The 55783-nt window shown below is 69.8% G+C and carries 53 protein-coding genes (1 of these 53 cut by a window edge); 33 read left to right on the forward strand and 20 right to left on the reverse strand.

Annotated features, from left to right (window positions below):
• On the forward strand, positions 1 to 257 hold a 257-nt coding region (locus DI005_RS25355; protein ID WP_113643849.1), incomplete at its 5' end, for an aldehyde dehydrogenase family protein.
• A complete protein-coding gene (locus DI005_RS25360) occupies positions 254 to 1462 on the forward strand; it encodes a CaiB/BaiF CoA-transferase family protein (protein ID WP_113643850.1) in 1209 nt (402 codons plus the stop codon). The genes DI005_RS25355 and DI005_RS25360, both read left to right, overlap by 4 nt.
• Before the next feature lie 51 nt (positions 1463 to 1513).
• Here the strand turns inward: DI005_RS25360 and DI005_RS25365 are convergent, their stop codons facing one another.
• Positions 1514 to 2233: an alpha/beta hydrolase gene (locus DI005_RS25365; RefSeq protein ID WP_199543215.1), complete on the reverse strand. Its 720-nt coding sequence runs from the start codon at positions 2231 to 2233 to the stop codon at positions 1514 to 1516.
• Positions 2234 to 2373: 140 nt separating this feature from the next.
• Here DI005_RS25365 and DI005_RS25370 point away from each other — a divergent pair, with 140 nt between their 5' ends.
• From DI005_RS25370 to DI005_RS25385, 4 genes are read left to right on the forward strand one after another with little or no spacing between them, the layout of a single operon-like run.
• On the forward strand, positions 2374 to 3918 hold the full coding sequence (locus tag DI005_RS25370; protein ID WP_113643851.1) for an AMP-binding protein: 1545 nt from the start codon (positions 2374 to 2376) through the stop codon (positions 3916 to 3918).
• A 29-nt stretch (positions 3919 to 3947) separates the two neighbouring features.
• On the forward strand, positions 3948 to 5126 hold the full coding sequence (locus tag DI005_RS25375; protein ID WP_113643852.1) for an amidohydrolase family protein: 1179 nt from the start codon (positions 3948 to 3950) through the stop codon (positions 5124 to 5126).
• The gene (locus DI005_RS25380; RefSeq protein ID WP_113643853.1) at positions 5123 to 6568 is read left to right on the forward strand and encodes a FadD3 family acyl-CoA ligase; all 1446 of its coding nucleotides are present in this window, start codon (positions 5123 to 5125) and stop codon (positions 6566 to 6568) included. The genes DI005_RS25375 and DI005_RS25380 overlap by 4 nt, the downstream gene beginning before the upstream one ends.
• Before the next feature lie 28 nt (positions 6569 to 6596).
• A complete protein-coding gene (locus DI005_RS25385; RefSeq protein WP_113643854.1) occupies positions 6597 to 7076 on the forward strand; it encodes a hypothetical protein in 480 nt (159 codons plus the stop codon).
• A 143-nt stretch (positions 7077 to 7219) separates the two neighbouring features.
• Here the strand turns inward: DI005_RS25385 and DI005_RS25390 are convergent, their stop codons facing one another.
• The 4 genes from DI005_RS25390 to DI005_RS25405 are packed head-to-tail and all read right to left on the reverse strand — an operon-like array spanning position 7220 to position 12036.
• A complete protein-coding gene (locus DI005_RS25390) occupies positions 7220 to 8503 on the reverse strand; it encodes an SLC13 family permease (RefSeq protein WP_113643855.1) in 1284 nt (427 codons plus the stop codon).
• A gap of 56 nt (positions 8504 to 8559) precedes the next feature.
• On the reverse strand, positions 8560 to 9900 hold the full coding sequence (locus tag DI005_RS25395; RefSeq protein WP_233520312.1) for an LLM class flavin-dependent oxidoreductase: 1341 nt from the start codon (positions 9898 to 9900) through the stop codon (positions 8560 to 8562).
• Positions 9897 to 10838: a CoA ester lyase gene (locus tag DI005_RS25400; RefSeq protein ID WP_113643856.1), complete on the reverse strand. Its 942-nt coding sequence runs from the start codon at positions 10836 to 10838 to the stop codon at positions 9897 to 9899. The genes DI005_RS25395 and DI005_RS25400 overlap by 4 nt, the downstream gene beginning before the upstream one ends.
• 1 nt (position 10839) lies before the next feature.
• A complete protein-coding gene (locus DI005_RS25405; protein WP_113643857.1) occupies positions 10840 to 12036 on the reverse strand; it encodes a CaiB/BaiF CoA-transferase family protein in 1197 nt (398 codons plus the stop codon).
• A 237-nt stretch (positions 12037 to 12273) separates the two neighbouring features.
• Here DI005_RS25405 and DI005_RS25410 point away from each other — a divergent pair, with 237 nt between their 5' ends.
• Positions 12274 to 12771, forward strand: coding sequence for a flavin reductase family protein (locus DI005_RS25410; protein WP_112267503.1), 498 nt, complete (start codon positions 12274 to 12276; stop codon positions 12769 to 12771).
• On the opposite strand, the gene DI005_RS38020 is transcribed toward DI005_RS25410, so the two are convergent.
• The 6 genes from DI005_RS38020 to DI005_RS25445 form a co-directional block, all read right to left on the reverse strand.
• Positions 12741 to 13808, reverse strand: coding sequence for a LacI family DNA-binding transcriptional regulator (locus DI005_RS38020; RefSeq protein WP_158559901.1), 1068 nt, complete (start codon positions 13806 to 13808; stop codon positions 12741 to 12743). The genes DI005_RS25410 and DI005_RS38020 overlap by 31 nt on opposite strands.
• Before the next feature lie 68 nt (positions 13809 to 13876).
• On the reverse strand, positions 13877 to 14530 hold the full coding sequence (locus DI005_RS25425; protein ID WP_158303104.1) for a TetR/AcrR family transcriptional regulator: 654 nt from the start codon (positions 14528 to 14530) through the stop codon (positions 13877 to 13879).
• Between the two features lie 10 nt (positions 14531 to 14540).
• Complete coding sequence (locus DI005_RS25430; protein ID WP_137095388.1) at positions 14541 to 14972, reverse strand: Zn-ribbon domain-containing OB-fold protein; 432 nt, start codon at positions 14970 to 14972, stop codon at positions 14541 to 14543.
• Positions 14969 to 16135, reverse strand: a complete 1167-nt coding sequence (locus DI005_RS25435; RefSeq protein WP_113643859.1) for a thiolase family protein — start codon at positions 16133 to 16135, stop codon at positions 14969 to 14971. The genes DI005_RS25430 and DI005_RS25435 overlap by 4 nt, the downstream gene beginning before the upstream one ends.
• Positions 16132 to 17382: an amidohydrolase family protein gene (locus tag DI005_RS25440; protein WP_112267496.1), complete on the reverse strand. Its 1251-nt coding sequence runs from the start codon at positions 17380 to 17382 to the stop codon at positions 16132 to 16134. The genes DI005_RS25435 and DI005_RS25440 overlap by 4 nt, the downstream gene beginning before the upstream one ends.
• Positions 17383 to 17426: 44 nt before the next feature.
• On the reverse strand, positions 17427 to 18659 hold the full coding sequence (locus DI005_RS25445; protein WP_113643860.1) for a CaiB/BaiF CoA-transferase family protein: 1233 nt from the start codon (positions 18657 to 18659) through the stop codon (positions 17427 to 17429).
• Positions 18660 to 18961: 302 nt separating this feature from the next.
• Here DI005_RS25445 and DI005_RS25450 point away from each other — a divergent pair, with 302 nt between their 5' ends.
• From DI005_RS25450 to DI005_RS25475, 6 genes are read left to right on the forward strand one after another with little or no spacing between them, the layout of a single operon-like run.
• Positions 18962 to 19777 (forward strand): mycofactocin-coupled SDR family oxidoreductase, encoded by an 816-nt coding sequence (locus DI005_RS25450; RefSeq protein WP_112267492.1) that lies wholly within the window; start codon positions 18962 to 18964, stop codon positions 19775 to 19777.
• Entirely contained in the window at positions 19777 to 21249 is a 1473-nt protein-coding gene (locus DI005_RS25455; protein WP_112267490.1) for an aldehyde dehydrogenase family protein, read from the forward strand. The genes DI005_RS25450 and DI005_RS25455 overlap by 1 nt, the downstream gene beginning before the upstream one ends.
• Before the next feature lie 13 nt (positions 21250 to 21262).
• Complete coding sequence (locus DI005_RS25460) at positions 21263 to 22537, forward strand: cytochrome P450 (protein ID WP_113643861.1); 1275 nt, start codon at positions 21263 to 21265, stop codon at positions 22535 to 22537.
• Positions 22534 to 22755 (forward strand): ferredoxin, encoded by a 222-nt coding sequence (locus DI005_RS25465; RefSeq protein ID WP_112267486.1) that lies wholly within the window; start codon positions 22534 to 22536, stop codon positions 22753 to 22755. The genes DI005_RS25460 and DI005_RS25465 overlap by 4 nt, the downstream gene beginning before the upstream one ends.
• Entirely contained in the window at positions 22752 to 24302 is a 1551-nt protein-coding gene (locus DI005_RS25470; RefSeq protein WP_113643862.1) for an ABC transporter substrate-binding protein, read from the forward strand. The genes DI005_RS25465 and DI005_RS25470 overlap by 4 nt, the downstream gene beginning before the upstream one ends.
• A gap of 36 nt (positions 24303 to 24338) precedes the next feature.
• A complete protein-coding gene (locus DI005_RS25475; RefSeq protein WP_113643863.1) occupies positions 24339 to 25898 on the forward strand; it encodes an ABC transporter substrate-binding protein in 1560 nt (519 codons plus the stop codon).
• 4 nt (positions 25899 to 25902) lie between these two features.
• Here the strand turns inward: DI005_RS25475 and DI005_RS25480 are convergent, their stop codons facing one another.
• Positions 25903 to 26847, reverse strand: coding sequence for a cyclase family protein (locus DI005_RS25480; RefSeq protein ID WP_158559902.1), 945 nt, complete (start codon positions 26845 to 26847; stop codon positions 25903 to 25905).
• A gap of 75 nt (positions 26848 to 26922) precedes the next feature.
• Here DI005_RS25480 and DI005_RS25485 point away from each other — a divergent pair, with 75 nt between their 5' ends.
• A complete protein-coding gene (locus DI005_RS25485) occupies positions 26923 to 28470 on the forward strand; it encodes an AMP-binding protein (protein WP_113643865.1) in 1548 nt (515 codons plus the stop codon).
• A gap of 364 nt (positions 28471 to 28834) precedes the next feature.
• Here DI005_RS25485 and DI005_RS25490 read toward each other — a convergent pair whose 3' ends face one another.
• Positions 28835 to 29788, reverse strand: coding sequence for an AraC family transcriptional regulator (locus DI005_RS25490; RefSeq protein WP_147263911.1), 954 nt, complete (start codon positions 29786 to 29788; stop codon positions 28835 to 28837).
• 217 nt (positions 29789 to 30005) lie between these two features.
• Here DI005_RS25490 and DI005_RS25495 point away from each other — a divergent pair, with 217 nt between their 5' ends.
• From DI005_RS25495 to DI005_RS25515, 5 genes are read left to right on the forward strand one after another with little or no spacing between them, the layout of a single operon-like run.
• Positions 30006 to 31544 (forward strand): class I adenylate-forming enzyme family protein, encoded by a 1539-nt coding sequence (locus DI005_RS25495; RefSeq protein WP_158559903.1) that lies wholly within the window; start codon positions 30006 to 30008, stop codon positions 31542 to 31544.
• A gap of 20 nt (positions 31545 to 31564) precedes the next feature.
• Entirely contained in the window at positions 31565 to 32752 is a 1188-nt protein-coding gene (locus DI005_RS25500) for a lipid-transfer protein (protein WP_113643867.1), read from the forward strand.
• On the forward strand, positions 32749 to 33513 hold the full coding sequence (locus DI005_RS25505) for a crotonase/enoyl-CoA hydratase family protein (RefSeq protein ID WP_112267470.1): 765 nt from the start codon (positions 32749 to 32751) through the stop codon (positions 33511 to 33513). The genes DI005_RS25500 and DI005_RS25505 overlap by 4 nt, the downstream gene beginning before the upstream one ends.
• Before the next feature lie 4 nt (positions 33514 to 33517).
• Positions 33518 to 34318, forward strand: coding sequence for an SDR family NAD(P)-dependent oxidoreductase (locus tag DI005_RS25510; protein WP_113643868.1), 801 nt, complete (start codon positions 33518 to 33520; stop codon positions 34316 to 34318).
• Entirely contained in the window at positions 34315 to 35142 is an 828-nt protein-coding gene (locus tag DI005_RS25515) for an SDR family oxidoreductase (RefSeq protein ID WP_113643869.1), read from the forward strand. Before DI005_RS25510 ends, DI005_RS25515 begins: the two co-directional genes overlap by 4 nt.
• Positions 35143 to 35159: 17 nt before the next feature.
• On the opposite strand, the gene DI005_RS25520 is transcribed toward DI005_RS25515, so the two are convergent.
• Positions 35160 to 36404, reverse strand: a complete 1245-nt coding sequence (locus DI005_RS25520) for a CdaR family transcriptional regulator (RefSeq protein WP_158559904.1) — start codon at positions 36402 to 36404, stop codon at positions 35160 to 35162.
• A 218-nt stretch (positions 36405 to 36622) separates the two neighbouring features.
• On the opposite strand from DI005_RS25520, the gene DI005_RS25525 reads away from it, so the two are divergent.
• Genes DI005_RS25525 through DI005_RS25550 form a run of 6 tightly spaced genes read left to right on the forward strand, consistent with a single transcriptional unit; the run spans position 36623 to position 44876 of the window.
• On the forward strand, positions 36623 to 38464 hold the full coding sequence (locus DI005_RS25525; protein WP_147263912.1) for a hydantoinase/oxoprolinase family protein: 1842 nt from the start codon (positions 36623 to 36625) through the stop codon (positions 38462 to 38464).
• The gene (locus tag DI005_RS25530; protein WP_112267460.1) at positions 38464 to 38820 is read left to right on the forward strand and encodes an acetone carboxylase subunit gamma; all 357 of its coding nucleotides are present in this window, start codon (positions 38464 to 38466) and stop codon (positions 38818 to 38820) included. Before DI005_RS25525 ends, DI005_RS25530 begins: the two co-directional genes overlap by 1 nt.
• On the forward strand, positions 38820 to 40952 hold the full coding sequence (locus tag DI005_RS25535) for a hydantoinase/oxoprolinase family protein (RefSeq protein WP_199543218.1): 2133 nt from the start codon (positions 38820 to 38822) through the stop codon (positions 40950 to 40952). The genes DI005_RS25530 and DI005_RS25535 overlap by 1 nt, the downstream gene beginning before the upstream one ends.
• Positions 40949 to 43075, forward strand: coding sequence for a hydantoinase B/oxoprolinase family protein (locus tag DI005_RS25540; RefSeq protein ID WP_113643872.1), 2127 nt, complete (start codon positions 40949 to 40951; stop codon positions 43073 to 43075). Before DI005_RS25535 ends, DI005_RS25540 begins: the two co-directional genes overlap by 4 nt.
• 2 nt (positions 43076 to 43077) lie before the next feature.
• Positions 43078 to 43872 (forward strand): hypothetical protein, encoded by a 795-nt coding sequence (locus tag DI005_RS25545; RefSeq protein WP_112267456.1) that lies wholly within the window; start codon positions 43078 to 43080, stop codon positions 43870 to 43872.
• A complete protein-coding gene (locus tag DI005_RS25550; RefSeq protein WP_113643873.1) occupies positions 43869 to 44876 on the forward strand; it encodes an NADP-dependent oxidoreductase in 1008 nt (335 codons plus the stop codon). The genes DI005_RS25545 and DI005_RS25550 overlap by 4 nt, the downstream gene beginning before the upstream one ends.
• 110 nt (positions 44877 to 44986) lie before the next feature.
• Here the strand turns inward: DI005_RS25550 and DI005_RS25555 are convergent, their stop codons facing one another.
• The 3 genes from DI005_RS25555 to DI005_RS25565 are packed head-to-tail and all read right to left on the reverse strand — an operon-like array spanning position 44987 to position 46423.
• Complete coding sequence (locus DI005_RS25555) at positions 44987 to 45382, reverse strand: hypothetical protein (RefSeq protein ID WP_112267452.1); 396 nt, start codon at positions 45380 to 45382, stop codon at positions 44987 to 44989.
• A gap of 2 nt (positions 45383 to 45384) precedes the next feature.
• Positions 45385 to 46104 carry a hypothetical protein gene (locus DI005_RS25560; protein ID WP_112267450.1) on the reverse strand — a complete coding sequence of 240 codons (720 nt, stop codon included), beginning with the start codon at positions 46102 to 46104 and terminating at the stop codon, positions 45385 to 45387.
• A 1-nt stretch (position 46105) separates the two neighbouring features.
• Positions 46106 to 46423, reverse strand: coding sequence for a type VII secretion target (locus tag DI005_RS25565; RefSeq protein ID WP_112267449.1), 318 nt, complete (start codon positions 46421 to 46423; stop codon positions 46106 to 46108).
• Positions 46424 to 46555: 132 nt separating this feature from the next.
• Here DI005_RS25565 and DI005_RS25570 point away from each other — a divergent pair, with 132 nt between their 5' ends.
• Positions 46556 to 47068 carry a hypothetical protein gene (locus tag DI005_RS25570; protein WP_233520313.1) on the forward strand — a complete coding sequence of 171 codons (513 nt, stop codon included), beginning with the start codon at positions 46556 to 46558 and terminating at the stop codon, positions 47066 to 47068.
• A 55-nt stretch (positions 47069 to 47123) separates the two neighbouring features.
• On the opposite strand, the gene DI005_RS25575 is transcribed toward DI005_RS25570, so the two are convergent.
• Positions 47124 to 48173, reverse strand: a complete 1050-nt coding sequence (locus DI005_RS25575; RefSeq protein WP_113643875.1) for an NAD(P)-dependent alcohol dehydrogenase — start codon at positions 48171 to 48173, stop codon at positions 47124 to 47126.
• Positions 48174 to 48278: 105 nt separating this feature from the next.
• Here DI005_RS25575 and DI005_RS25580 point away from each other — a divergent pair, with 105 nt between their 5' ends.
• On the forward strand, positions 48279 to 48881 hold the full coding sequence (locus DI005_RS25580; RefSeq protein ID WP_228713960.1) for a TetR/AcrR family transcriptional regulator: 603 nt from the start codon (positions 48279 to 48281) through the stop codon (positions 48879 to 48881).
• Positions 48882 to 48888: 7 nt separating this feature from the next.
• On the opposite strand, the gene DI005_RS25585 is transcribed toward DI005_RS25580, so the two are convergent.
• Positions 48889 to 49563, reverse strand: a complete 675-nt coding sequence (locus DI005_RS25585; protein ID WP_113643876.1) for an HAD-IA family hydrolase — start codon at positions 49561 to 49563, stop codon at positions 48889 to 48891.
• A 193-nt stretch (positions 49564 to 49756) separates the two neighbouring features.
• Between DI005_RS25585 and DI005_RS25590 the strand changes: the two genes are divergently transcribed.
• The 6 genes from DI005_RS25590 to DI005_RS25610 are packed head-to-tail and all read left to right on the forward strand — an operon-like array spanning position 49757 to position 55044.
• On the forward strand, positions 49757 to 50716 hold the full coding sequence (locus DI005_RS25590; RefSeq protein WP_113643877.1) for an Lrp/AsnC family transcriptional regulator: 960 nt from the start codon (positions 49757 to 49759) through the stop codon (positions 50714 to 50716).
• Between the two features lie 25 nt (positions 50717 to 50741).
• Positions 50742 to 51524, forward strand: a complete 783-nt coding sequence (locus tag DI005_RS25595) for an aspartate/glutamate racemase family protein (protein WP_113643878.1) — start codon at positions 50742 to 50744, stop codon at positions 51522 to 51524.
• On the forward strand, positions 51521 to 52198 hold the full coding sequence (locus tag DI005_RS25600) for a hypothetical protein (protein WP_146770531.1): 678 nt from the start codon (positions 51521 to 51523) through the stop codon (positions 52196 to 52198). The genes DI005_RS25595 and DI005_RS25600 overlap by 4 nt, the downstream gene beginning before the upstream one ends.
• Entirely contained in the window at positions 52195 to 52326 is a 132-nt protein-coding gene (locus DI005_RS39530; protein ID WP_255565761.1) for a hypothetical protein, read from the forward strand. Before DI005_RS25600 ends, DI005_RS39530 begins: the two co-directional genes overlap by 4 nt.
• Entirely contained in the window at positions 52323 to 53798 is a 1476-nt protein-coding gene (locus DI005_RS25605; RefSeq protein ID WP_112267433.1) for a sodium:solute symporter, read from the forward strand. Before DI005_RS39530 ends, DI005_RS25605 begins: the two co-directional genes overlap by 4 nt.
• Before the next feature lie 31 nt (positions 53799 to 53829).
• Positions 53830 to 55044 (forward strand): dipeptidase, encoded by a 1215-nt coding sequence (locus DI005_RS25610; RefSeq protein ID WP_113643879.1) that lies wholly within the window; start codon positions 53830 to 53832, stop codon positions 55042 to 55044.
• A gap of 122 nt (positions 55045 to 55166) precedes the next feature.
• On the opposite strand, the gene DI005_RS25615 is transcribed toward DI005_RS25610, so the two are convergent.
• Positions 55167 to 55783, reverse strand: partial view of a hypothetical protein gene (locus DI005_RS25615; protein WP_113643880.1) — the 3' portion only. Its footprint extends 28 nt past the window's final position; only the last 617 of its 645 coding nucleotides appear in the window; the start codon falls outside the window, past its right edge; its stop codon occupies positions 55167 to 55169.

The following is a 55783-nucleotide window of genomic DNA, read 5'->3' on the forward strand; positions in this document are numbered from 1 at the left end:
ACGAGGACGACGCGGTGCGGATCGCCAACAACTCCATCTACGGACTCTCCGGCGCCGTCTACAGCGCGGACGAGGACAGGGCCGTCGCGGTGGCGCGGCGCATCCGCACCGGGACGCTCAGCATCAACGGCGGCAACTTCTTCGCGCCCGACGCGCCGTTCGGCGGCTACAAGCAGTCGGGCATCGGCAGGGAGATGGGCGCCGCCGGGCTCGAGGAGTTCCAGGAGCGCAAGACGTTCGCGGCGGTGGTCGCATGAGCGGGCCGCTCGAGGGAATCCGCGTGCTCGAGGTCGCGATGTACGGCTTCGTGCCCTCGGCGGGCGCGGTGCTCGCGGACTGGGGAGCCGACGTCATCAAGGTCGAGCACGCCGTCACCGGCGACCCACAGCGCGGGTTACGGCGCACCGGCCGCTACGTCGTCGAGCACGATCCGAATCCCAACATCGAGCACGCCAACCGGGGCAAGCGCAGCCTCGGCCTCGACATGTCCCGGCCCGAGGGGCGGGAGGTACTGCACGAGCTGGCGCGACGCGCGGACGTGTTCCTCACGAGCTTCCTGCCGCAGGCCCGGCGCAAGTTCGGCATCGACGTGGACGACATCCGCGCCGTGAACCCGAAGATCGTCTACGCGCGGGGAAGCGCGCTCGGGCCGCGTGGCCCGGAGGCCGACCGCGGTGGCTACGACATGACGGCGTTCTGGTGCCGGGCGTCCACCGCGGCCAGCGTCACCCCGCCGGGTACCGAGGGCATGATCAACCCGCCCGCGCCCGCCTACGGCGACACGATCTCCGGCACCAACCTCGCCGGTGGCATCGCGGCCGCGCTGGTGAAGCGCGAACGCACCGGCGAACCGTCCGTTGTGGACGTCTCGCTGCTCGGCAGCGGGCTGTGGGCGATGGGGCAGGCGATCGGGGTGTCGCTGCGGCTCGGTGAGCCGTGGGAGGGCACCACGCCGGGAGCCCACAGCTCGCCGGCGAACCCGCTGTCCGGGCTCTACCGCACGGCCGACGGCCGGTACCTGTCGTTGATGATGCTCCAGCCCGGCAAGTTCTGGGCCGACGTGTGCCGGCACATCGACCGTCCCGAGCTGGCCGACGATCCCCGGTTCGCCACTGCGGAGGCGATCGCCACGAACACCGCGGAGGCGGTGGCGATCCTGCGGGAGGTCTTCGCGGCTCGCCCGCTGGCCGAGTGGTCCCGCCGGTTCGCGACGCTGTCCGGGCCGTGGGCGCCGGTGCAGGACACGTTGCAGGCGGCGGCCGACGAGCAGGTGCGCGCCAACGAGTACGTGCGGAGCGCGGGCGAGCTGGAGCTGGTGGCGAGCCCGGCGCAGTTCGACGTCACCGCGCCCGAGCTGTCGGCGGCACCCTCGTTCGCCGCGCAGACCGAGGAGATCCTCCTTGAGCTGGGCCTGGGGTGGGACCGCATCATCGCCCTCAAGGAGGCCGGTGCGGTGACCTGACCCCGTCGGCAGTGAAGGTGGCCTTCACTGCCGACGGGGTCACCCGTGGGTTCAGGCGGGTGTGCCCGCGCGCATCGCCGGGTGCTTGGCCCTGATGAAGTCGGCCATCGCCTGCACGGACTCGGCACGGAAGCTCGTGCTCTCCGGCCACACCTGAAGGTCCACGGTGACGCGTGAGCGTGCCGCCCGGGTCGCGAAAGCCAGCGAGTCGTCGAGCAGCGGATCGGTGCCGGCCGCCAGCAGCTGCACGGGCGGCAGGCCGTGGAGATTCGCGTACAGCGGGCTCAGCCGCGAGTCGGTGAGCGGCGTGTTGCGCGCGTACGCGGTGATGCGCTGGCGCAGCGCGATGATGTCGAACGCCGGATCGGTGCTCGCGTTGAACAGCAGGCTCTTGGTCTCCAAAGTGAGATCCAGCAACGCGGAGAGCAGCACCGCGCATCGCGGTGAGGTGGCCTCCGAGTCGCGCAGCTGCACGAGCATCGCCGTCGCCAGCGCGGCGCCGATCCCCTCGCCGAGCACCACCACCGGGCCCGCGGCCTGGCAGTAGCTGTAGCCGGAATGGGCGTCGATGAGCGCGGCGGGGAAGGCCGACCGGTAGCGGGGACAGACGACCGTCGCACCGGTCAGCAGGGCCAGCCTGCGTGCGAGGTCCAATGCCGGCTCAGGGCCCTCCTGGTTGCCGTGCAGATAGAGAACGACCAGCTCGGCGTCCTCCGAAGGCCGGACCACCGGGCCGACGGGGCTCTCCTCGACACTCACGTCATCGCCCACGGTTCATCACCCTTTCCACCGTGTCCCGCTGCTCGTCGGCGAGCGGCGGCCTCCGTGAGGATATTGGCATTCTCTGTTGAAGAGAATAGCATATTCACGATCGCTCGCCGCTCGTTCCGGACCCGATCGGAGCTCCCGCCATGCGACAGATTCCCGCCGAGCTGACCACGCGCTACGAGGCCGAGGGTTGGTGGACCCGCGAGACGATCGGCGATCTGCTGGCGCGCGGTCTCGACGCCGCGCCGGACACCCCGTTCTGCGTGCATTCGGCCGAGCGGCCGTGGTCAGGAACGTTTCGCGACGTCGAGCACGTCGCGCGCAGGCTCGCCGGCGGGCTGCGCGAACGCGGCGTGAGACCCGGCGACGTCGTGGCCTTCCAGCTGCCCAACTGGATGGAGGCCGCCGCCGTGTTCTGGGCGTCGGCGTTCCTCGGAGCCGCTGTGGTGCCGATCGTCCATTTCTACGGCCGCAAGGAGCTGGAGTACATCCTCGACGTCAGCAAGCCGCGCGTGTTCGTCACGGCCGAGCGTTTCGGGCGGCTGGAGTTCCAGTCGGACCTGTGCTCGGGGGTGCCGGTGGTCGGTGTGGTGGGCAGGGACTTCGACGACCTGCTCGCCGCCGAGCCCATGCCGGGCACGCTCCCCATCGATCCGGCAAGCCCGGCGCTGATCGCCTTCACCTCCGGCACCACCCGTGACCCCAAGGGCGTGATCCACAGTCACCGGACGCTTGGCTTCGAGACCCGCCAGCTCGCCGGGCGCTACCCGCCGGACCGCGGGCTGCAGCTCACCTCGGCGCCGGTCGGGCATTTCATCGGCATGGTCAACGCGTTCCTGATCCCGGTGCTCGACGAGCGGCCGGTGAACCTCGCCGACGTCTGGGATCCCGCCCAGGTGCTGGGGCTCATCGAGAGCGATGGCCTGAGCGTGGGCGGGGGAGTGCCGTACTACGTCACGAGCGTGCTCGACCACCCGGACTTCCGGCCGCATCACCTGCGCGGGCTGAAGTACGCGGGCCTCGGCGGCTCGGCGGTGCCGTCGGCGATCACCACCCGGCTGGAGAGCCTCGGTATCACGGTGTTCCGCTCGTACGGCAGCACCGAGCATCCGTCGGTGACGTGCTCGAGATACACCGCGCCCGTGGACAAGCGCCTGCACACCGACGGCGACGCCTGCCCGGGGGTGGAGCTGCGCATCGCCGAGGACGGCGAGATCCTCACGCGTGGTCCGGACCTGTGTCTCGGCTACACCGACGAGGAGCTCACCAAGCGCGCTTTCGACGACGAGGGCTGGTACCACACCGGCGACATCGGCGTGCTCGACGAGGACGGCTACCTGACGATCACCGACCGCAAGGCCGACGTGATCATCCGCGGCGGCGAGAACATCAGTGCCGCCGAGGTCGAGGAGGTGCTGCTCGGCCTGCCCGCGATCGCCGAGGTCGCCGTGGTCGCCGCCCCCGACGACCGGCTCGGCGAGCACGCCGCGGCCGTTGTCAGGGTCAGGCCGGGCGAGCGCGCGCCCTCGCTCGGCGAGCTGAGGGTGCACCTCGACGCGGCGGGGCTGGCCAGGCAGAAGTGGCCGGAGGAACTGCACGAGGTCGAGGACTTCCCGCGCACCGCGAGCGGCAAGGTCCAGAAGTTCCTGCTGCGGCAGGACATTGCGGCACGCTCCAGAAGAGAATAACATTCTCACCAAAGGCAAAGGAGGATCTCATGCCGTCGCGCGAACTGCCCTTCCCGTTGTTCGATGCGGACAACCACCTGTACGAGACCGAGGAGGCGCTGACGAAGTTCCTGCCCAAGGAGTACGAGGGCGCCATCGAGTACGTGCAGGTGCGGGGCCGCACGAAGATCGCCATCCGGGGGCACATCAGCGAGTACATCCCCAACCCGACGTTCGAGGTCGTCGCACGGCCCGGCGCGATGGAGGAGTACTTCCGGGTGGGCAACCCCGAGGGCAAGACCCGGCGCGAGATCTTCGGCGAGTCGATGAAGTCGATTCCTGCGTTCCGAGAACCGGGTGCGCGCCTGAAGCTCATGGACGAGCTGGGCATCCAGCGCTCGCTGATGTTCCCGACCCTCGCGAGCCTCATCGAGGAGCGCATGCGCGACGACCCGGAGCTGATCCACGTCGTCATCCACTCGTTGAACCAGTGGCTGCACGAGACCTGGTCGTTCAACTACTCCGACCGCATCTACACGGTGCCCGTCATCAGTCTGCCGATCGTGGAGAAGGCGATCGAGGAGCTGGAGTGGTGCGTCGAGCGCGGCGCGCGGGCGATCCTCATCCGGCCCGCCCCCGTCCCCGGTTTCGGGGGGTCCCGCTCCTTCGCGTTGCCCGAGTTCGACCCGTTCTGGCAGCGCGTCGTGGAGACGGGCGTGCTGGTGGCGATGCACTCCTCCGACAGCGGGTACAGCCGCTACGCCAACGACTGGGAGGGAGGCAACCGCGAGTTCCTCCCGTTCAAGCCCAACGCCTTCCGCACGGTCGGCGAGTGGCGGCCCGTGCAGGACGCGGTGGCGTCGTGGGTCTGCCACGGTGCGCTGTTCCGATTCCCCGAACTGAAGATCGCCGTGATCGAGAACGGCTCCTCCTGGCTGGCACCGCTGCTCGACACGCTCGCCGACGTCTACAAGAAGATGCCGCACGAGTTCCTCGGCGACCCGGTGGAGGCCGTCAAGCGCAGCATTCACGTGAGCCCGTTCTGGGAGGAGGACATGGCGGAGCTGGCCGACCTGATCGGCGTGGAACGCGTCCTGTTCGGCTCCGACTACCCGCACCCGGAGGGGCTCGCCGACCCGGTCAGCTACGTCGACGCGCTGGCCAAGCTGAGCGAGGCCGATCAGGCCAAGATCATGGGCGGCAACCTCGCCCGGCTGATCGCGGCATGAGCTGGGAGACCATCCCCCGGATGGTCCTGAGCGCCGGCGACCGCTTCGGGGACGCCGAGGCGGTCGTCGACGGGCCGCTGCGGCTCACCTTCACTCAGCTCGTGGAGCGGGTGCGGGTGGCGGCGGGGGCCTTCGCCTCGGCGGGTGTCGGCAAGGGCGACCGGGTGGCGATCTGGGCGCCCAACTCCGCCGAGTGGATCATCGCGGCGTTCGGGCTGCTGACCGCGGGCGGGGTGCTGGTGCCCGTCAACACCCGGTTCAAGGCCGAGGAGGCCGGCGACATCATCCGCCGCAGCGAGGCGAAGGCCGTCCTCGTGCAGAAGGGCTTCCTCGGCCAGGACTACCCGGCGCCGCCGGGGGTTCCGGTGATCGACCTCAAGTCGGGCTTCCTCTCCAGCGGTTCGCCGTTCGAGCGCGAGGTCCGGGGCGACGACATCGCCGACATCGTGTTCACCTCGGGCACGACGGGGCGGCCCAAGGGCGTGCTGATGAACCATGCCCAGACGCTGCGGCTGTACGCGGAGTGGTGCGACCTGGCCGACCTGAGGCAGGGGGACCGCTACCTGATCGTCAACCCGTTCTTCCACACGTTCGGCTACAAGGCCGGCTGTGTCGCGTCGCTGATCCGTGGCGCGACGATCCTGCCGGTGCCGGTGTTTGACGTGGGCGCGGTGCTCGACCTCGTCGAGCGTGAGCGGGTGACCATGCTCCCCGGACCGCCGACGCTGTACCACTCACTGTTGGAGGCCCAGGGCGACCGGGACCTCTCGTCTCTGCGGGCCGCCGTCACCGGTGCCGCGGACATCCCGGTGGAGCTCATCCGGCGCGTCCGAGAGGAGCTGCCGTTCGAGTCGATCATGACCGGGTACGGGCTGACGGAGGCGGGCACGGCCACGGCGTCACGGCCCGGCGACTCGTTCACCGACATCGCGACCACGGTCGGCAGGCCGTGCGCCGGTGTCGAGGTGAGCATCGCCGGCGACGGCGAGGTGCTCGTGCGCGGGTACAGCGTCATGCAGGGCTACCTCGACGACCCGGCCGCCACGGCGGAGGCCATCGACCCGGACGGCTGGCTGCACACCGGCGACCTCGGCACGCTCGACGAGCGGGGGTACCTGAGGATCGTCGGGCGCAAGAAGGACATGTTCATCGTGGGCGGGTTCAACGCCTATCCCGCCGAGATCGAGGGCTTCCTCCTCGAACATCCCGCGGTGGCCCAGGTCGCCGTGATCGGGGTGCCCGACGAGCGCCTCGGCCAGGTGGGCAAGGCGTTCGTCGTGCCAAGGAGCCCGGTCTCGGCCGACGACCTGATCGCGTGGAGCCGCGCGCGAATGGCCGGGTTCAAGGTGCCGCGCTCCGTGGAGTTCCTCGACGAGCTCCCGCTGAACGGCACCGGCAAGGTGATGAAGGACCAGCTCGCCGACCGAGGGTCGCCGTCGTGACCTGACCGAGCACAAAGGACGTACCGCCATGACCGCGTCACTGCTGGCCGCTCCCGGCCCCGCGGAAGACTCCGCTCCCCTCGCCGAGAACGGCGGGGGATGGACCATCGCGGAGTACCGTTCGGTGCTCGGCTGGACCGTCACGTGGGGCGGCGGCCGTCCGCTGCTCGACCTCGGGCACGGGATGGTGGCGGTGACCGCGCCGAGGCCGCTCGCGGTGGGGCTCGCCGAGCGGCTGCACCGCCTCGACGCGACCGGCCCGGTGTTCGCCGTCGACGGCGCACGCCCGTACTGGGTGTTCCTCGCCGACCCGAACGACGAGGTCAACGCCGATCTCCACCTGCCGCGCGGAGTGGAGATCCTCGGCTGCCCGCAGCGGATCCCGGTGCCCGTCGAGGTGCCGAGGTCGCCCGCGCTGCGCTGGATCGTGCCGCCCGACACCCGCCGCCGCTGGCTGCCCACCCTCGCCGCCGTCGCGCTCGCGGCAGCGCGCACCGGTCGGCAGTGAAGGCCACCTTCACTGCGTTGGATCAACGCAGCGGCGCACAGCGTCTCCGTGTGGGTGGTGGTGGGAGACGGGCGGGCGCAGGCAGGGTGGCCTTCACTGCGTTCAACGCAGGCAAGGTGGCCTTCACTGCGGTCGGTCGGACCTCACCCCGACGACGGGAGGATGATCGACAGCCACAGCAGCGCGGGTGCGAGCAGCACCACGATCCCGCCGTAGACGAGCTGCGTGCGGTACACGCGGTCGCGGGCGTCCTCCGTGGCGTTGGCGATCACGGCGGCCCCGTTGCCGGAGAACGGGCTCACGTCGACGATCGTCGCCGAGATCGCGATCACCGCGACCACCGCGAGCACCGACATGGTCGAGTTCTGCAGCAACGGCACCGCGAGCGGGGTCAGCGCCGCGATGGTGCCCGCCGAGCTCGCGAACGCCGACACGATGCCGGCCACGTAGCCGAGCAGCAGCACCGTGAGCATCGGCGCGCCGACGCCGAGCGCGACGTCGCCCAGCAGATCGATCGCCCCGATCTCCTGCATCACACCGATGTAGGTGATCGTCCCGGTGACGAGCAACACCACCGACCACGGGATCTTGCGCACGGCCTCGGCGTGGTGCTGGTGCCGGTACAGGCCGAGCAGCGTGGCCAGCGTGATCGCCAGCAGGCCCACGTCGAGTTCGAGCACCGCGCCGACGAACAGCCCGGCGATCGCCAGCGTCGTGAGCGCGATGTCCAGCGTGAGCGTGGGCGCCGTGGTCCGCGTCCTCGTCAGCACGCCCCCGCCGGAACCGGTGGGCTCGTCGTCGGCTTGCCCGGTGGGCTCGGTCACGGCGCGGCCGAGCCGCAGCCCGCCGTAGGCCACGAAGACGATCATCGCCGGGATGATGCTCGCGACGAAGGCGAGGGCGAACAGCCCCCACGGATCGCTCGGCAGCCCGCTCTGGTCGAGCACGCCCGCGACGGTGACGCCGTAGACGCTGATCGGCGACAGCGACCCGGCCGCGGCGCCGTGCACGACCAGAATGCCCATCATCGGCTGGGGAATGCGGTTCTTCGCGGCGAAGGCCAGCGCGATCGGCGCGACGATCGGTGGCGAGAAGACCGCGCCGATCGCCGACAGCAGAGCCGTGACCGCGAACATGATCCACGGGATGAACACGGTGCGGCCGCGGACCATGCGCACGGCGCTGGAGATGAGCCAGTCGACCGTGCCGTTGGCGTTGGCCACGTTGAACAGGTAGGTGACCCCCACCAGGATCAGCATCAGCTCGACCGGGAACCCGGCGAGCGCGTCCTCAGTGGATAGTCCCGCGGCGAGGACGCCCACGGCGAACGTGGCACCCAGGGCGATCACGCCGAGGTTGAGCGGACGGGTCGTGCCGAGGACGAAGGCGACGACAAGGACGATGAGTGAGACGATCTGCAGTGTCATGGGCCGGAAACCACCTTGTGCTCCAGTGCTGAACGACGTTGTTCAGTCCGGCCGCGTCAGCGGACGGAGCCGGGGCGCTTGATGCCCAGCTGGTCACGCAGGGTCGGGCCCTCGTACTCCCGCCGGAACAGGCCACGCTCTTGCAGGATCGGCACGACCATGCGCACGAACTCCTCGAAAGCGCCCGGCAGATGCGTCGCCGCGAGCACGAACCCGTCGCAGGCGCCGCTCTCGAACCACTCCTGCATCTGGTCGGCGACGCGCTCGGCGGTGCCGACGAAGCGAGGACCCTGCAGCAGCGTCGCCCGGTGCGCGGCGAGGTCGCGCACGGTCAGGTCGTCGCGGTTCAGGTGCCGCTTGACGCCCTCGGCGAGTCCCCGGATCCCCGAACTGGCCTCGGTCATCTCCGCGGTGACCGGGTCGTCGAGGTCGTGCTTGGCGAAGTCGTAGTTCATCACCTCGGACAGCAACGCCAGTGAGGCGGCCGGGTGCACGTAGGCGTCGAGGAACAGCCGCTCCTTCTCCTCCGCGATCGACTGGGTCTCCCCGACCACGGCGTAGGCCATCGGCAGGATCTTGACGTCGTCGGGGTCGCGGCCGAACTCGGCGACGCGCTGCTTCTGGTCGCTGTAGTGCTGTTGCGCCACGGAAAGGCCGGGGTCGGCGGTGAAGACGAGGTCGGCCCATTCGGCGGCGAACTCCCGGCCGCGGCCGGACGAGCCCGCCTGCAGGATCGTCGGCCGCCCCTGCGGCGTGCGCGGCACGGTCAGCGGGCCCCGCACCCGGAACCACTTGCCCTCGAAGTTCACCTCACGCACCTTGTCCGGGTCGGCGAACTCGCCGGACTCCTGGTCCATGATCAGCGCGTCGTCGTCCCACGAGTCCCACAGCGCGGTCGTGGCCTCGAGGAACTCCTGTGCCCGGTCGTAGCGCTCGTCGTGCCCGAAGTGGGAGTCGCGGCCGAAGTTCTGCCCCTCCGAGTCGTTGACCGAGGTGACGACGTTCCACGCTGCCCTGCCACCGGAAAGGTGGTCGAGTGTGGCGAACGTCCGCGCGACGTGGAAGGGCTCGTAGTAGGTCGTCGAGTAGGTGGCGCCCACCCCGATCCGGCTGGTGGCGCCGATGATCCCGCCGAGCACAGCGGTGAGGTCGAGCTTGACCGGCCTCGCGCCGCGGCGCACGGCCTCCGCCACGGAGTTGCCGTAGATCCCGGGCATCGCGAGCCGGTCGTCGAAGAAGACGAGGTCGAACTTGCCCTGCTCCAGGGTCCGCGCGATGCGCTGGTAGTAGTCCATGGTGAGGAATGACAGATCGGCGGAGGGGTAGCGCCACGATCCGGAGTAGACGGTGACGTTGCCGGCCTGCATGAAGCCGACCAGGGTCATCCGGCGTGTCATGAGCGTGTCCTTTCGGTGTGCTGTCCGTTGATGCCGAGCAGGGCGGCCTTGCGGGCGACCGTCTCGGCGTGGCGAAGATGGGCGGCGTCGACGAGCATTCCGTCGAGGCCGGTGGCGCCGCGTCCGCCCGCTTCGCTCTCGCGATAGGCGGCGACCACCTTCTCGGCGTGGGCGATCTCGTCGGGTGTCGGGGCGAAACACTCGTTGGCGATCTCGACCTGGCTGGGGTGGATGGCCCATTTGCCGACGTAGCCGAGGACGCTGGCGCGCTCGCACGCCACGCGGTAGTCCTCGGGCGCGCGGTAGTTCGGAAACGGCGCGTCGATCGCGTCGATCCCGGCGGCGCGCGCGGCCACCACCACCCGCGAGCGGGCGTAGTGCCACAGGTCGCCGGGGTAGGGGAGGCCGGGGTCGAAGTTGGTGTCCACCCTGGCGCCCTGCGAGGCGGAGAAGTCCCCGGCGCCGAAGATGATCGCCTCCAGTCGGTCGCTGGACCGTGCGATCTCGTCGACGTGCTGCAGGCCCTCAACCTCCTCGATGAGCACCTCCAGCCCGATCCGCTTCTCGAGCCCGAGCCGCTGTTCCAGCTGCGTGAGGAGAACGTCGACCCACCACACGTCCCGTGCCCGGCGGACCTTCGGCACGATGATCACGTCGAGCGCATCGCGAGCACCGGTCACCACCTCGATCACGTCGCCGTGCGCCCACCACGTGTCGATCGCGTTCATCCGGATCGCGCGCGTGGTGCGGCCCCAGTCCAGGTCTCGCAGCGCGGTCACCGCCTTGCCGCGCGCCGCCTCGCGCTCGGCGGGCGCACACGCGTCCTCCAGGTCGAGGAACACGAGGTCGGCGCCGGATCCGGCGGCCTTCTCGAACATCCAGTCGTTGCTGGCCGGCGTCGCGAGCTCGGAGCGGCGGGCCCTGACGGGACGGGACATCTCAGATCACCCCCTCGGCGCGCAGCTGCCGGAGCCGGTCCTCGCTCAATCCGAGCAGGCCGCCGTAGACCTCGTCGTTGTGCTCGCCGACGGCGGCCCCGAGGTGCTCGACCCGGCCCGGCGTCGCCGACATGCGGGGGACGGGTCCCTGCACCCGCATGGAACCGAGGTCGGGATCCGGAACGTCCACATAGGTCTCGCGCGCCCTCAGCTGCGGATCGGCCAGCAGTTGTCCGGCGTCGTACACGGGCGCGGCGGCGACCTCGGCCCGCTCGAACACCGCCATCGCGTCCTCGAGCGTGCGTTCGGCGATCCACTCGGCCATGAGCCGGTCGATCTCCGCGGCGTTGCGCAGCCGCTGCTGGGCCTCGGCGAACCGGGGGTCCTCCGTGAGCTCGGGACGGCCGATCGCCCGCAGGGCGCGTTTCGCGATCGTCGGCGCACTGCCCGACATCGCGAGCCAGCGCCCGTCCTTGGTGCGATAGGTGTTGCGCGGCGCGCTGATCTCCCAGCGGTTGCCGGTGCGGCCGGGGATGGTGCCCAGCTGGTCGTAGGTCAGCACGGACTGCTCGATGAGCCGCGCGAGCGGTTCGATGAGGTTGATGTCGATCAGCTGACCGCCGCCGCCGTGGACGTCGCGGTGGTAGAGCGCCATCATCACCGCGTACGTCGCGTTGAGCGCGGCCACGCCGTCGGCCAGCATGAACGACGGCAGCGTCGGGGGACCGTCGGGCTCTCCGGTGAGGTGCGCGAACCCGCTCATGGCCTCGCCGAGCGTGCCGAAGCCGGGCCGGTCGCTGTTCGGCCCGCCCGAGCCGAAGCCGGTGACGTGCACCAGCACCAGGCCCGGGTTCTCCGCCGCGAGGCTCTCGTAGTCGAACCCCCACTTCGCCAGCGTCGACGGCCGGAAGTTGACCACCAGCACGTCGGCACCCCGGGCTAGCTCGCGCAGGAGCTCCCGCCCCGCCTCCTTCCGCAGATCTAGGGTCACCGACTTCTTGTTGCGGCCCAGGCTCTTCCACATCAGGCCGACGCCGTCTCGTTGCGCGCCCCACTGGCGCAGCGGGTCTCCGCCGCCGGGTTGCTCGACCTTGATCACCTCGGCGCCGAACTCGCCGAGCCAGGTCGCCACCAGCGGCCCGGCAGCGAGGGTCGCCGCGTCGACGACCCGGATGCCGGACAGTGCTCGTGCGGACATCGATGTCCCTTCTCAGGCTGCTGTGTAATCCTTTACATCAGAAATGTAATCGATTACATCGGCTTCGCTCCTCAGCGAACCTGACAAGGCGGGCCGCTGTCAAGTCCCCTTGACGACTCCGGCGGCGGTCGTGTTCACTCAAGAAGGTCCGCGTATGTAATCGATTACATCGCTTGCTGAAACGCCTTGCATCGAATGGCCACAAAGGACGGACGAGCCGACGAAGGGACGTACGCCATGAGCGTGGACGCGAGTCCGGGACGGAGTGAGCCCGCCCGGTTGTTCAAGGAGGCGATGGCGAGCTTCCCGAGCGGGGTCACCATCGTGACCACCGCCGACGACGAGGGCCGGTGGTGGGGCTTCACGGCGACGTCGTTCTGCTCGGTGTCGATGGACCCGCCGCTCGTGCTCGTGTGCCTTTCGCGGTCGGCGCGGTGCCATCCCGCCTTCCAGCGGGCCTCGCACTGGCTGGTGCACGTGATCGATCCCGCCGACGCCGCGCTCGCGCTGCGCTTCGCGAGCAAGGGCGCGGACAAGTTCGCCGACGCGGGGTTCACCGTGGACGAACGTGGGCTGCCCGCTCTCGACCGCGCCTGCGTCCGGCTGGACTGCGCGACGCACGCGCGGCACCCCGGCGGCGATCACACGATCCTGGTCGGCGAGGTGGAGCGAGCTCACCTGCGCCCGGCGACCCCCGCCGTCTACTACCGGCGGGACTTCCGGTCGCTCGCCTGAGACCCTTTGGGCGCGGGTCCGGTGGACCCGGCGAGGTGCAGCTGGGCCGTGACGAACTGGGGCTCGGGTTCCCCGCCGCGCGCGGGCCCGCTGTCGAGCACGGTGCCGAGCAGGCGCGCGGCGCGCAGTGCCAGATCCTGGTAGTCGACGGTGATCCGCGTGAGCGGGGGATCGCTCAGCGCGAACCAGCTCGGGTGCCCGTAGACGACGAGCGACAGCTCGTCGGGCAGCCGCCTGCCGCTCTCGTGCACGGCCCGCGCCGCGCCGATCGAGAGCGCGCCACCGCCGACGATCAGCGCGGTGGGCGGGCGTGAGCCGTCGAGCAGGTCCCGCACGCCACGCCCGCCGTTCTCCGTGGTCGGCTCCAGCAACCGCATCGCGAGCGCGCCGCGGTCCAGGCCGGCGAGCTGTAGCCCGCGGCGGATCCCGCGCAGCCGGGCGGCACCGTTCGACAGCGCCTCCGGCGTGCCGAGGTAGCCGATCCTGGTGTGGCCGAGCGCGGCGAGGTGCAGCACCGCCTCGGACATCGCCTGCTCGTCCTCGCTGAACACGCCGGGAGCCGCGATGCCGCACGCGCGGTGGAACTCCACGACGGGCAGGTTCGACAGGAGCTGCTTGCTCGCCTCGAGGATGTGCGTGCTCGGCGAGATGATCAGTCCGGCGACGCGGCTGGCGACCAGGTCCTTGAGCTGGTGGAGCTCCCGCTCCGGGTCGTTCTCCGTGATCGTGAGGATCAGCTGGGTGCCGTCGGCGGACAGCAGCCGCGCGCACTCCGCGGCGACCGACGAGTACGCGGGCGTGTCGACGTAGGGGATGACGAAGCCGACGAACGCGCGGCTGACGTTCGCGCTGAGCGCCCTTGCCATGCGGTTGGCCACGTAGCCGCGCGCCTCGGCGTGCTCCCGGATCCGCTGCGCGAGCTCGGGCCGCACGGCGGGGCTGCCGTTGAGCGCCCTGGAGATCGTCGCGGTCGACACCTCCAGCTCGGCGGCGAGGTCGGCGACGCTGACCTTGGTCACCCGTCCGCGCGTGCCCACCGCGACCTCCCCGGAAATGTAACGTATTACATCGCACCCTAGGCCGGGCTCGGTCGCGGACGCAACACTCAGCCGGGATCGCCGTGCAGGGCGGTGAGGCAGAACCGCCAGACGTTCTCGGCGAGCGCGCCGTGGTGACCCGGTTCGCCCGGCCCGAGGATCATCGTGTGAAACGACGTCGTGACCACCGACGTGATGATGTGGACGTCCCAGTCCACATCGGCCGGACGGATTTGCCCTTCCTCCTGCGCGGCGAGCACGAACTCCTTGAGCAGCGCCTCGTAGGAGCGGCTCGTCTCCGCGATCGTCTCCGGGCTGGTGACGGCCAGCCGCATGTGCTCCTTCGCGATCACCCGGCTGACGGTTCCGTTCTCGCGGCGCCACTCCAGCGGCCAGGTGACCGCGAGCCGCAGCCGCGCCAGCGGATCGTCGGCGCTGGAGAGGATCTGCTCCCGGATGCGCGGGGTCGCACCGGCGACGGAGGTCATGAAGACCTCCTTCAGGAACTCCTCCTTGTTCGCGAAGCACCGGTAGAACGTCTTGATCGCGACGTGGGCCCTGCGCACGAGCTCGTCGATCGTGTACGTCGTGTCGCCGCGTTCGAGCAGCAGCTGCTGCCCCGCCGTGACGAGTTTCGTCCTCGGCCCGACGTAGGACCCCGCGTCGGGGCGTACGGTGGCGTGCCGGGCGATTCGCCCGGCCCAGCCCGGCTCGACCTGCACGGGCGCCAGCCTATCCGGGTCCAGTGCTCTCTCCCTCCTGTGCCGTTGGCCGGAAGACGGGCAGCACGACGCCCTGCCCGATGTCCTCGAAGAAGACCTCCAGCCGCATCCCGAGCTCGAGCCGCGCGGCGCCGAGCACGGTGGAGTGCACCAGTGGTCCTTCGTCCAGCTCCACCACCGCGACGTTGGGCGGCGGGTCGGCGAACGAGTTCGCGTACCGCTGGTGCACCACGGTCCAGGAGTGCAGCCGGCCCTGTCCGGTCGCCTCCTTCCACACCATCGGCGCCAGGCCGTGCCGAGGGCAGCCGCCCGCGGGCCAGACGGCGTGATCGCACGTCGTGCACCGGAAGAGCAGGTAGCGGCCCTGGCGGCAACCCTCCCAGAACTCCTCGTCCACCCGGTCAGGGGCCACGTCGCCCGGGTAGGGCCTCGGCGCGCTCACCGCGGCCTGCCCAGCACGAGCGAGACGTGGGCCCACGACCCGTGCACACCGCCGTTGCCGCCGCTGCCGCTGACGAGGCACAGTTCCGCGTCCGGCACCTGGTTCGTCGGGGCCTGTCCCCGCACCTGCAGGATCCCTTCCGACAGCGGCGTGAACCCGGTGGCGTAGAAGCCCGAGAGCTGCCCGCCGCCGGTGCTGGTGGGCAGGCTTCCGCCCGCGGCGGTGTGCCCTTCGGCGACGAACGCGGGCGCCTCGCCCTCGCCGCAGAACCCGTACTCCTCCAGTTGCAGGAGTGTCGCGATGGTGAACGGCGCGTAGAGCTGAGCGCTCGACATGTCCTCCGGGCCGACGCCCGCCTCGCCGAACGCCCGCCGCGCGGCGTCCGGCGCCGCACCGAAGCGGCTGACCATGGTGCCGTCCCACCAGTTCGTGATGTTGTGCCCGCAGCCCGCGCCGAGCACCTCCACCGGGCTGCCCGCGCAGTCGGCGGCGCGGGCAGCCGAGGTGAGCACGATGGCGGCGCCACCGTCGGTGGGACGGGAGCAGTCGAGCAGGCGCAGCGGGTCGACGATCATCCTGGACGCCTGGTGCTCGGCCACCGTGATGGGCTGTCCGTACCCGATCGCGCCGGGCCGGACGCTGCCGTGATCCCGTTCGACCACCGCCACCGCGGCCAGGTCCTCCGAGGAGGCGCCGAACCGGTCGAGGTAGCGCCGCGCCGCCAGCGCGTAGACCGCGCCCGGCCCCACCAGCCCGTACAGGTACGGGTAGCCGTAGCTGTACCCGCCGATGTCGGATCTGCCCCCGCCGCCGTGGTTCGGTTCCAGCTTGGGCGCGTCGCCGGTGAACGCCTCCCCGTAGACGCTCAGTACGTACTCGGCCTGCCCGGTCGCGAGGAGCCCGGCGGCCACCACCACCGACAGCGCGGGGGAGGCGCCGCCCGAGCTCAGCGCGAACGACATCCTCGGTGACAGGCCCGCGTAGCGCAGGTCCTCGGGCATCGCGCCGAAGCAGATGCAGGCGTCGATCTGTTCCCGGCGCAGTCCCGCGTCGTTCAACGCCGCGTCGATGGCCTGCCTGCGCAGCTCCCTCGAGGAGAACCCGAGCCGGCGACCCTGCGGGCTCAGACCGAGCCCGACGATGGTGGCGCCGGCGTCGCTCACGCCACGCCGCCGGGCACGGGCAGGTTCGCCGTGTCGGCCGGGGTGAACTGGAACAGCCGCTCCGCGTTGCCCCGCAGGACCTTGTACTGCACCTCGGGGCTCATGCCGGCGAGCCGGTCGCGCGCGAGCTTGATCGAGTTCGGCCACGTGGTGTCGGAGTGCGGGTAGTCGGTTTCGATCATCACGTTGTCCTCGCCGATCAGGTCGAGGTTGCGCAGCCCGGCGATGTCGTCGATGAAGCAGCCGTAGATGTGGTCGCGGAAGCTCTGCCGGATGTCGAAGTTGAGGTAGTCGATGGTGTGCGCGCCGTCGTCGGTGCGCTCCTGTTTGCTGCCCTTGCCGGGGTCGTAGTCGATGCCGCGCTGGAACCAGAAGCGCTGCTTGTCGATCACCTGCTCGGCGCGTTCGAGGAAGTAGGGGATCCAGCCGATGTTGCCCTCGGCGAGCGAGATCTTGAGCTGGGGGAAGCGTTCGAACACTCCGCTGAACAGCCAGTCGAGCATGGTGCCCGAGGTGCGCACGGCGCCCCAGGACAAGTTGGCCATGAAGTTGGTGTTCGAGTTGATCGACGGGATCTGCGACGACGAGCCGACGTGCATGCAGAGCACCACGCCGCACTCCTCGGCGGCGCGGAAGAACGGGTCCCAGTACCGGTCGGGGTCGTTGATCGTCGGCAGGCCGAGTGGCTCCGGGTTCTCGCTGAACGCGACCGCCCGCACGCCGCGCTCGGCCACCCGGCGGACCTCGGTGGCCGCGGCCTCGGGGTCCCACAGCGGGATGAGGGTGAGGGGGATGAACCGGCCCGGCGCCGTCGCGCACCACTCGTCGATCATCCAGTTGTTGTAGGCCTCGATGCAGGCGAGCCCGAGCTCCTTGTCCTCGCCGCGGTAGAAGGTCTGGCCGCAGAACGCGGGGAACGTCGGGAACGTCATCGACGCGAGGATGCCGCCCTCGTTCATGTCCTCGACCCTGGCCGCCGCGTCGTAGCAGCCGGGCCGCATCTCGTCGTAGCCCAGTGGCTCGGGGCTGATCTGGTTCTTCGCCCTGCCGACGGTCGCGGACAGCCCGCTGGCCCGCTGCTTCATGCCGAGGTAGTACCAGGTGCCTTTGCCGTCCTCCTCGATCACGAGCTTGGGCCCGCGGTCGCGGTAGCGCTCCGGCAGCCACGTCTGCCAGAGATGGCCCGGTTCGAGCACGTGGTCGTCCACCGAGATGAGCCAGTTGAGGTCCGGTTGCGTTGCCGTCATGGCGGTTGGTCCTTTCCGTGTGTTGGCTGGTGGTTCGTTCCCGGTCACACCACGCCGGCGTCCTTGAGCCGGGTGATCTCGGCCCAGTCGCAGCCGAGTTCGAGGAGGACCTGTTCGGAGTGCTCGGCGTGCTCGGGAGCCCGGCGAAGCTCGGGCACCTGCTCGTCGAACTGCACGGGCGCGCTCATCAGCCGGACCTCGGTGCCGTCGTGGTCGACCGGGACCGCGTAGCCGTTCTCGACGACCTGCGGGTCCGTCGCCGTCTCCCGCATCGAGCGCAGGACCGCCCACGGGCCCGCGAGATCGGCGAGCCTGCGCTCCCACTCCCGCAGCGGCAGGGCGGCGAAGACGCGTTCGAGCTCGGCGACGCAGGCGTCGTGGTTCGCCGAGCGGGCGGCCGCGTCGGCGAACCGTTCGTCCGCGAGCAGGTCGGGCCGGTCGAGGTGGCGGCACAGGTCGGGCCACCACCGGTCGGACTCGATCATCATGAGCGCGATCCACCGCCCGTCCCCGGTCCGGTACGAGCGTGCGATGGGGTTGGCCGAACGTCCCGTCACCACGGGGAATTCCCGGTCGAGCCCCCAGCTGTAGAGGATCGCGCTGGAGTGCTGCCAGAGCGCCGACCCGAGCAACGACACGTCCACAGTGGAGCCCACGCCGGTTCGTTCCCTGCGGTACAGCGCCGCCGCGATGCCGAACGCGAGGTTCATCGCGCCCGCCTTGTCGCCGAAGGCGGGAGGCTGGGGCAGTGGCCGGTCGGCGTCCTCGGCGGTGAGCGCCGCCGCGATCCCGCTGCGCATCCAGAACGACGTGAAGTCGTACCCGCCGCGGTCGGCGTCCGGCCCGCGCGCGCCCTGCGCCGTGGCGCGGGCGTAGACGATGCGCGGGTTGCGGGCCCGCACCGTGTCCTCGTCGAAGCCGAGCTTCCGCCGTGCCGGGCCCCGGAAGTTGGTGACGAAGACGTCGGCCCTATCCACGAGCCGCAGGAGCAGCTCGTGTCCGCGCGGGTCACGCAGGTTGAGCCCGACGCTGCGCTTGCCCCGGTTGGTCTGTGCCGTCACGACGTTGACCCCGCCGACCATCGGCACCACGCCGGAGGAGGCGAGGCCGCGCTGCGGGTCGCCGGTGACCGGATCCTCGATCTTGATCACCGAAGCGCCGAAGTCGGCCAGCACCGCGGCCGCGGCCGGAGCGAACGTCCACTGGGCGACCTCCAGCACCTGGACGCCATCGAAGACGGGGCCCGGATCGTCCGGCGGCAATGATGCCGATCGCATTGTCGTCGCTCCTCCACGGTGAGGGGTCAGCTGCGAGATGCGGGGGCGGAAATATCGCTCTCCGTCAACGCGTCGGCCTTCGACGGTATCCGGTAGAACCGCATATGTCCATAAGCTTCTCCATGCGCTTTGAAAGGTCTATTTACTGCGAGAATATCGTTCTCTTGACTCGCGATCGTGTTTGCTCTTACTCTGCGAAACGCGATCGGGAAGGCCGGTCGCTCAATCGTTCTCGGCCCGCTCGAGGTGTGGCCGGTTTCCCTCATCCCGAGCACGGGCACTCATCGAGGAGGCGCCGAATCATGGGGCAGCTGGACGGCAAGGTCGCGTTCATCACCGGTGCGGGCCGAGGTCAGGGCCGATCGCACGCCGTGCTGCTCGCCGAGCACGGAGCCGACGTGATCGCCGTGGACATCGGCGCCGACATCCCGACCGTCCCGTATCCCATGGCCACGCCCGACGACCTCGCCGAGACCGCGCGTCTCGTCGAACAGCAGGGCAGGCGGTGCGTCACCGCGATCGCCGACGTCCGCGACATCGGGGCGCTGGCGAAGGCGCTCGACCACGGCATCGCGGAGCTCGGCGGCGTGGACATCGTGCTGGCCAACGCCGGCGTGCTGCACAGTGACCGGACCGAGCAGACGCTGGAACAGGCCGCGGCCCGGTGGGCCGACGCGGTGGGCGTGATGCTCACCGGCGTGTTCAACACGCTCAAGGTCGCCCAGCGTCCCTTGGTCGAACAGGGCCGGGGCGGATCGATCGTGATCACCGGTTCCACGGCGGGACTCAAGGGCATGACCGACGGCTCTGGCGGCATGTCCGGCTACACCGCGGCCAAGCACGGCGTGGTGGGCCTGGCGAAGGGCTGGGCCAAACTGCTCGGCCAGCACGACATCCGGGTCAACGTCGTCCACCCGACGGCCGTCGACACGTTCATGATCAACAACCCGCAGTCGCCGATGGTCGACTCCAGCAACTTCGCCCAGATCACCAGGGTGCTTCCGGTGGACCGGCTGCAGCCGGCCGACGTCAGCGCGGCGATCCTGTGGCTCGTGTCCGACGCGGCCTTCGCGGTGACCGGGGTGGCACTGCCGCTCGACGCGGGCATGAGCCTCTGATGACCGCGTCCACCACCGGCCTGGAAGGCCTGCGATCCTATGTGGATGGTGACCACCTCGGCGGGGGAGATCCGCTGCGGGTGACCGACCCGGCCACCCTGTCGACCGTGGCCGAGGTGCCGACAGCGGGGGTCGCCGACTTCGAGCGCGCGGTGCTGGCCGCGCGCCGTGCCTTCGACCGCGGCGACTGGCCCGGGATCCCCGCCGCCGAACGGGCGGCGGTCGTCCTCCGGTTCGTCGCCGCGTTGGAGGCCCGGCGCGAGCACCTCGGCGAAACGGTCGTCGCCGAGACCGGAGCCCTCGTCGCCTCGGCGAGGGGCGTCCAGGTGGACGGCGCGCTCGGACAGGCTCGCGACGCCGTCCGTATCCACGCGTCGCTGCCGGAGGAGGAGCACAACCCGGTCCCTCTCGACGCGCTCGTCACCGGAGGGCGGGTCGCCACGAGCGTCCTGACGTGGGAGCCGCTCGGCGTGGTCAGTGCCATCCCCGCCTACAACGTTCCGTTGTTCCTCGCGCTGTGGAAGGTCGTCCCCGCGTTGCTCGCGGGCAACACCGTGGTGCTGCGGCCCAGCCCGCTCGCGCCGCTGACGGTGCTGGCGCTGGGTGCGGCCGCGAAGGAGGCCGGTCTTCCTCCTGGCGTGCTGAACGTGCTCGTGGAACAGGGCGACGCCGGAGCGCGGCTGATGACCACCGACCCCCGGGTCGACGCGGTGTCCTTCACCGGCTCCACGTCGGTCGGGTCCGCGATCATGGCGCAGGCCGCGCCCACCCTCAAGCGCGTGCTGCTCGAACTCGGCGGCAAGTCGGCCGGGATCTACCTGCCCGGCGCCGTCGACCGCGCCGCTGACGGCATCGCGACGGTCATGCGGGCGATGGCAGGGCAGGGGTGCGTGCTGCAGACCCGCGTGCTCGTGCCGCAGGCCCGCAAGGACGAGGTGCTGGCACAGGCCGCCGAACGCGTCGCCGCGCTGCGGCTCGGCGATCCGCGGGACCCGGAGACCGACGTGGGACCGGTGATCAGCGCAGCGCAGGTCACCCGCTGCGCCGACCACGTCGCGGCCGCGCGGCGGCACGGCGGCCGGGTGGTCACGGGCGGCAGGCCCAGACCCGAGCTGGGCGGCCACTTCTTCGAGCCGACCGTGGTGGACCTCCCGGACACCGCGAACCCGCTCGCGCAGGAGGAGACCTTCGGCCCCGTGGTCTCGGTGCTCGGCTACCGCGACGTGGACCACGCCGTGGAGCTCGCGAACGACACCGTGTACGGGCTGTCCGGCGGGGTGTTCGGGCCCACCGAAGAGGCGCTGGCCGTGGCCAGGCGGATCCGCGCGGGCACGGTGCTCGTCAACGGCGGCTACTTCGGCGCGTTCGCCTCCTCGGGTGGCTGGCGGCGGAGCGGCGAATGGCGGGAACGCGGGCGCGAGGGCATCCGGGCCTACCAGCAGGCCAAACACCTGACCGCGGTGAGCCACTGACACAGGAGACGACATGCTCGACGAGATCGCTCAGCTCGATCCCGCCATGATCCGCACGCTGTTCGACACGAGCGGGCAGTTCCGCAGATCCAGGTCCGGCGGGGACTACGTCGAAAACTTCCACACCGACCTCAGGCTGGCTCGCGAGTCCGGCCCGGTGCACGTGGGCAGCGTGGAAGAGGTGCTCGGCGCGGTCGATCCCGAACACCCGTTGCCGTATCCGGAACCGGTCTACTCCGCGTTCAGCTTCGACACGGTCAACACCGTGTTCCGCGACCCGGAAACCTACACCTCCGACGCCATGCGCGGCACCTTCGACACCTTCGGTCGCAACATCCTCGCGATGGGCGGCGCCGAGCACGCCAGATACCGGGCGGTGGCCCAGCCCGTCTTCGCCCGCAACATGACGCAGTGGTGGATCGACCGCTGGATCGCCGGCATCACCGACAGTCTGCTGACGCGGTTCGAGCGGCGCGGGCGTGCCGACCTGAACCTGGAGTTCTGCGCGCTGCTGCCGCTGCTCACGATCACCGGCAGCTTCGGGGTGCCGATGGACGAGGCCCTGCGTCTGCGCGAGCACATCGAGCAGATGATCAGCGCTGGGACCGAGCGCGCGGACCGGCTCGCCGCCTCGGCCGCCGCGGCCGACATCCTCCTGCCCGTCATCGCGCGCCGCCGCGGTGATCCGCGCGACGACCTGATCAGCAAGCTGATCAGCGAGTCCGTTGTGGACGAACACGGGACCCGGCACGCGCTCACCGACGACGACGTGCTCGCCTACGCGCGCCTGCTGCTCACCGCGGGCTCGGGCACGACATGGCGGCAGCTGGGCATCACGCTCTGGGCGCTGCTCAACAACCCCGACCAGCTGGACGCGGTGCGCCGGGACCGCTCGCTGGTGCGCGCGGCCGTCGAGGAGTCCCTGCGCTGGGAGGTCACCGACCCGACCTTCTTCCGGCTCACCGCGCACGACACGACGCTCGGCGGGGTGGACATCCCCGCCGGGTCCCGCGTGGCGCTGTGCCTGACCGCGGCCAACCACGACCCGAGCCGGTGGCCGGACCCGGACCGGTTCGACATCTTCCGCCGCGTCAAACCACACCTGTCCTTCGCCAGCGGACCGCACGTGTGCCTTGGCATGCACGTCGCCAGGGCGGAGATGTCCGTGGCGCTCAACGCGATCCTCGACCGGCTGCCGGACCTGCGCTGGGATCCCGACGCACCGCGTCCGGTGCTGATGGGCCTGCACATGCGCGCCCCGAGCGACCTGCCGGTGGTGTTCGGATGACCGGTGGCGAGCGGCTCTCACTCAGCGTCACGCCCGAGACGTGCGCGGGCACCGGGGTGTGCACGTTCTACGCGGCAGGCACCTTCGAGCTCGACGACGACGGCAGGGTCAGCATCGTTGACGAGCATGGTGACCCCGACGACGACATCCGCAACGCCGTCGAGGCGTGCCCCACCCGATCCCTGCGCCTCGGGCCGTCCGGGGGAGGCCGGCCATGAGCAGGCGCGGGCGGTTCCTCGCGCTGGCGCTGGCGGCGGTTCTCCCGCTGTCCGCGTGTGGCGGCCCGGCGGCAGGCCCGGCCGACCCTGGGCGACCGGTGGCGGGCGGCAGTGCGCGCGTCCTGCAGATCACCGAGCCACGCGGGCTCGATCCCGCCGCGCTCAGCAACGAGTACGTGCTCACCGCGTTCCTCGGCAACGCGCTCTACGGGACGTTGATGGTGAACGACCCGAAGACCGGCAAGATCGAGCACACGATGGCCGAGGGCTTCGCCACCACCGACGGCGGCGCGACCTTCGAGCTGAGCCTGCGGCCGGGGCTGCGGTTCTCCGACGGCGGCCCGCTGGACGCCGCGGCCGTGAAGGTCAACTGGGACCGGCTCAAGGACCCGGCCACAGGGTCGTCCTACGTGCACGAGGCGTCGATGATCGCCTCCACGGCGGTGCTCGACGCCACGACGCTGCGGGTGACGATGGCCGAACCGGTGCCGAACTACGCGCAGGCCGTGGTCACCAGCTCGCTGAACTGGATCGCCTCACCGAAGGCGCTGCGGGCCGGGCAGCGGGCATTCGACGAGAAGCCGGTGGGCGCGGGCCCGTTCACGCTGGAGTCGTGGGCCCGGCAGGACGCGATCGAGCTCGTCAGGAACCCCGGGTACTGGGATGCGCCGAAGCCGTATCTCGACCGCCTCACGCTGCGCACGTCCAGCGACGGCAGCCAGCGGCTCAACACCGTGGTCAGCGGGGGCGCGGACGTCGCCATCGAGACGAACTGGGGCAACCTGGCGAAGGCCCGCGAGGCCGGCTTGAACACACAGCTCGTCCCGCTGAACGGCGGCATCACCGTCGCCATGAACACCCGCAGGGCGCCGTTCGACGACGTGCGGGCACGCAGGGCGGTGGCCGCGGCGCTCGACCCGCGCGCGATGGGCGTCAGCGTCTACAACGGAGAGAACCTGGCCGCTCCCACCTTGTTCACCGACTCCTCGCCGTTCCACACGGACCTGCCGCTGGCGAGGACGGACAAGGCCGAGGCGCAGCGACTGTTCGACGAGCTGGCCGCCGAGGGCAAGCCGGTCTCGTTCACCTTCACCAGCGGACCCACCACCGAGATCAGGGCCATCGCCGAGAACGTCCAGGCGCAGCTCAGCGCGTTCGACAACGTCCACGTCGAGGTGAAGGTCGTCGACATCACCAAGGTGCTCGCCCTGCGCAGCACCTACGACTTCGACATGCTCGTCGGCTCCGCCTACTTCGCCGACCCGGAGACCCGGCTGTGGACGGCTTTCCACGGCGACTCCAGGCGCAACCTCGCCGGTATCGACGACGACCGGCTCGACGCCGGGCTGCAACGGGGTCGCACGGCGACGTCCACGGGGGAACGCAAGGCTGCCTACGAGGAAGTCCAAAAACGACTGATCGAGCTCGTGCCCGCCATCTTCGTCAGCAGGCCGGCGCCCAGTGTCATCACCGGCTCGAACGTCGGCGGCGTGGTGCAGTACGGCCACGGCTCGCTCCTCCCGGAGGAGCTCTGGATCCAGCCCTAGCACGTCCCATCCCGAACGGCTGATGAGAGGTCAACGATGATCCGAAACAGGCCATTACCGGCGCTGGCGGTCGCCGCGGTGCTACTGCTCAGTGCGTGCGGCGGCACGAGCGCGGACCAGGGCGGCGCCACGGGTGAACCCGTGGCGGGCGGTACCGCCCGCGTCATTCAGATCAACGAGCCGAGGAGCCTCGACCCCGCGATCATGGGCAACGCGTGGGCGTTCAACGCCGTGCTCGGCAACGCGATCTACGGCACGTTGATGGTGAACGACCCGAAGACGGGCAAGATCGAGTACAAGCTCGCGGAGAGCATGGTCACCGAGGACGGCGGTGCGTCCTTCGAGCTGACGCTGCGGGAAGGGCTGACGTTCTCCGATGGCAGTCCCTTCAACGCGGAGGCGGTGAAGTTCAACTGGGACCGCATCAAGGACCCGGCAACCGGCTCGGCGGCCTCGAACATCCAGGAGGCGTCGCTGGCGAAAACGACCGAGGTCGTCGACGCGAGGACCTTGAAGATCACGATGGTCGAGCCGATCCCGAACTACGCCCAGGCCCTGGTTTCCAGCTCGCTGAACTGGATCGCCTCGCCCACCGCGCTGCGGGCCGGGCAGCGGGCGTTCGACGCGAAGCCGGTCGGCGCCGGCCCGTTCACCGTGGAGTCGTGGACCCGTCAGGACTCCATCGAGCTGGTGAAGAACCCGAAGTACTGGGACGCGCCCAAGCCGTACCTCGACCGAATCACCCTGCGCAGCATCAACGACTCCACCCAGCGGATCAACACGTTGACGAGCGGGGGAGCCGACGTCGCCGTCGACACGAACTGGGCGACGATGGCCACGGCCCGCGACGCGGGGTTCGCCGTGGACACCATGCCGCTGAACGGCGGGCAGTACCTGGCGATGAACGCGCGCCGGGCGCCGTTCGACGACGTGCGGGCGCGCCAGGCCGTCGCCGCCGCGCTCGACCTGCGCGCGATGGACACGACCGTCTACAACGGCAAGGGCTCACTCGTGCCGACGCTGTTCACGGAGTCCTCGCCGTTTCACTCCGGCCAGCAGCTGGTGAGGACCGACAAGGCCGCCGCGCAGAGGCTCTTCGACGAGCTGGCCGCCGAGGGCAATCCCGTTTCGTTCACGTTCAAGAGCTATCCGTCGCCGGAGAGCAAGGCCGTCGCCGAGAGCGTGCAGGCGCAGCTGAGCACGTTCCGCAACGTCGAGGTGCGGGTCGAGATCGTCGACCACACGGAGGTCGCGTCGCTGCACGCCAGCCACGACTTCGACATGCTCATCTCGTCGGCGTTCTTCATCGACCCCGAGCCTCGCTTGTGGACGGTTTTCCACGGGGACTCGCGGGGCAACGTGACCGGGATCGACGACGAACAGCTCAACGCCGCGCTGCAGCAGGGCCGCGAGTCGACCTCGGAACAGGAACGCAAGGCCGCCTACGAGCGAGTGCAGCAGCGGCTCGCGGAGATCGTGCCCGGGATTTTCTACACCCGGTCGGCGGCCAGCGCGGTCAGCGCCGACAACGTGGGTGGCGTGGTGCAGTACGGCTACGGCTCGCTGCTACCCGAGGAACTGTGGATCCAGCCGTAGCTCCTCACTTGAGGGCGAGCGGGTTGAGCGGCGACCCGACGCCCCCAGGGAGGTTCAACGGGGCCGCGACGAAGAGGCACTCGTACCGGCCGTCCCGCGCGCAGTCCTCGGCGAGCCCTTCGAAGTCGAAGAGCTCGCCGAGGAGCAGGCCCATGTCCCTGATCGCCAGCATGTGGAACGGGATCCTCGGCCCGCGCCCGGCCGGGCCGAGCACCTCGACCGCGAAGTTGTCCGCGCAGACGGCCGCGATCCCGTGGTCGCGGATCCAGCGGGCGCACTCCCACGTGAGCCCTGGCGAACCACCGGCCCCGACCTCGGCGCCCCGGCGTTGCGCGGGCAGCGTCCCCGTGCGCAGCAACAGCACGTCGCCGGGTTGGGGCGCTATCCCGGCGGCGTCGAGCACGGCATCGAGATCGGCTGGCCGGACCGGGTGGCCCGGCGGGAGGAAATCGGTTCCGAGGTGGCGGGGGAGGTCCGCGAGGACGCCGCGCGACACCACTCCCTCGGCGAGGTTCTGGATCGAGCAGTGCAGCGCACCCCAGGCGGTGAGGGCGGACTCGTGGTGGACTCCGTTGTAGAGCAGGTCGTCGTACCAGAGGTGCGAGAGCGCGTCGAAGTGCGTCGAGGAATGAGTGCCGAGGATGACCATGTCCTCGGCCGAACGGAACTCCGCGAGCCGCCCGTGCGGGTCGTCGCCCCGGTAGCGCGTCATCGTGTGGATGGGGTTGAACCGGCCGCTGGTCCGCACGTCGTGGGGCCCGTTCTCGTCGGCCGGGATGGACAGCGCGAAGCGTGCCCCGCGTCGCACCAGGCGCGTCGCGGCGCTCACCCGTTGCGGGGTGATGAGGTTGAGGGTGCCCAGCTGGTCGTCGTCACCCCAGCGTCCCCAGTTGCTCAGCTCCCGGCCCAGTTCCCGGATTCCGTCCAGATCGATCGGCGGAGTGCCCATCGCTGCTCCCTCCATAAGGGACGGTCAGAACGAAGCTAGCACGTTTTCGAACGGTCGAGCATTGGAGTTGCAGGCATGCGAACGATTCCCGCCGCGTTGGTCGAGCGATACGAGGAGCAGGGGTGGTGGACCAGGGACACGCTCGGCGACCTGTTGGTGCGCGGTCTGGATGCCGCCCCGGACACCCCGTTCCGCGTGCATTCCACGGTGCGGCCGTTCTCGGGAACGTTCCGCGACGTCGAACACCTCGCCCGCAGGCTCGCGGGTGGCCTGCGGGCTCGAGGGGTGGGGCCCGGTGACGTGATCGCGTTCCAGCTGCCCAACTGGATGGAGGCGGCGGCGGTGTTCTGGGCGTCGTCGTTCCTCGGCGCGGTGGTGGTGCCCGTCGTGCACATCTACGGCCGCAAGGAGCTCGGCTACATCCTCAAGGCCGTGGAGCCGAGGGTGTTCATCACGGCGGCCGAGTTCGGCAGGCTGCGCCACCAGCCGGACCTGTGCGCCGGTGTACCCGTCGTCGGCGTGGTGGGCGAGGATTTCGACGACCTGCTCGGTCCGGAGCCGATGCCGGGCCTGCTCGCGGCGAACCCGGCGGGCCCCGCGGTGATCGCGTTCACCTCCGGCACCACCCGCGATCCCAAGGGAGTCGTCCACAGCCACCAGACCCTCGGCTTCGAGACGCGACAGCTCGCGGAGCGCTACCCGCCCGACCGGGGAGACCAGCTGACCGCCGCTCCGGTGGGGCACTTCATCGGGATGGTCAACGCGTTCCTCGTGCCGGTGCTGGAAAGGACCCCGGTGAACCTCGCCGACGCCTGGGACCCGGGCGCGGTGCTGGATCTGATCGAGGGGGAGGGACTCACGATCGGAGGCGGGGTGCCCTACTACGTCACGAGCCTGCTCGACCATCCACGCTTCACGCCGGCGCACCTGCGCGGGCTGCAGTACGCCGGGCTCGGCGGGTCCGCCGTGCCCGCTGCGGTGGCGGAGCGGCTGGCGGGCCTGGGCATCACCGTGTTCCGCTCGTACGGCAGCACCGAGCACCCGTCGATCACGGCCGCGCCGTACACCGCGCCCGCGAGCAAACGGCTGTACACGGACGGCAAGGCCCTTCCCGGTGTGGACCTCCGGCTGGCCGAGGACGGCGAGATCCTCAGCAGGGGGCCGGACCTGTGCCTCGGCTACACCGACGACACGCTCACGGAGGCGGCGTTCGACGAGGAAGGCTGGTACCACACCGGCGACATCGGGGTGCTCGACGACGACGGGTATCTCACGATCGCCGACCGGAAGGCCGACTTCATCATCCGGGGAGGCGAGAACATCAGCGCACTCGAGGTCGAGGAGGTGCTGCTGACGCTCGAATCGGTGGGGGAGGTGGCTGTGGTCGCGGCGCCCGACGACCGGCTTGGCGAACACGCCGCCGCCATGGTGCGCGTCCGGCCGGGTCACGCGATGCCGACGATCGACCAGGTGCGCGCCCACTGCGAGCGGGCGGGCCTGGCGAAGCAGAAGTGGCCCGAGGAGCTGCACGAGGTGGCCGACTTCCCCCGGACACCCAGCGGCAAGGTCCAGAAGTTCGCTCTCCGCCGCGACCTCGTGACCCGGAGGAGAACGGAGGGTTGAGGCGAGGTCGGACGGACCGGCGGTATGTCGGTGCCGAATGCCGGACGCGTTGCCGCGCCGGAGCGGTCTGGTGCCCTGAGCGCGGTGTCGACGGGTCGCGCCCGGTGTCCGCCGCCGACGAGGTCGGCCGGATCTTTCTCGCGTTCTGCCTACGGTTCGTTCCCGCAGCTGGCCTGACCGCGGGAGTCATTCTCGCTGCGTGGGGTGAAAGCACGCCTTCAACACGCCCGCCACGCACCACGGTGAGCAGGTGATCACCCGTCAGCGACAAGATCGCGGGCAGCGCCCGCGAGCACGGCGCATTCGACGACCTCGGTGGACATTCCGGGCAAGGCCGCCGGCGACCATGCGGCTCGCCGAGGGGTCAGCGATGAGTACCACGCAGTTCGCGGGGTGTCATGCCGAACCGCTCCCGGAAGGCCGTGCTGAACCTACCGGGAGAGGCGAAGCCGCAGCGGTGGGCGAGCTCGGTGATGGTCGTCTGGTTGTACGCGGGACTGACGAGCCGATCGTGCGCGAGCGACAGTCTCTCCTCCTTGATCAGCTCACGGGAAGTGGTCCCGGCCCGCTGTAGTGCCAGTTGGATCTGTCGCACCGACCACCCCAGCGCGGCGGCGATCATCTCGCTGTTGAGGTCGGGTTCGTGCGCGTTGTCCCGCACGTAGCGGCGGATCGCCGCCTCGATCTCGCTGAAGTGATCACCGGCGTTGACCATGTCGGTGCCCACCAGTACGCACACTAACTCGATCAGCCGGTCGACCACCGCGTCGAACTGGTTCGAGGAGAGCTGGTCGGCCATCCGCAGGGCGCTGTCCAGCAGATCGTGCACGACACCACCCAACCCGGCCGCCAGGTCGATGGGCGCGACGAACTCGGTGGCTTTGTTCAATCGGTGGTGAATGGTGCGGCGCTCGATGGTGACCGCCCGCAGCCGCGCGTGGTGGGTGTGGGTGACGTCGAACGGCTGGGTCGTCGCGATCAGGGCTCCGTAGCCGGGCCGCAGGGTCGTCCTGCTGAAGTCGACGCTGACGTCCACCGCACCCGCGACCGGCAGGAGCAGGACGTACGAGTCGATGCCGTCCTCGCGCATGTGCTCGGACCTTCTGCGATACCGCACCTGCGGCGAACGCCATGCCAGCACCTGGTTCCGCTCGGTGCGCAGCCGGGTCAGGGTGCTCGTTCCCTCGTCACCGTCGGGAAAGTCGCAGGTCATGTTGCACTGATAGCTGGTGGCGATCCGCCGCCAGAGCTCGCGCGATTCGCCGGGCGTCATCTCGGGTGTGGATGACCACTCGCTGCACAGCGCGGTATCAGGCACGGCTGTCTCCGGTCGTTCGAGCACTCCGCTCGGCACAGCGTAACCCACCTCCGCAACCCCCAGGATGCGCCGGCGCGCGGGGGAGCTGTGCCGATCCACCACCACCGAGTGTCGGTTCGGTCCATTGTTGCGCGTTCCAGCGGCTCATAGCGTGACGTCACGGCCCGCGCGATCGTCGCGAATCGGGCATCCGGACATCTCACGGGAAGGTCTTGCGATGGACCTTGCGAGTTTGATTCGCACGGGAGGCAAGCGGCACGCGGAACGGCCGGCGATCGTCTGCGACGGCACGATCCAGACCTACGAGCAGGTCTACCGGCGTTCCTGTCAGCTGGACAACGCGCTGGCGGAACTGGGCGTCGGCCAGGGCGAACGGATCGCCACGCTCACCGACAACAGCCCGGAGGCGCTCGAGCTGATCCTGGGCATCGCGCTCGGTGGCTACGTACGGGCCTCGCTCTACACGCACAACAGCGCCGAGACGAACCTGTACCTGCTGAACAGCATCGGCGCGAGCGTGCTGATCGTGCAACGGCGGCACTACGACGCCATCGGTCCCCACCTCGAGGCCGCCTCCACGGTGCGTCACGTCCTGGTGCTCGACGGCGCTGCGCCCAGCGGGGTCCTCGACTACGAGGAGCTCCTGGCAGCGGCGTCGTCCGAGGACCGCGGAATCGAGATGCCGCCCGACGCCCCGCAGACCATTCGGTTCTCGGCGGGAACGACCGGAAAACCGAAAGGGATTCTACATTCGGTGCGGGCGTGGACCGGTATGGGCACCGAGACGGCGTCGATCCTGCCGGTGCTGGGTCCAGCGGACTCGTACCTGGCCGGCGGCCCGTTGTCACACGCTACGATCATGCCGGTGCCCGGCGTGCTCGCGGCGGGTGGTTCCGTCGTCGTGCTCCGCGCGTTCGAACCAGGTGAGTTCCTGGCGGCTGTCGAGCGGCATCGCTGCACACTGACCTTCGGCGTCCCGACCATGGTGCAGCTCGCGGCGCGGCACCCCGCCGCTCGGACCACAGACCTCAGCAGCCTGCGAGCCATCGTCTACGGCGGTTCGCCGATGACCGAGACCGCGTTGAACGAGGCACGCTCGGTCTTCGGCGACATCATGCTGCAGCTGTACGGGCAGAGCGAGGGTGCCCCGGTCAGCTGCCTGCGCCCGGAGGATCACACCGCACGGGGCGGCCGCTATCTGCGGTCCGCGGGCAAGCCGACCGCGAACACCCGGATCACCATCGTGGACGAGAACGGTGTGGCGCTGCCTCAGGGCGAGATCGGCGAGATCGCGTTCGACACGCCGGGTGGGTTCACCGAGATCTGGGGGAACCCGGACGCCACCCGGGCGCGCAAGCTCCCGGACGGATCCGTCCTGTCCCGCGACATGGGATACCTCGACGAGGACGGATACCTCTTCATCACCGACCGCAAGGAAGACATGATCATCTCGGGCGGCTTCAACGTGTGGCCGGCCGAGGTGGAGAACGCTCTGGTCGCCCACCCCGCGGTTCGTGAGGCGTCGGTTGTCGGGATCCCGCACGACAAATGGGGCGAGACCCCGATGGCACTGGTCGTGCTGGCGGACGGCGCAAGTGCGTCCGAAGAGGAGCTGATCGCCTGGACGCGCGAGAAGGTCGGCCCGGTCAAGAGAGTCACCAGCGTCCGCTTCGGCACGGAACTTCCGAAGAGCCCGGTGGGCAAGGTGCTGCGCCGGATGGTGCGGGACCAGTACGGGCCGGGCGCCACACAGTGAAGGATCGGAAAACAGAACGCATGAAACGTGTATTCGTCGTCGGTGTCGGCATGACCAGGTTCACCAAGCCAGGCAAGCCCGACCCCAACTACCCCGAGCTGGCCCGCGAGGCCGCGACCGCGGCGCTGACCGACGCCGGCATCACCTACCCGGACATCGAACAGGCCTGCGTGGGTTACGTGCACGCCGACTCGACCGCGGGCCAGCGAGCCGTCTACGAGCTGGGCATGACCGGCATCCCCGTGTTGAACCTGAACAACAACTGCGCGAGCGGGTCGTCGGCGCTGTTCTACGCACGGCAGCTCGTCACCGGGAACCTCGCCGACTGCGTGCTGGCGCTGGGTTTCGAGAAGATGCGGCCCGGCTCGCTCGGAGCACCCGCACATCCGCAGGCGGCCAACCCGGTGGAGAAGTTCGTCGAGGCGGCTTCCCGGCTGCGTGAGCCGACCGGCGCCCCCATCGTGCTGGAGATGTTCCGTGCGGCGGGGCTGGAGCACATGGAGCGCTTCGGCACCACGGCGGAACAGTTCGCCAAGGTCGCGGAGAAGAACCACCGGCATTCCGCGGCCAACCCCAACGCGCAGTTCCGGGAGGTGTACTCGCTCGACGAGATCTTGTCGTCCACGCTGGTGTGCGATCCGCTGACCAAGTTGCAGTGTTCGCCCACCTCGGACGGTTCGGCCGCGGCCGTCGTGGTCTCCGAGGAGTTCGTCGAGCGGCACGGGCTCGCCGATCAGGCAGTCGAGATCGTGGGGCAGGTGCTGGCCACCGACACCGAGGACGCTTACGACAACGCGCTCAGCATCGTGGGCACAGGGGTCAGCAAGCGCGCCGCGGAGCAGGCGTACGAGCAGGCGCAGCTCGGCCCGGACGACATCGACGTGATCGAGCTGCACGACTGCTTCTCGATCAACGAGATCCTCACCTACGAGGCGCTGGGACTGTGTGCCGAAGGCGAGGGCGGGGCGCTCGTCGACGCCGGAGCGACGACCTACGGCGGCAAGTGGGTGGTCAATCCCTCCGGCGGGCTCATCTCCAAGGGACACCCGCTGGGGGCGACGGGCCTCGCTCAGTGTGCCGAGCTGAGCTGGCAGCTGCGCGGGGAGGCGGAGGGCCGTCAGGTCGACGGCGCCCGCGTCGGACTGGCACACAACCTCGGCCTTGGCAGCGCGGGCGTCGTCACCATCTACCGGAAGGCGGCGGCGTGAGCGAACTGGTTCGGCTCGAACGGCAGGGCGGCATCGCCGTCATCACGATCAACCGGCCCGAGCGGAAGAACGCCTTCGACCGGGCAACGGCATACGCGATGGAAGCGGCGATCGACGAACTGGACAGCGACGACGACCTTCGGGTCGCCGTGCTGACCGGCGCGGGCGGCGTGTTCTGCGCGGGGCAGGACATCATCGCCGCGGCCAGGGGCGAGCTCGGCAAGACGGAACGTCGCGGTGGCGCCGGGATCATGGCCCAGCCACCGGACAAGCCACTCATCGCGGCCGTCGAGGGACACGCAGTGGGTGGCGGGCTCGAGCTCTGTCTGAGCTGCGACCTCGTTGTCGCCTCGCGCACGGCGAAGCTGGGCCTTCCCGAGGCCAAGCGTGGCTTTCCCGCCATGGGTGGTGGACTGTTCCGGCTGCCCAAGCGAATCCCGTACGCCATCGCCATGGAGGCGGTGGTGACCGGCGCGACATGGTCCGCCGAACGGTTCCACGAACTGGGCCTCGTCAATCGCCTCGCCGAACCCGGCGCGGCGCTCGAGGTGGCGCTCGAGCTCGCCGCGGAGGTCGCGGCCGCGGCGCCGGTGGCGGTACGAGCGAGCAAGGCCATCGTGCGCCGCTGTCAGGAGTGGACGGACGCCGAGAGCTGGCAGAACCAGGTCCCGTTCGTCGACGAGGTGCTGAACTCCGCCGACTACCGCGAAGGATTGGCCGCCTTCGCCGAGAAACGTCAACCGGAATGGAAGGGGCGCTGACGGCGTGACTGAGACTCGACGGATACTCGACGTACAGGGCCGGGTCGCCGTGGTGACGGGAGCCGGGCAGGGTGTGGGCCGCCAGATCGCGCTGGATCTGGCCGCGCACGGTGCGAGCGCGGTGGTGGTGAACGATCTCGACGCCGAGCGCGCGGAGCGCGTGGCCGAGGAGATCAGGCGAACGGGCACGAAGGCGATGGGCGCGCAGTGCGATGTGGTCGACTTCGATGCGGTCGGCACGATGTTCGCGGCGGCCCGTGACTCCTACGGACCGGTCGGAGTCCTGGTCAACAACGCGGGCAACCAGGGTGGGGACGCGCCGCCGCCCTCGGTGCCGTTCTGGGAGCAGGGCCCCGCGCAGTGGGCACCATCCATCGGCGTCAACCTGCACGGTGTGCTCAACTGCTCCCGGCACGCCCTCGCTCAGATGGTGGACGGTGGCAGCGGGGGGCGGATCGTCACCGTCATCTCCGATGCGGGCCGCGTCGGTGAGATCGGTGGTCTCGAGGCATACTCCGGGGCCAAGGCTGGTGCCGCGGGCCTCACCAGGGCGCTGGCGCGCCTCGGTGGCAGGTACGAGATCACCGCCAACTGCGTCGCGCTCGGCGCGACGCGCACGCCCGCGACCGAGCGGTTCCTCGCCGATCCCGAGCGGAACAAGCGAATGCTGTCGCAGTACATGGTGCGCCGGATCGGCGAGCCCTCGGACGCCTCGGGGATGGTGGTGTTCCTCGCCTCGGCGGCGGCGTCCTGGATCACCGGGCAGACCGTGCCGGTCAACGGCGGCTACTCGGTGACCCTATGACGGCGAGTCCTCCGAGTTCGCGACCCGAGGGCGTCGCGGCCTACACCTCCGGGATGTTCGGCGTCGGGGGGAAGACCGCGGTGGTGACCGGCGGTACCAGCGGTATCGGGTTGATGATCGCCGAGGGACTGGTGCGCGCAGGCGCACGGGTGGTGGTCTCGTCCCGCAAGCCGGAGGCGTGTCGCGCCACGGCGGCGGGGCTCGGCCGGTTCGGGTGGTGCACGGGTGTGCCTGCCGACGTGTCGACACCGGATGGCGTGGCGGAACTCGAACATGCGGTGGCCGATGTGTTCGGCGGCAGGCTCGACATCCTGGTGAACAACGCGGGTGCCACGTGGGGTGCACCGCTGGAGCGGTTTCCCGACGCCGCCTGGGAGAAACTGGTGAACCTCAACCTGACCGGCGTGTTCCGGCTCACGGTGGCACTGCTGGGTGCGTTGCGTGCCGCGGGCAGTGCCGAGGACCCTGCCCGGGTGATCAACATCGGGTCGATCGCCGGGCTTCGCGTGACCTCGCTGGAGAACTACCCGTACAGCGCCACCAAGGCCGCTGTGCACATGCTCACGCGTCACCTCGCCGGACGGCTCACGAATGACAACGTGACCGTCAATGCTATCGCGCCCGGTTACTTCGAGAGCCGGATGAGCGCGTTCGTGTTCGAGGACCCGCAGGCGAAGCGGGCGCTCGAGCAGTCCATTCCGATGGGACGGACGGGGGTCGCGTCGGACATCGCCGGCATGGTCCAGTTCCTGTCCTCACGCGCCGGCGCCTACCTGACCGGTGCGGTCATCCCGCTGGACGGTGGCGTCGTGGACTGTACGTGACCGCCGTTCGGCGACGGTCACGCGGATCGGGTGGAGCTGGCCAGTGGAGCCAGCTCCACCGCCACGCGCAGGGACAGGCTGGCCGGATCAACCCGCCGACCGAGCATGGCCTCTATCCGCTCCACCCGCTTCACCACGGTGTTGGGGTGCACGTGCAGACGGCGCGCGGTTCTGGTGGGACTGGCCAGTTCGTCGAGGTACACGCGCAGCGTCCCCAGCAGGCGCACGGCGAGTTCGTCCGTGCCGGCCAGCCTGCCCAGCTGCCTGTGGACGAAGGCGCTCGCGGAGCCCAGGTCCCGAGATGCGAGCGAGGCGACGGCCACATCGTCGAAGACGACGGCCTCGCTCCCGTCCGTGAGCCCGGTGGCCTGTCCGACCCGGCGAGCCTCGAGCGCATCGAGGTGGCTGGCCCGGAAGCCCTCCACGCCTTGTTGCGGGGATCCCCATGCGCAGTGGATTCCCGCCGGTAGCACCAGCTCGCGCAGGATCTCCCGCCACGTGCCGTTGTGGCACGTGACCCAGCCGAACAGGCCGAGGTCATCGGCCGGCACGCTGAGGTGCTGGCGTGGCCGCAGGCGCTCGGTCAGCATCGTGATGACTCCGTCCAGCCGGTCGAGGCCGGACGGCTCGTCCACCCACGCCACGTACCCGATGTGGGTCGCGTTGAGCTGGTAGCCCAGGGCTTGTTCGGCTTCGGCAGCGCTCACGGATCCGCCGAGCAGCGCCGTGGCCACCTCCGAGCGGCGCGACATCGACCGCCGGTGCAGCAGTGCGTGCTCGGCGGCGTAGGAGGCGGCCGTTTCCTTGCTCGCGGTCTGGAAGTAGGCGAACAACCTGGCCGAGGCGAGTTCGAGGACCTCGGCCCGCTGTTCGGGTTCGAGCCGGTAGCGCCCGTCCCGCAACGCGGCGGCAATCCGCCGCCACAGGCCCGCGTGCATCTTCTCGAAGGCACGCAACAGCGCCGGAAGCGACGGCATGTCCTTCCGTGCGAGCGCACGGGTGTTCCTGCTGATGAAGGACGGCAGCGTGAGCTGCCCGTCGCACGGCGAGTGACGGATGCTCTCGGCCAGCGCGATCAGATGCACGCGTACCGAGTGCCTGATCTCGCCGCGTGGATCGACGCGAGCGACAGCGAGTTCGGGAATCTCGGTGAGCTCGTAGTCCACCAGCGAGTCGAGCAGGGAATCGAGTTCCGCGTCCAGCCAGCGCGCCATCCAGTCCAGCGGCCGCCACTCCGCCTCGGCCCGGTGATCGATCGTCATTGACCTGACCATGGCAAGAGGCTAGTCCGATCGGCCCAGCGGGGACTTGCCCTCGCGCGCACGAGATTTCCCCTCGCGCGCACGGCGCCGGGTTGTCCGTCGACGCCACCGGATGGTGTCAGCACAGCCCATTGAGCGGGTGCGCGACGGTGGCCAAGGTTGTCCCTGCCGCGCACGACGCGGGCTGATCTCGCGTGGAGTGGCTGGAGAGGAGCGACATGGCGGTCATCACGATCGATATCGACACGGGGGGAACGTTCACCGATGGGTTCGTCGTGCGGGACGGAATCGCGCACACGACCAAGGTACTGACGACCCCTCACGACCTTGCCGTCTGCTTTCGCGAGGTCATCGAGGGCGCGGCCGCCGCACTGGGGGTGACCGTGCCGGACATGTTGCGCGACACCGTCTCGGTGCGCTACGCCACCACGGTCGGCACGAACACGGTGGTCCAGCGACGGGGCCCTCGGATCGGTCTGCTCACCGACCCACGGCTGCGTCCCGCGGAACAGGATGCCGGAGTCGGGCTGTTCGTGGAGCCGGGCATGGTGGCCGAGATACCGGACGCGGACAACGGAGCCGGAGGTGCTCGGGCATTGCCCGCTGTGCGTGCTCTCCTGCAGCAGGGTGCCCGTGGGCTGGTCGTCGCCTGTTCGAACGGCGGTGCCGAGGACGAGAAGGCCCTCGCCGACACCTTCGCCGAGCACTATCCGCGGCACTGCCTGGACTCCGTGCCGCTACTGCGGGCCGGTGAGGTCGCGGCCGACCCGGATCCGGTGCGTCGCAGGTCGACCGCGTTGTTCAACGCCTACGTGCACCCCGATGTCGCCGACTACCTCTATCGCGCCGAGGACTACCTGCGCCAGCACGGCTATCAACGGCCACTGCGGATCGTGCACAACGATGGTGGCGCCGCACGGGTCGCCAGGACCATCGCCGGCAAGACGTACAACTCGGGGCCGATGGCCGGGCTGCTCGGAGCTCGGACCGTGGCGCGGCATTACGGCTTCCACGACCTCGTCACGCTGGACATGGGCGGCACCAGCCTCGACGTCGGAATCCTGCGCGCGGGCGAGGTGCCCATGCGCCGGCACGGCCGGGTCGAGGATGTGGAGATCTCCTTCCCGCTTCCGGATCTGGTTCCCCTGGGTGTCGGTGGCGGGTCGGTTGCCTGGCTGGACGGCTCGGAGCTCCGGGTCGGCCCGCACAGCGCCGGCGCGAAGCCGGGGCCCGCGTGTTTCGGCTTCGGCGGCGCGGAGCCCACAGTCACCGACGCCGACGTGGTGCTCGGTGTGCTCCGTCCGGAGGCCTTCCTGGACGGCAGCATGCGCATCAGCGCGGACGCCGCGACGCGTGCGTTCGAGCCGCTGGCACAAACGCTCGGCCTGAGTCCCGCCGAGACCGCCGAGCGGGTGCTCGTGACGGCGCATCAGGACGCGGGCGGCCGGCTCGCGGCCGAGCTGACCGAGCGCGGCATCGACCCGGCCTCGGTGACCGCACTCGCGTTCGGCGGCAACGGCGCCACTCACGGGGCGGGGATAGCGGAAGCCGCGGGAATCGGTGAACTGCTCATTCTGCCGTTCGCGCCGGTTTTCTCCGCCTACGGCGCATCCACCGTGGACATCCGGCATCGTCACGAGTCGGTGGTGGGCGAGGAGAGCGAGGATACGTTGACCGCCCGCGCGCTGCGCGACATGCGCGGCGAGGGAATTCCGAGCCAGGACGTCACGCTGGACGTGTCCCGCTTCCAGCGCGACGGCGCTGACTGGGTGTCGGTCGAGGCGAGCCATGCCCTGCCGCATGTGGGCCTGACCCAGCCGGTCACCGATTCCGGAACGTCCGGCGGGGCCTCGAGGACGACGAGTGCCGTTCGCTGGCCCGGCCACGGCGAGACGGAGACGGTGGTGCTGGATCGCACGGCGTTGCTCCCCGGCGAGCCGGTGGCGGGTCCCGCACTCATCGACCTTTCAGCGACCACGTGCGCCGTACCTCCCGGCTGGACCGGCGTGCTCGACGAACACGGTGTCCTGCGGCTGACCGCCCCGACAAGGAGTATCTGATGAGCAGTCAACGCATTCGGGTCACGGAGTACCTGGAGATCGACCCCGAGAGCACGACCTGGCACTGTGAACGCTGCGGACACGCCATAGGGCCGGCGTCGGAGAACTACAAGCGCGGGCTTCTGCTCCACGACCGGGATCCCCGGGAAATCCACCCGGCACGGTTCGAAGGCGAGCACAGCTTCGCGCCCGACCCGTCCTGGTGCCGGATCGTCGAGTACTACTGCCCTGGCTGCGGTGTCCAGCTGGAGACCGAGTACCTGCCACCGGGACACCCGCTGGCGCACGACATTCAGATCGACGTGGACGCCTTGCTGGCCAGGGCTTCGGAGATCCGGGAAGGGCAGGCACGCTGATGGAGATCAACGTCGACATCGGAGGGACGTTCACCGACTGTCTCGCCACTGCCGAGGACGGCCGGATCCGCACGGCGAAAGCGCTCACCACGCACCATGATCTCTCGATCGGTTTCCTGCGTGCGGTCGAGGACATCGCGGCGGACGCGGGCCTGGACGTCGACGGCCTGCTCGGCCGGACCACGGCGATCCGGTATGCGACCACACTGGGAACCAACGCGCTCATCGAGCGGGCCGGCCCGCGACTGGGCCTGCTGACCACGCGGGGCCACGAGGACACTGTCCCCATTGGACGCTGCAGGCAGTGGGCCGACGGGCTGCCCGCCACCGCGACCCGAGACCTGTCCCGCGCACGGCGGCCCGAGCCGTTGATCGAGCGGGAGCAGATCGCCGCGCTGACCGAGCGCGTCGACTCGACCGGGAGGGTGGTCATGCCGCTCGACCCGGAAGAGGTGCGCGACCGCGTCATGGACCTGGTCGACCAGGGAGTCCGTGGGTTCGTGGTGTGCCTGCTCAATGCGCACGTCAATCCCGAGCACGAGAAACTGGTGCGCACGGTCATCGAGGAGGAGTATCCCGACATCTACCTCGGCCGGTTCCCGACGATCCTGTCGCACGAGGTTTCCCAGCGTGCGGGTGAGTACGCCCGGTCGATGACGGCCACGATCAACGCCTATCTGCACCGCTTCACGTCGGACCGGCTCTCCTCACTGCGGGACGAGCTGCGCGGGCGTGGTTACGGGGGCGAGCTGCTGCTGGTCCACAACAGTGGCGGGATGGGCAGCCTGGCGGCCACGACGCCGATCCAGACAGTGCACGCCGGCCCGGTGTCGGGCCTGTACGGGTCGCGGCATCTGGCACAGAGCCACGGCTTCGACAAGGTCGTCACCACCGACATGGGCGGAACCTCGTTCGACGTCGGCATCGTGGTGAGCGGTTCCGTCCGCTTCTACGAGTTCAACCCCGTCATCGACCGCTGGCACGTGCAGATCCCGATGATGGACATCGCCGCGATCGGCGCGGGTGGTGGTTCGATCGCCAGGGTCGATCCGATCATCGGCATCGCCGTCGGGCCGGAGTCGGCAGGCTCCAACCCGGGCCCGGCCTGCTACGGGCAGGGAGGCACCGAGCCGACCGTCACCGATGCGAACCTGGTGCTGGGCTACCTCGATCCGGACAACTACCACGGTGGCAAGCTGCCGCTGGACCGCAGGCGCGCGGAGCGGGCCATCGAACGCCGGATCGCCAAACCCCTCGGCGTGTCGGTGATCGAGGCGGCCCGCCGGATTCGCAAGGTCGTCGACGAGGCGATGGGCGCCGAGATCTTCAAGGGGATCACCGTCAAGGGATACGACCCGCGGGAGTTCGCGGTGTTCTCCTTCGGCGGCGGCGGCCCGATGCACGCCTGCGGCTACGCGCGGGCGCTCGATGCGAGCAAGGTCGTCGTACCCCCGCACAGCTCGGTGTTCTCCGCGTCCGGGGCCGCCGGTCTCGAGCGACTGCACATCTACGAGCGCTCCGTTTGGATGGTGCTGTTCAACCCGCTGGTCAAGCAGCTGTTCACCGATTTCGACGGCTTCAACGCCATCGTGGACGAGTTCCACGCGAGGGCGGTGTCGGACTTCGCCGGACAGGGCTACGGCGCGGATGACATCGAGACCGTCGTCGAGCTCGACATGCGCTCGACCGGGCAGCTCTACGTCATCACCATCGCCAGCCCGGTACGCCGGATGGAGACCCAGGACGACCTCGCCGCGGTCATCAAGGCGTACTTCGAGGAGTACGGCGACCGCTTCGGCGACCTGGCGTTGACCAAGGAGATCGGCATCTCGATCGACGCCATCCGGCTCCGTGCCTGGATCCCGCGTGCCGCACCGCAACGGGTCGAACGTGCTGCGTCGGGGCAACCCGTCAGTGCCGCTCGCAAGGGGACGCGGACGTGCTGGTGGACCACCACGGAACAACCGCGGGAGACCGAGGTCTACGACTACGCGGCGCTGAGCACTGGCCACCGGTTGACCGGCCCCGCGATCGTCGAGGCGGCGGACACGAACATCGTGATCGAGCCGGGGTGGTCGGGCGAGATGGACGGATACGGCTTCTTCACGATGCGGCAGGAGGACAACTCATGAGCACGGCCGAGTCGAGCACCGCGCAGTTCTTCGCTGACCTGCTGAACAACCAGCCCGTGATGTACGGGCCGGACCCGGAGATCAACGCGGAGTACCGGTTGCGGCCGCGTACCGAACGTGAGGACGAGGCGCTCGCCGCGATCACCGACCCTGCCGACCTGTCCGTGGGACTCAGCCGAGTCGAGGCGGTGCTGCAGTCGTCCATCGAGATGATGCAGCAGATCAGCGCGTCCGCGGCGGCGAAATGGGGCGATCTGATCGTCGGTATCTACACGAAGGAGGGCGACTTCGCGGTCGCCACGTCGAGCGGTGTGAACATGTTCTCCGCGACCACCTCGTCGGTGCCGAAGTTCATCGCGCGCTACTGGGCCGACGAGCCGACCGTGGGCATCGCCGAAGGAGACGTCTTCTACCACAACGACGCCAACTACGGTGGCACCCACAATCCCGACCACACACTGCTCATTCCGCTGTTCTGGAAGGGCGAGCACATCGCGTGGATCGGCGCCATCATCCACGAGGGCGAGAACGGCGCCGCGATCGATCCGGGCGGGTTCTCGGTGCGTGCGACGACCAAGTACGGCGAAGGCATCAGGATCCCGCCGATGAAGATCGGTGAGAACTACATCGTGCGCCGCGACGTCGTGAACCTGTTCCAGAACCAGGTGCGCGATCCGATGCTGTGGCTGACCGACATCCGCTCCAAGCTCGCCGCTTCCCGTGCCGTCGAGCGCCGGCTGCACGACTTCATGGCGGAGCGCTCGCCGGAGCTGCTCATCGCCACGATGCGCTCCGTGCTGGAGACGACGGAGGCAGAGGTCCGGCGCCGCATCGCGGCCTGGCCGGACGGCATCTACCGTGCCTCGCATTTCGCGGACTGCACGCTGATGGAGGAGCGGCTGTTCAAGCTCTCGGTCGAGCTGGAGAAGCGCGGTGACCGGCTCACCGTCCGCACCAAGGGCAGCTCGCCGTCGATCGATCGCGCACTCAACGCCCAAGCCCACTTCACCCGGGCGATGGTGGGCAATCTCTTCATGAACTTCCTGTACGGCGACCTGCCGCGGACGGCGGGATTCATCGCCGCGCTCGACTTCGAACTGGAACCGGGCTCGATCGTCACGGCGGACTCGGAACAGCCCAGCTCCCTGTCGCTGTTGACGATGTTCTCGCTGAACTCCGCGCTGCACCAGGCGGTGACCAAGGCGATGTACGCGGTGCCGGGGGTCGCCAAGCCCATGGCGCCGTGGTACCCGCAGGTCCCCACGTTGCAGTACGGCGGCCTGACACAGCACCTGCAGGTCACCGCGAACGTCTCCACCGAGATGAACGCGGCAGGGGGCGGAGCGCTGCACGATCGCGATGGTGAGCACGCGGCGGGGCCGATCTTCGCACCGGTGTCGGACTGGGGCGAGATGGAGTTGCGGGAGGCCGAGTTGCCGCTGCTCGGTTTGTGGCGGCGCATTCCGGCCGACAACCACGGTTTCGGCAAGTTCCGTGGCGGGGCTTCCGTCGAGTGGGCCTACATGCTCTACGGCAGTCAGATGTTCGGTTTCGGCCTCACCAGTATGGGCGGGCGGTTTCCGGTCACGGGCGGGATGTTCGGCGGGTACGGCGGCTCCTGCACGCCGCTGACCAGGATCAGGCCCTCCGGTGGGGTGGACGCGGTGCGGCAGTGGCTGCTGGACGGCGGCAAAGGTCTGTCCTTCGAGGCCTCGACCATGGTGAGCAGTCAGCCGATCGCGGGCGAGTACCTCGTGGGCAATCCCATGCAGCCGGCGGATCCGCGGGTTGAGGGCGACATCTGGATCCAGCGGGTCGGTGGCGGTGGTGGCTACGGCGACCCGCTGGAGCGTGACCCCGAGGCGGCGATGCTGGATCTGCGTCGTGGGCTCATCAGCCCCGAGGTGGCGACCCAGGTCTACCGGCTGGTGTGGGACGAGGAACGGATGGAGGCAGACCTCGAGGCGACCGAGGCGGCACGCGCCGAGGAGCGTAGGGCGCGACTGGCGCGTGGCCGTGGCTATGACGAATTCGTCGCGGCGTGGCGGGCCGACTCGCCCCCGGAGCATCTGGGCTATCTCGGCTCCTGGGACTGGGCCGATCCCGTCGCCGGCGAGGGCTGACGATGCTCTTCGCACCCGTCCTTCAGGAGGTCGCGGCCAGGATGGCCGGCGCGCCATCCGATGCCGGGACCGATCCCGTTCAACGCGCCTACCGCCTCCGCGACGCCGTCGAGCTCGTGCGTCCGGACTGGGTGGTGACGCATCACGACCCCGGGGCTGAGGCCGGTGCGGTGCGGGCCGCCGGCGACGGGGTCGAGCTGGTCGACGTCGTGCTGGCCCGCCGTGCGCCGGTCGCCGAACTCGTCGAACTGGTCGAGGTGCTGGTCGCGCTGTATCCGGACACGGTGATCGCGGCGTCGATCACGGGACCCGCGGGCATGGCGGCGGCGCTGGAAGACGGCCCCGATGGTGCTTCCGTGGACCTGCTGGACTGCGGCGACGTACTCGCGGAGCTCGTCTCGGCCTACGTGGGTGCCGGCGCACGCCGCGTGCTGGTGTGGGAGCCGGAGGTGCCCGCGGACGCGGCCGCCGAGGTGACCAGCGCGCACACCTCGATCGTCCGCAGGCTGGATCTGCTGGGCGTTCCAGGAGTGCTCTGTGGCGGGTCCGGCATCGATTCCGGCGGGTACTGGGCGCACGCACTGAGAGGCACGGGGCGCCAGGCGATCCTGGTGCCCACCGAGGGGTTCGCGCGCGGATCGGCGGGCTGTTTCGCCGAGCTGTGGCGGAGCTGGAACGTCCCGGACGCACAGCACCCCGGCGTGGTACTCACCGACGGGCCGGTGCCGCCCGACTGCGACATGGGCCTGCTGAGTGCGGCAGGCGCTCGCCAGGCGCATGGGAGGGAGGGACGATGACACCCGGCCACGGTGCGGAGGTGCGGTTGGTTCGACGGCCCGTGGGGACACCCGTCGCCGACGACTTCGAGGTCGGCTCGGTGCGCATCGCCGAACCCCGCGAGGGTGAGGTCGTCGTGCGCAACGAGTATCTCTCGGTGGACCCCTACATGCGCGGCAGGATGATCGACGCCAAGTCCTACATCGAGCCGTTCGCGCTCGGGGAGGTGATGAGCGGCGGGGCGGTCGGCACCGTTGTCCGGTCCGAGGCCCCGGAACTGCCGGTCGGCGAGACGGTCCTGCACGACCACGGATGGCGCGAGTACGCGGTCGCGCCAGCGGCCGACTTCACGCGAGTCGACACCACGGTCGCTCCGGCTTCCGCGTATCTGGGAATTCTGGGTATGCCGGGCCAGACCGCCTATTTCGGACTCTTCGACGTCGCCGGAATGCGGCCCGGCGACACCGTGTTCATCTCGGGCGCGGCGGGGGCGGTCGGCAGCCTGGCCGGGCAGTTCGCCCGGCTGCGGGGAGCGCGCCGGGTGATCGGCTCGGCGGGTTCTCCGGAGAAGGTGGCCTATCTGCGGGATGAGCTCGGATTCGATGCGGCGTTCGACTACCACGATGGCCCGGTACGCGAACAGCTGCGCGCCGCGGCTCCGGGCGGCATCGACGTCTACTTCGACAACGTCGGCGGCGATCACCTGCGAGCCGCGATCGGCGCGATCCGGCCGTTCGGCAGGATCACGCTCTGCGGTGCCATCTCCGGCTACAACGACACCAGGCCACCACCCGGCCCGGACAACCTGATACTCGCCGTGGGCAAACGGCTGACCCTGCGCGGCTTCGTGGTGTACGACTTCGCCGACCGGACCACCGAGTTCGAGGCACAGGTCGGTCGCTGGTTGCTCGATGGCCACGTGCGACTGCGCGAAACCGTGGTGTCGGGCGTCCACAACGCGACAACGGCGTTCCTCGGCCTGTTCGACGGCGCCAACACGGGCAAGATGCTCGTCCGTGTGTGACGTGCGCCGAGCGGTCGTCGTCGGAGCGCGGTCACGCCGCTGTCCGTTGGAAAGGCGTTGCCCGCGCAGCGTCCGTTGTGGATCACGCCGGGTGGGGCGAGCGAGTCACCTCAACGCATCCAGGTGCGGTCGCTGAAGTCCTCATCCTCGCCATCGTCGCCATCTTCGTCGGGCCGCTGCGCCGCGGACGGGTTCTCCGTCTCCTGGCGCAGCTGCTCGAACTGCTCTTCGCCCTGGCGTGCGAGTTGCTCGCGCTCTTCCTCGGACAGGTCGCGGTACGTCTCAGCGCCTCGTTCGACGAGCGGGTCAAGGGCGCGGGCGAACACCGGGGTGTTCATCATGTCGCGCAGGCTCCGGCGCCCTGAGGTGATGTCGTCCACGAGGCGCTTGAACTCGGGATCGTCGACCTTGTCCTTCAGTATTCCGAGCGAGTTCTTCAGGTGCTTCGACAATGCGACGTCGCCGCGTGCGATGTCGAGCGTCGGCTCGTTCTGCTCACCGCTCAACTTCAGACTCCGGGATGGTCGTAGTTGCTCTCGGGCAACGCCTGCAGCTCATTGTCCTTGAGGGTACTCAGATAGCCGGCCATGACGCCGACAAGGGCTTGCGCCGAGTTCCACGCGGCGGTGTGGGCGTCGAGAACCTTGCCCCAGGTGCCGATCGCCTTGCTGATCGTCACCGCCGCCGCGGCTCCGGACAGGATCGGACCGATGACGGTCCAGCTGGTCGCCGCCGCGGCCGCGAGTTCGATCCCGATCGCGATGAGGTAGTCGAAGAGCATCTCCAGGAAGCCCTTGACCGCGTTCGCCGTTTCGTACATGCCGACAGCGGCCTGCTTGAACTCGCGGCCCATCGCGGTCAACGTGCTCTCCTGGTCCGCGATCGCGTTCGCCACGCGGGTGAAGTACTCGTTCGCGGTGTCGGCCGCGTTGCCCTCCCATCCGGTGGCGACGGTCGCCAGGCCCTTGTTGATGGCGGCGGCGAAGTCGCTGTTGAACGCACCGAGGTTCTCGCAGGCGATCCCGGCCTTCTGGATGGCTTCGAAATCCCCCGCGAACTTCTCGGCCACCCATGCGCCCGGGTTCACGCCGGTCACCAGCTCGATCGCCTCGCCGACCCAATAGGACACACTGATGTACTGACTGACGCCGATGACGTTCTCGAGCAGGTCGGGGACCGGGTCGGAGGAGGTGGGCGCCGTCAGCTGGGACGAGGGTGAGTCCGCCATCTCACGCACCGGCCTCGGGGTAGGTGCCGTCCATCTGTTCGGCCTTGGCCTTGTCCGTGTCGGCGTACATCAGGGCCGCCCTGTCCACTTCGGCCGCGGCGGCCTGCTGGACCTGGGCCAGTCGCACGTAGTTGTCGGTGAGCGCGTTCCGCGCGTCGGTCACCGCACCGACGATCGTCTGGAAGATCCCGGCGTCCGCACCGCCGATGCTCAGGTGGTCTTCCGCGTAGTCCTTCGCCGCATTCGCGTCGGTGACCAGCCCGGCCAGCTCCTCCCCGAAGGCCGAGATGACGCTCGGTTCGGCTTTGAAGCCTCCCATAGTCCCTCCCCGTTTCACCCGTCGGCAACGATCAACCGATGGCTCGGATGGACGAGGCTACACTTTGGTTCCATTCTGGTTCAGCCATGCCAACAGGAGAGATGAGTGCCACAGCGCGCTGGTGTCGTCACCTTGCCCGCCGACTTCGTTGCCCGGGAGGGCAATTTGCCGCGCCATTGTGCGCGGCACGGCCTGCCCGCTGTCCGGCAGCATGATTTCCTGCTGCAGTCGAAGGTGAAGATCGAGGGCAACCGTTTCCTGCAGGTGGGCGGCCGGGGCGTGCTGGGAATGGCGGAACGGCTCGATCAGCATGGCAGGAAGGTGCGGGTCGCCGAGGTCAAGGGCTGGCCACTGTGCCGACGCTGCGTCCGGACCAGGGCCCTGTGGCTGACCGTCGCGGCCACGCTGTTCTTCGGGGGACTGGCCGCCTTCGCGGGCTCGCTGATCGCCGCCGCGGTCACCGATGGCATGCCGTGGCTGGCCGGCGTGGCTGTCGCCGGTTTCGCGCTGCTGCCGCTTTCGGCCTTCCCGTTCGTGCTGGGCAGCATCCCACGGTTGACCGGCGCGGAGACGTCTCCCGATGGTGCGTCCGTGGTCATCAAGAATCCGAGCCGGGCGTTCACGGCGGAGTTGCCCCGGTCGTGACCACGTCCGAGGGCCTGGCGGCCGGCGCGGCCGCCAGGCCCTCGGACGTCGCCGGTCAGGCGCCGATCGTCGCCGCGTCGATGACGAAGCGGTAGCGCACGTCGCTGTTGGCCACGCGCTCGTAGGCGGTGTTGACCTGATCGGCGGAGATCGTCTCGATCTCGGCGCCGATGCCGTGCTCGGCGCAGAAGTCCAGCATCTCCTGGGTTTCCGCGATGCCGCCGATCATGGAGCCCGCCAGGGACTTGTTGCCAACGATCAGGGAGAACGCGCTGTAGGACAGCGGTTCGCCGGGGGCGCCGACGTTGACCATCGCCCCGCCGACCCGCAGCAGGCCGAGGTAGGCGTCGACCGGCAGCTTCGCCGACACGGTGTTGAGGATCAGGTCGAAGCGGCCGCGCAGCACGTCGAAGGTCGACTCGTCGCTGGTCGCGTAGTAGTCGGTGGCGCCGAGCCGCTTGCCGTCCTCCTGCTTCTTGAGGCTCTGGCTCAGCACCGTCACCTCGGCGCCCATCGCGACGGCCAGCTTGACGGCCATGTGGCCGAGGCCGCCGAGGCCCACGACCGCGACCTTCTTGCCCGGGCCCGCGCCCCACTGGCGCAGCGGCGAGTACGTCGTGATGCCCGCGCAGAGCAGGGGAGCCGCGACGTCGAGCTCGATGCCCTCCGGGATGCGGCACACGAAGGCGTCCTTCACCACGATCTGGCGGCTGTAGCCGCCGTAGGTGTTCTCCCCGTCGAAGCCCACGCCGTTGTAGGTCTGGACGTTGCCCTTGACGCAGAACTGCTCGGTTCCGGCCCGGCAGTACTCGCACTCGCCACACGAGTCGACCATGCAGCCGACGCCGACCCGGTCACCGACCTGGTACTTGGTCACGTTCGAGCCGACCGCGGCGACCACGCCGGCGATCTCGTGGCCGGGAACCATGGGGAAGATGGCGGTGCCCCAGTCCTCGCGCGCCTGATGGATGTCGCTGTGGCAGATGCCCGCGTAGGCGATGTCGATCAGTACGTCGTCAGGGCGCAGGTCGCGCCGCTGGATCGTGGTCTGCTCGAGCGGGGCACCGGGTGCCGGTGCGGCGATGGCGTGCGTCGTCGTGCTCATCAGACCTCCTGGGATGATGGATCGCGAGCCCCGATGTAAGGGGCCTCTCACGGTTCGACGTAAGAGGGCTCTTACTTATTCCGACCGAGAGATGTGATCCAGGCCATGGGCGACAAGTACCACCACGGCAACCTGCGCGCCGAGCTCGTGCGCGTCTCCCTGGACCTGATCGCCGAGCAGGGCCTCGGGGCATTCTCGGTCGCGGAGGTCGCCCGGCGCGCCAAGGTCAGCCCCGGCGCGCCATACCGGCACTTCCCCGAGCGCGAGAGCCTGCTCGCCGCCGTCGCGGCCACCGTCGCCAGCCAGCTCGCCGACCGGGTCCGGGCCGCCGCCGAAGGCCTGTCCGACCCCGCGGACGCGCTCGCCGCGGCCTGCGGCGCCTACACCGGGTACCTCATCGAACGGCGCGCGGGCATGAACGTCGTCTACGCCGACGGGCTGCAGGGCCGCGAGGACACCGAGCTGCACGAGCAGACCCGCCGCATGAGCGACCAGTTCCTGATGCTGTGCCTCACCGTGTCCGATCACCCCGAGAACGCCCTCGAGCTCATGGAGCAGCTGTTCACCCAGGCGCACGGTTACGGCATGTTCTGGCTCGACGGCGTCTTCGCCCGCCACGGCTACACCCCAGAGCAGGTGGTGCGCAAGTCCGTCACCGCCGCGCGCATCGCCATCGAAGGGCACCGGCACGCCACCCCAGGCGAATGACGGGGGCTCACCGTCGCATCGTGGCCAGCGCGCTGACGAGCTCCGACACGGCGTGGATCGACACCGCGGGCGCCGGACCGTGCGGATCGAGCTGGTGGCCGGGCCGGACGATGCGCACGGTGGGGATTCCCGCCTCGAGCGCGCCCCGCACGTCGCGGGCCGACGCCGCGACGTGGACGAGGTCGTCACCGAGGAGGTCGCGGGCGCGCAGGTAGATCGCGGGATCGGGCTTGTAGGCGCCGAGCTGCTGTGAGGTGAGCACCAGGCCCGGTTCCACGAGCGGGTAGGCGAGCGTGGCGGCGGCGAGGTCGTCGTCGACGTTCGAGAGGATCCCGAGCCGGGCGTGCTCCGCGACGGCGGACAACCCGCCGGGGACGTCCGGCCACAGCGGCCAGTCGCCGACGCCGTCCTGGACGCGGGTGATGTCGGCGTCGGCGTCCGCGGTCAGGCCGAGCGCCGTGTACGTGTCGGCGAGGGCGTGCAGGGAGATCTCCCGGAAGGTGGTCCAGCCGGCGGTGGTGTCGACGCGCTGCTGGGCTCGTTTGTTGCGCCGATCCCACTGGTCGTAGAGCTCCGCCCCGGTGAAGGGCCAGCCGCGTTCCGCCGCGATCCGGGCGAAAACGGCCGAACCGCCCCGGCGCGAATCGGTCAGCGCGCTGAACAGGTCGAACGTCACGATCACGGCCGCCTCCGATCCTCCCCGGCCCCGGGGTGTTGATCCACAGGTAACAGCGGCAACAGCGCTGTTACCAGGCATCGGCCGATTTCATGCAAGTATCTATACATCTTCGCCTCTCCCACGTAGATTTCCGGGGACTCAAGCCTGATTCGCTCAACACCGGGCGTCACAGGGCGTCATTCACGAGGGACCCAACGTGCACGAACTCAGTGACCTGGACCGCCGCATCGTCGCGGCCCTGCAGCTCGACGGGCGCAGCTCGTGGTCCGAGGTCGCCCGGCTCGCGGGCACCACGGAGAGCACGGCGTCCCGGCGCGGCGGCAGGCTGCTCGAGGACGGGACGGTGCGGGTCATCGGCGTCGCCGATCCGCTGATCTGCGGTCTCGGCCAGCCGGTGCTCGTCCAGCTGGGCTGCGCACCGGGCTCGGTGAGGCAGGTCATCGACGTGCTCGCCGCCAGGCCCGACACCCGGTTCCTCACCCTTAGCACCGGGACATGGGACGTCATCACCGAGATCATCGTGCCGTCGCAGCGCCAGCTGACCAGCGCGCTCGTGGACGATCTCGGCGCGCTGCCGGGTGTGCACAGCTCGTCGTCGGCACTGATCACCAAGACGTTCACCATGCGGCACGACTGGAGCAGGCGGCTGCTCGGCGACGCGGTGCAGCGGCCGCCGGTGCGGCCGAGCCCCCCGGCCCGCATCACCCTCGACGAGAACGACCGGCATCTGCTCGCCGCGCTGGCCGACGACGGCAGGCGCCCGTACCGCGACGTCGCCAAACACCTCACGCTCGGCGAGACCGGGGTGCGCAGGCGGGTGGAGCGGCTGGTCGCCGCGCGCGCACTGGTGTTCAGCACGCTGGTGACCCCGGCCGCGCTCGGCTTCCACGTGGAGCTGCTGGCGTGGCTCAAGGTCGACCTCGGCAGGCTCGACGAGATCGCGCACCTGCTCGCGGGACGCCCCGAGGTCCGGTACGTCTCGGCCACCGCGGGCTCCGCCGACCTGGTGTGCGAGGTGATCCTGCCCGACGCCTCGGACATCTACGCGTTCACCACCCGGGTCCTTGGCGCGCTGCCCGGCGTGCGCTCTGTCGACATCGGACTGGAGCTGGAGAACCACAAGCGTGCCTACCGGCCGTTCCACCTCGCCGGGTAGCCCCCTCACACCACACGGAGAGCCCATGCGCCTGACCTACCTGCTGCCCGCCCCGATGCACGTGACAGCGCTCGGCGAGTCCGAGATGCGCCGCCGCGCCGGCCTGCTCGGCGAGTGGTCCGGTCCCGGCACCGAGGTCACCGTCGCCGCGGTGGACCGGGGACCGGCGTCGATCGAGTCCGCCTTCGAGGAGTACCTCGCGATCCCGGCCATGGGCACGGGGTTGCGTGCCGCGGAACGGTCCGGGGCCGACGCGACGATCCTGGGCTGCTTCGGCGACCCCGGCCTGGACGGGCTGCGCGAGATCGCCACCAAGCCCGTGGTCGGCCCCGCCGCGGCGGCCATGGCGCTGGCCGTGACGCTCGGCCACCGGTTCTCGGTCGTCACCGTCACCGCGGGCGTCCGGCCGCTGCTGCGCCGCATCGCCTGGGAGACCGGAGTGCTCCCGGCACTGCACGAGGTGCGCTCGGTCGAGCTGTCGGTGCTGGCCGTCAACACCGATCACGACGCCGCGTACGCGGCGCTGCGTGGCGAGTGCGAGGCGGCGCTCGCCGACGGCACGGCCGACACCCTCGTGCTCGGCTGCATGAGCATGGGCTTTCTCGGTGCGGCCGAACGGCTCACCGCGGAACTGGGCGTGCCGGTGGTCAACCCCGTCCGCGCGGCGCTGCACCACGCGCAGGCCCTGCACCGCATGGGCCTGTGCCACAGCCGTCGCGCCTACCCCGTGCCCACCGCGATCGCCAGTGGCGCCGAGGACGCCCCCCTCCTGCACCACGCATCCGGCCCGATGGAGGTCACGCCGTGAAAGGGATGCTGACGGTCACCGGCGTGCTGGCCGCCGTGATGCTGGCCGCGCCGGCACCGACCGCCGCGGCCCAGGAGGCCGCCGACCCGGTGCTCGCACACGCCGACATCGCGATCACCCTCGAGGACTCCGGCGAGGACCGGGTGCGCGCCACCTACCGGCTCAGCGAGCCGACCACCGCGCCGGTGCCGGTGCGGCTGCTGGTCGCGCCGCGCGCGGGCACCGAGGTCACCGAGCTGAGCGCGGTCTCCGGCATCACCGGCATCGGTCCGGTGCGCGGTATCCGCGCGGACGCGACGCTGCCCGCGGGCACCACGGAGTACACGGTGGAGCAACGGATCCGGCGCACCGGTGAGGCGCGGGGCGTGCCGCTCGCCATCCCCGACATCGCCGCCGACCGGAGCCTGCGGGTGGCGATCGCCGTGACGCTTCCCGAAGGCCAGCGTCTCGTCGGCGACAGCATGCCGGTCTTCGAGCAGCAGCACCAGGACGGCGACCGGATGGTGCTGCGGCACGACACCCGGTCGCTGCCCTCGACGGTGGTCGCCGAGTACGGGACGACCTCGTCGGCCTCGCTCGGCACCGTGGCGTCCTACACCGGCCTGGTGCTCATCGTCGGTGTCGTGGCCCTCTGGCTGGTCACCTCTCTCCGGAAGGAGCGTCCCCGCGCATGATCACCCCGTTCGGACTTCCCTTCGACACGGCCGTGCTCGCCGGTCTCGTCCTGACCGTACTGTCCATTGTGCTCGCCGGGCGGAAGGATCGCTCGGAGTCAGGGCCGGAAAGCGGTGAGCAGCCGTGAACTTCCAGACCATGTTCCTGCTGCTGCTCGGCGGCTTCCTCATCGTGCTCGTCTTCGAGGGCTGGCGGTCGTACAAGAGCAACCGCGGCGAGGAGGACTACTTCGTGGCCGGCCGCAAGGTCGGCGCGTGGACGGGTGGCGCGAGCATCGCCGCGACCCAGATGAGCGCGGGAACCTTCGTGGGCACCGTCGGAATCCACTACCTCACCGGTGCCTCGTTCATGTGGGGCTGGGCTGGCATCTGGGTGGCGTTCCTCATCGCCGCCTACGTCATCGCGCCCCGGCTGCGCCGTTACGCGCACGAGCGCAACGCGCTGACGTTCCCCGACTTCATCGCCGACCGCTTCGGCGGCAAGGTTCCGCGCGCGGTCATCTCGGTGCTGCTGGTGCTGTCGTACCTGGTGTTCATGTCGGCGCAGTACCAGGCGGGCGGGGTGATCCTGGAGGCCGCGTTCGGGATTCCCTTCTTCTGGGGCGCGGTGATCCTGATGGTCCTCGTCGTCGCCTACACGGTGATCGGCGGCATGACGGCGGTCATCCGCACCGACTTCCTGCAGCAGGTCGCGATGGCGCTCGGCGTGGTGATCGGGCTGCCGTTGCTGATCAGCCACGCCGGCGGGCTCTCTTCGCTGGCGCAGTCGCTGCCGGAGATCGCGCCGGACTTCGTCGGCTGGGGCTTCGGCTGGTCGGAGATCAGCGGCTTCTGGCTGGGCTTCGGGTTCGCCGCGCTCTGCGCGCCCTACCTGTTGCTGCGCTTCTACGCGATGCCCGACGACCGCACGTGCCGCCGTGCGTCCGGCGTCGCGCTGTTCTTCGTGCTGCTGACCGGCATCTGCATCGGCGTCGCCGGCATGGTGATGCGGGTGCTCTACCCGAACCTGTCGGTGTCGGACGCGGCGTCCACCATCATGGCCTCCGAGGTGCTTCCGCCGTTCGTCGGCGCGCTGCTGCTGACGGCGATCATCATGGCGGTACTGAGCACAGTGGACTCGGTGCTGCTGGTGGCGGGTCCGGCGATCTCGCACGACCTCTACGCGTCGCTGATCCGGCCGGACAGCACGGAACGCACCCGCACCCGCGTCAACCGGTGGGCGACGCTCGTGATCGGCACCCTGCCGGTGCTGCTCACGCTGCAGGAGCTGGACATCGTTCAGTTCGTGGTGCTCAGCTACGCCGCGCTGCTCGGCAGCACGATCACCGCACCCGTGCTGCTGGGCCTGTACTGGCGGCGGGCGACCAAGGTCGGCGCGGTGTGCTCGATGATCGCTGGCTTCGGCGTGTGCCTGCTGTGGTACGTGCTCGACGGCCCGATGGTGGAGCCCGTCGTGCCCGGGGTGCTGGCCGGGTTCGCCGGGATGATCATCGGCTCGCTGTTCAGCCGCCCGATGCCACCGGAGGACCTGACGGTGTTCTTCGCCCCGCGCACCCCGCCGGCCACCTCCGCGACCGAACCCGCCCCCGCCACCGGATGAGACCACCGCAGAGAAAGGAAAGAGTGCCGACATGACACAGAAGACCGGTGCGCAGCCGTTGCGTTACCAGGGTTACCGCTCGTTCGACGCGCTCGAGCCCGGCGAGGACTACGTCGAGTTCGCGCTGGCCAAGGAAATCGGCAGGGTGCCCTCCCGAGGGCCGGAGCTGACCGACGTGCAGCGGGCGCGGGTGGACAAGCTGCTCGCCGACAACACGGTGATCTCGCTGCACGACCACACCAGCGTCTTCCCCGACGACATCTCCGAAACCTTCGACTACAACCGGACCGGCCGCCACCACACCGGCTACGAGGGACTCTCGCTGTCCGGCATCGACGCTGTCTTCGAGAACTTCATGGACGGCACCTGCTGCATCACCTCCCAGATGGGGTGGAAGTGGGAGGACGTCCTGGTCGACCTCGGGATGCGCTATTCGGACATCGCCAAGCAGGACTTCGTGATCCGCGCCGAGCGCGTCTCCGACATCTCGAACGCCCGCGCGAACGGGCAGATCGCACTGGTGCCCGCGCTGGAGGCGTCGACCCCGATCCAGAACGAGGTCGACCGGATCGACGTGCTGTACGGTTTCGGGGTCCGGCAGATGGGCATCGCCTACAGCGAGTCGAACACGCTCGGCTCCGGACTGCGCGAGCGGCACGACGGCGGACTGACCTACTTCGGCGAGAAGGCGGTGCGCCGGATGAACAAGCTGGGCATCGCCATCGACGTCTCGCACTCCGGTGACCGCACGAGCATGGACACCATCAAGGCATCCGAGAAGCCGATCTTCATCACGCACGCGGGCGCGCGCTCGGTGTGGCCGACGAAGCGGATGAAGCCGGACGACGTCATCATCGCCTGCGCGGAGCGGGGCGGGGTGATCGGCATCGAGGCCGCACCGCACACCACGATGAGCCCCAATCACCCCGCCCACAACCTCGACGCCTTCATGGAGCACTTCACCTACTGCGTCGAGCTGGTGGGCATCGACCACGTGGCGTTCGGCCCGGACACGCTCTTCGGCGACCACGTGGGGCTGCACGACACGTTCGCGAGGCACCTGTCGATCTCGGCCGCGCACGACGGCCCCGAGTTCACCAAGGTCGAGTACGTGGACGGCATCGAGAACCCGGCCGAGGAGTTCCACCACATCACCGGGTGGCTCGTCGCCCACGACTACTCCGACGACGAGATCGGCAAGGTCCTCGGCGGCAACATCCTGCGGGTGCTCGACCAGGTGTGGTGACCGCTCACGGCCTGCGGCCCCGCACCGAGAACGGTGCGGGGCCGCGGGCTGGGTCGGGAAGTCCCTCGGTCCGGTGTCAGGGACCGGGCTCGAGGCCGTCGTGGTCCCGGACACCTGCCGGATCAGGCCGTCCAGACGATCGGGTCGTCGGAGTACTCCTCTGAGTCACCGAACTCGGCGCCGGTCACGGCCACGCCCTCCTGGGCCGCCTGCAGGGTGCACGATTCGAACGTGGCACCCGCGGCGGTGAAGGTGTCGTCGGCGTTGGTGCTCTCGCACTTGCCCTCGACGTCACCGGTGATCACCACGCCGGTGCCCCGGCCGTCCTCGCCGAGCGCCCGCAGACGTACCGAGCTGTAGGAGAGGTCGGTGCCGCCGACGTTCTCGACCTTGATCCTGATGAAGTAGGGAACAAGACCGTTCGCGCGATCTCCGAACGCCGCGAGGTCGGCGGGATCGCCCTTGTCGATCGCCGTGACGGTGATCGCGATCGTTCCGCTCTTTTCGGTTCCGTAGGTGAACGGAATGGTCGCGGTCTCACCCACCTTGAGCTCCGTCCCGGGTGGAGTGACCTCCGCCGGGGCGGCCTCGTCGGCGGCGGGTGAGGAGCTCTCGGTCTCGCTGGCAGGGGACTGCTCGGACGACGAGGAGGCTGGCGTTTCGGCGGCCGCCGCGTCGCCGGCCGTGTCCTCCTCGCCGCCGCACGCGGCGAGGGCGAGTCCAAGTGTGGCCGCAACGG

Source organism: Prauserella sp. PE36, from assembly GCF_003311655.1.
In the GTDB taxonomy this organism is placed as follows: domain Bacteria; phylum Actinomycetota; class Actinomycetes; order Mycobacteriales; family Pseudonocardiaceae; genus Prauserella_A; species Prauserella_A endophytica.

Excerpts from the sequence above, each read along its gene's own strand:
- DI005_RS25360 (WP_113643850.1), top strand. The coding sequence starts at position 254 with ATGAGCGGGCCGCTCGAGGGAATCCGCGTGCTCGAGGTCGCGATGTAC.
- DI005_RS25445 (WP_113643860.1), bottom strand. The coding sequence starts at position 18,659 with ATGCGATCGGCATCATTGCCGCCGGACGATCCGGGCCCCGTCTTCGAT.
- DI005_RS25525 (WP_147263912.1), top strand. The coding sequence starts at position 36,623 with ATGGCGGTCATCACGATCGATATCGACACGGGGGGAACGTTCACCGAT.
- DI005_RS25390 (WP_113643855.1), bottom strand. The coding sequence starts at position 8,503 with ATGACACTGCAGATCGTCTCACTCATCGTCCTTGTCGTCGCCTTCGTC.
- DI005_RS25595 (WP_113643878.1), top strand. The coding sequence starts at position 50,742 with ATGCGCCTGACCTACCTGCTGCCCGCCCCGATGCACGTGACAGCGCTC.
- DI005_RS25380 (WP_113643853.1), top strand. The coding sequence starts at position 5,123 with ATGAGCTGGGAGACCATCCCCCGGATGGTCCTGAGCGCCGGCGACCGC.
- DI005_RS25540 (WP_113643872.1), top strand. The coding sequence starts at position 40,949 with ATGAGCACGGCCGAGTCGAGCACCGCGCAGTTCTTCGCTGACCTGCTG.
- DI005_RS25500 (WP_113643867.1), top strand. The coding sequence starts at position 31,565 with ATGAAACGTGTATTCGTCGTCGGTGTCGGCATGACCAGGTTCACCAAG.
- DI005_RS25470 (WP_113643862.1), top strand. The coding sequence starts at position 22,752 with ATGAGCAGGCGCGGGCGGTTCCTCGCGCTGGCGCTGGCGGCGGTTCTC.
- DI005_RS25385 (WP_113643854.1), top strand. The coding sequence starts at position 6,597 with ATGACCGCGTCACTGCTGGCCGCTCCCGGCCCCGCGGAAGACTCCGCT.
- DI005_RS25405 (WP_113643857.1), bottom strand. The coding sequence starts at position 12,036 with ATGTCCGCACGAGCACTGTCCGGCATCCGGGTCGTCGACGCGGCGACC.
- DI005_RS25480 (WP_158559902.1), bottom strand. The coding sequence starts at position 26,847 with ATGGGCACTCCGCCGATCGATCTGGACGGAATCCGGGAACTGGGCCGG.
- DI005_RS25450 (WP_112267492.1), top strand. The coding sequence starts at position 18,962 with ATGGGGCAGCTGGACGGCAAGGTCGCGTTCATCACCGGTGCGGGCCGA.
- DI005_RS25545 (WP_112267456.1), top strand. The coding sequence starts at position 43,078 with ATGCTCTTCGCACCCGTCCTTCAGGAGGTCGCGGCCAGGATGGCCGGC.
- DI005_RS25400 (WP_113643856.1), bottom strand. The coding sequence starts at position 10,838 with ATGTCCCGTCCCGTCAGGGCCCGCCGCTCCGAGCTCGCGACGCCGGCC.
- DI005_RS25575 (WP_113643875.1), bottom strand. The coding sequence starts at position 48,173 with ATGAGCACGACGACGCACGCCATCGCCGCACCGGCACCCGGTGCCCCG.
- DI005_RS25375 (WP_113643852.1), top strand. The coding sequence starts at position 3,948 with ATGCCGTCGCGCGAACTGCCCTTCCCGTTGTTCGATGCGGACAACCAC.
- DI005_RS25535 (WP_199543218.1), top strand. The coding sequence starts at position 38,820 with ATGGAGATCAACGTCGACATCGGAGGGACGTTCACCGACTGTCTCGCC.
- DI005_RS25560 (WP_112267450.1), bottom strand. The coding sequence starts at position 46,104 with ATGGCGGACTCACCCTCGTCCCAGCTGACGGCGCCCACCTCCTCCGAC.
- DI005_RS25520 (WP_158559904.1), bottom strand. The coding sequence starts at position 36,404 with ATGACGATCGATCACCGGGCCGAGGCGGAGTGGCGGCCGCTGGACTGG.
- DI005_RS25440 (WP_112267496.1), bottom strand. The coding sequence starts at position 17,382 with ATGACGGCAACGCAACCGGACCTCAACTGGCTCATCTCGGTGGACGAC.
- DI005_RS25410 (WP_112267503.1), top strand. The coding sequence starts at position 12,274 with ATGAGCGTGGACGCGAGTCCGGGACGGAGTGAGCCCGCCCGGTTGTTC.
- DI005_RS25465 (WP_112267486.1), top strand. The coding sequence starts at position 22,534 with ATGACCGGTGGCGAGCGGCTCTCACTCAGCGTCACGCCCGAGACGTGC.
- DI005_RS25515 (WP_113643869.1), top strand. The coding sequence starts at position 34,315 with ATGACGGCGAGTCCTCCGAGTTCGCGACCCGAGGGCGTCGCGGCCTAC.
- DI005_RS25395 (WP_233520312.1), bottom strand. The coding sequence starts at position 9,900 with ATGACACGCCGGATGACCCTGGTCGGCTTCATGCAGGCCGGCAACGTC.
- DI005_RS25485 (WP_113643865.1), top strand. The coding sequence starts at position 26,923 with ATGCGAACGATTCCCGCCGCGTTGGTCGAGCGATACGAGGAGCAGGGG.
- DI005_RS25610 (WP_113643879.1), top strand. The coding sequence starts at position 53,830 with ATGACACAGAAGACCGGTGCGCAGCCGTTGCGTTACCAGGGTTACCGC.
- DI005_RS25455 (WP_112267490.1), top strand. The coding sequence starts at position 19,777 with ATGACCGCGTCCACCACCGGCCTGGAAGGCCTGCGATCCTATGTGGAT.
- DI005_RS25460 (WP_113643861.1), top strand. The coding sequence starts at position 21,263 with ATGCTCGACGAGATCGCTCAGCTCGATCCCGCCATGATCCGCACGCTG.
- DI005_RS25565 (WP_112267449.1), bottom strand. The coding sequence starts at position 46,423 with ATGGGAGGCTTCAAAGCCGAACCGAGCGTCATCTCGGCCTTCGGGGAG.
- DI005_RS25475 (WP_113643863.1), top strand. The coding sequence starts at position 24,339 with ATGATCCGAAACAGGCCATTACCGGCGCTGGCGGTCGCCGCGGTGCTA.
- DI005_RS25530 (WP_112267460.1), top strand. The coding sequence starts at position 38,464 with ATGAGCAGTCAACGCATTCGGGTCACGGAGTACCTGGAGATCGACCCC.
- DI005_RS25495 (WP_158559903.1), top strand. The coding sequence starts at position 30,006 with ATGGACCTTGCGAGTTTGATTCGCACGGGAGGCAAGCGGCACGCGGAA.
- DI005_RS25370 (WP_113643851.1), top strand. The coding sequence starts at position 2,374 with ATGCGACAGATTCCCGCCGAGCTGACCACGCGCTACGAGGCCGAGGGT.
- DI005_RS25550 (WP_113643873.1), top strand. The coding sequence starts at position 43,869 with ATGACACCCGGCCACGGTGCGGAGGTGCGGTTGGTTCGACGGCCCGTG.
- DI005_RS39530 (WP_255565761.1), top strand. The coding sequence starts at position 52,195 with ATGATCACCCCGTTCGGACTTCCCTTCGACACGGCCGTGCTCGCCGGT.
- DI005_RS25580 (WP_228713960.1), top strand. The coding sequence starts at position 48,279 with ATGGGCGACAAGTACCACCACGGCAACCTGCGCGCCGAGCTCGTGCGC.